The organism is Roseateles sp. P5_D6, from assembly GCF_054049415.1.
This window is the reverse complement of the sequence record NZ_JBFUMK010000002.1, coordinates 396,328-451,635: the sequence shown is the minus strand read 5'-3', so window position 1 is coordinate 451,635 and position 55,308 is coordinate 396,328. Positions and strand designations below refer to the sequence as shown.

Annotated in this window: 51 protein-coding genes, 1 pseudogene and 1 riboswitch (1 of these 53 only partly in view); of the genes and pseudogenes, 17 read left to right on the top strand and 35 right to left on the bottom strand. The window is 68.7% G+C overall.

The window, feature by feature from the left end; genetic code table 11:
• Window positions 1–415 precede the first annotated feature (415 nt).
• Both ACXJKM_RS04030 and ACXJKM_RS04025 read right to left on the bottom strand, forming a co-directional pair.
• A complete protein-coding gene (locus ACXJKM_RS04030; protein ID WP_457350402.1) occupies window positions 416–1,672 on the bottom strand; it encodes an MFS transporter in 1,257 nt (418 codons plus the stop codon).
• Window positions 1,669–2,412 carry a MerR family transcriptional regulator gene (locus ACXJKM_RS04025; protein WP_457350401.1) on the bottom strand — a complete coding sequence of 248 codons (744 nt, stop codon included), beginning with the start codon at window positions 2,410–2,412 and terminating at the stop codon, window positions 1,669–1,671. The genes ACXJKM_RS04030 and ACXJKM_RS04025 overlap by 4 nt, the downstream gene beginning before the upstream one ends.
• Window positions 2,413–2,652: 240 nt before the next feature.
• Here ACXJKM_RS04025 and ACXJKM_RS04020 point away from each other — a divergent pair, with 240 nt between their 5' ends.
• Window positions 2,653–3,003 (top strand): hypothetical protein, encoded by a 351-nt coding sequence (locus ACXJKM_RS04020; protein WP_056194526.1) that lies wholly within the window; start codon window positions 2,653–2,655, stop codon window positions 3,001–3,003.
• Between the two features lie 69 nt (window positions 3,004–3,072).
• Here ACXJKM_RS04020 and ACXJKM_RS04015 read toward each other — a convergent pair whose 3' ends face one another.
• Complete coding sequence (locus ACXJKM_RS04015; protein WP_457350399.1) at window positions 3,073–4,065, bottom strand: hypothetical protein; 993 nt, start codon at window positions 4,063–4,065, stop codon at window positions 3,073–3,075.
• A gap of 163 nt (window positions 4,066–4,228) precedes the next feature.
• Here ACXJKM_RS04015 and ACXJKM_RS04010 point away from each other — a divergent pair, with 163 nt between their 5' ends.
• On the top strand, window positions 4,229–4,939 hold the full coding sequence (locus tag ACXJKM_RS04010; RefSeq protein WP_457350397.1) for a response regulator: 711 nt from the start codon (window positions 4,229–4,231) through the stop codon (window positions 4,937–4,939).
• Entirely contained in the window at window positions 4,936–6,246 is a 1,311-nt protein-coding gene (locus ACXJKM_RS04005; RefSeq protein WP_457350395.1) for an ATP-binding protein, read from the top strand. Before ACXJKM_RS04010 ends, ACXJKM_RS04005 begins: the two co-directional genes overlap by 4 nt.
• 34 nt (window positions 6,247–6,280) lie before the next feature.
• Here the strand turns inward: ACXJKM_RS04005 and ACXJKM_RS04000 are convergent, their stop codons facing one another.
• The 13 genes from ACXJKM_RS04000 to ACXJKM_RS03940 form a co-directional block, all read right to left on the bottom strand.
• Window positions 6,281–8,089 carry a S53 family peptidase gene (locus ACXJKM_RS04000; protein WP_457350393.1) on the bottom strand — a complete coding sequence of 603 codons (1,809 nt, stop codon included), beginning with the start codon at window positions 8,087–8,089 and terminating at the stop codon, window positions 6,281–6,283.
• 49 nt (window positions 8,090–8,138) lie between these two features.
• Window positions 8,139–8,225: riboswitch (cyclic di-GMP riboswitch) on the bottom strand.
• A gap of 163 nt (window positions 8,226–8,388) precedes the next feature.
• Window positions 8,389–10,476 carry an ATP-binding protein gene (locus tag ACXJKM_RS03995; RefSeq protein ID WP_457350391.1) on the bottom strand — a complete coding sequence of 696 codons (2,088 nt, stop codon included), beginning with the start codon at window positions 10,474–10,476 and terminating at the stop codon, window positions 8,389–8,391.
• Window positions 10,473–11,039 (bottom strand): response regulator, encoded by a 567-nt coding sequence (locus tag ACXJKM_RS03990; protein ID WP_056194510.1) that lies wholly within the window; start codon window positions 11,037–11,039, stop codon window positions 10,473–10,475. The genes ACXJKM_RS03995 and ACXJKM_RS03990 overlap by 4 nt, the downstream gene beginning before the upstream one ends.
• On the bottom strand, window positions 11,036–12,352 hold the full coding sequence (locus tag ACXJKM_RS03985) for an HD domain-containing phosphohydrolase (RefSeq protein WP_056194507.1): 1,317 nt from the start codon (window positions 12,350–12,352) through the stop codon (window positions 11,036–11,038). The genes ACXJKM_RS03990 and ACXJKM_RS03985 overlap by 4 nt, the downstream gene beginning before the upstream one ends.
• Window positions 12,353–12,507: 155 nt before the next feature.
• Window positions 12,508–14,712, bottom strand: coding sequence for a molybdopterin-dependent oxidoreductase (locus tag ACXJKM_RS03980; protein ID WP_457350389.1), 2,205 nt, complete (start codon window positions 14,710–14,712; stop codon window positions 12,508–12,510).
• Between the two features lie 98 nt (window positions 14,713–14,810).
• A complete protein-coding gene (locus ACXJKM_RS03975) occupies window positions 14,811–16,904 on the bottom strand; it encodes a diguanylate cyclase (RefSeq protein WP_457350387.1) in 2,094 nt (697 codons plus the stop codon).
• 190 nt (window positions 16,905–17,094) lie between these two features.
• A complete protein-coding gene (locus ACXJKM_RS03970; RefSeq protein WP_056194500.1) occupies window positions 17,095–18,156 on the bottom strand; it encodes a cupin-like domain-containing protein in 1,062 nt (353 codons plus the stop codon).
• 142 nt (window positions 18,157–18,298) lie between these two features.
• Window positions 18,299–19,375 (bottom strand): lipase family alpha/beta hydrolase, encoded by a 1,077-nt coding sequence (locus ACXJKM_RS03965; protein WP_082532506.1) that lies wholly within the window; start codon window positions 19,373–19,375, stop codon window positions 18,299–18,301.
• Between the two features lie 645 nt (window positions 19,376–20,020).
• Entirely contained in the window at window positions 20,021–20,791 is a 771-nt protein-coding gene (locus tag ACXJKM_RS03960) for a LytR/AlgR family response regulator transcription factor (protein ID WP_056202566.1), read from the bottom strand.
• Window positions 20,788–21,840, bottom strand: coding sequence for a sensor histidine kinase (locus ACXJKM_RS03955; RefSeq protein WP_457350384.1), 1,053 nt, complete (start codon window positions 21,838–21,840; stop codon window positions 20,788–20,790). The genes ACXJKM_RS03960 and ACXJKM_RS03955 overlap by 4 nt, the downstream gene beginning before the upstream one ends.
• The gene (locus ACXJKM_RS03950; protein ID WP_457350382.1) at window positions 21,837–22,934 is read right to left on the bottom strand and encodes a sensor histidine kinase; all 1,098 of its coding nucleotides are present in this window, start codon (window positions 22,932–22,934) and stop codon (window positions 21,837–21,839) included. Before ACXJKM_RS03950 ends, ACXJKM_RS03955 begins: the two co-directional genes overlap by 4 nt.
• Window positions 22,935–22,989: 55 nt before the next feature.
• Window positions 22,990–23,373, bottom strand: coding sequence for a PilZ domain-containing protein (locus ACXJKM_RS03945; RefSeq protein ID WP_056202573.1), 384 nt, complete (start codon window positions 23,371–23,373; stop codon window positions 22,990–22,992).
• A gap of 48 nt (window positions 23,374–23,421) precedes the next feature.
• Entirely contained in the window at window positions 23,422–23,859 is a 438-nt protein-coding gene (locus ACXJKM_RS03940) for a hypothetical protein (RefSeq protein WP_056202576.1), read from the bottom strand.
• A 101-nt stretch (window positions 23,860–23,960) separates the two neighbouring features.
• Here ACXJKM_RS03940 and ACXJKM_RS03935 point away from each other — a divergent pair, with 101 nt between their 5' ends.
• From ACXJKM_RS03935 to ACXJKM_RS03925, 3 genes are all read left to right on the top strand, one after another.
• Window positions 23,961–24,530, top strand: a complete 570-nt coding sequence (locus ACXJKM_RS03935; protein WP_235532072.1) for a DUF1134 domain-containing protein — start codon at window positions 23,961–23,963, stop codon at window positions 24,528–24,530.
• Window positions 24,531–24,587: 57 nt separating this feature from the next.
• Window positions 24,588–27,485 carry an adenosylcobalamin-dependent ribonucleoside-diphosphate reductase gene (locus ACXJKM_RS03930; protein WP_457350380.1) on the top strand — a complete coding sequence of 966 codons (2,898 nt, stop codon included), beginning with the start codon at window positions 24,588–24,590 and terminating at the stop codon, window positions 27,483–27,485.
• A gap of 296 nt (window positions 27,486–27,781) precedes the next feature.
• Window positions 27,782–28,123, top strand: coding sequence for a hypothetical protein (locus ACXJKM_RS03925; RefSeq protein WP_457350378.1), 342 nt, complete (start codon window positions 27,782–27,784; stop codon window positions 28,121–28,123).
• Window positions 28,124–28,134: 11 nt separating this feature from the next.
• Here the strand turns inward: ACXJKM_RS03925 and ACXJKM_RS03920 are convergent, their stop codons facing one another.
• Window positions 28,135–28,506 carry a hypothetical protein gene (locus tag ACXJKM_RS03920; RefSeq protein ID WP_457324155.1) on the bottom strand — a complete coding sequence of 124 codons (372 nt, stop codon included), beginning with the start codon at window positions 28,504–28,506 and terminating at the stop codon, window positions 28,135–28,137.
• 401 nt (window positions 28,507–28,907) lie between these two features.
• Between ACXJKM_RS03920 and ACXJKM_RS03915 the strand changes: the two genes are divergently transcribed.
• Window positions 28,908–29,129, top strand: coding sequence for a hypothetical protein (locus tag ACXJKM_RS03915; protein WP_457350376.1), 222 nt, complete (start codon window positions 28,908–28,910; stop codon window positions 29,127–29,129).
• Window positions 29,130–29,163: 34 nt separating this feature from the next.
• Window positions 29,164–29,322: a DUF3309 family protein gene (locus ACXJKM_RS03910; RefSeq protein WP_082532942.1), complete on the top strand. Its 159-nt coding sequence runs from the start codon at window positions 29,164–29,166 to the stop codon at window positions 29,320–29,322.
• 23 nt (window positions 29,323–29,345) lie between these two features.
• Here the strand turns inward: ACXJKM_RS03910 and ACXJKM_RS03905 are convergent, their stop codons facing one another.
• Window positions 29,346–29,633, bottom strand: a complete 288-nt coding sequence (locus ACXJKM_RS03905) for a BON domain-containing protein (RefSeq protein ID WP_457350374.1) — start codon at window positions 29,631–29,633, stop codon at window positions 29,346–29,348.
• 188 nt (window positions 29,634–29,821) lie between these two features.
• Between ACXJKM_RS03905 and ACXJKM_RS03900 the strand changes: the two genes are divergently transcribed.
• Together ACXJKM_RS03900 and ACXJKM_RS03895 are read left to right on the top strand one after the other, a co-directional pair.
• A complete protein-coding gene (locus ACXJKM_RS03900) occupies window positions 29,822–29,974 on the top strand; it encodes a hypothetical protein (protein WP_457350372.1) in 153 nt (50 codons plus the stop codon).
• The gene (locus tag ACXJKM_RS03895; RefSeq protein ID WP_457350370.1) at window positions 29,971–30,186 is read left to right on the top strand and encodes a hypothetical protein; all 216 of its coding nucleotides are present in this window, start codon (window positions 29,971–29,973) and stop codon (window positions 30,184–30,186) included. The genes ACXJKM_RS03900 and ACXJKM_RS03895 overlap by 4 nt, the downstream gene beginning before the upstream one ends.
• A gap of 35 nt (window positions 30,187–30,221) precedes the next feature.
• Here the strand turns inward: ACXJKM_RS03895 and ACXJKM_RS03890 are convergent, their stop codons facing one another.
• A complete protein-coding gene (locus ACXJKM_RS03890) occupies window positions 30,222–31,085 on the bottom strand; it encodes a DUF6920 family protein (protein ID WP_457350368.1) in 864 nt (287 codons plus the stop codon).
• Window positions 31,086–31,279: 194 nt separating this feature from the next.
• Here ACXJKM_RS03890 and ACXJKM_RS03885 point away from each other — a divergent pair, with 194 nt between their 5' ends.
• Together ACXJKM_RS03885 and ACXJKM_RS03880 are read left to right on the top strand one after the other, a co-directional pair.
• On the top strand, window positions 31,280–32,116 hold the full coding sequence (locus tag ACXJKM_RS03885; RefSeq protein ID WP_056202593.1) for a beta/gamma crystallin-related protein: 837 nt from the start codon (window positions 31,280–31,282) through the stop codon (window positions 32,114–32,116).
• 83 nt (window positions 32,117–32,199) lie between these two features.
• Complete coding sequence (locus tag ACXJKM_RS03880) at window positions 32,200–32,664, top strand: fasciclin domain-containing protein (protein ID WP_457350366.1); 465 nt, start codon at window positions 32,200–32,202, stop codon at window positions 32,662–32,664.
• A gap of 73 nt (window positions 32,665–32,737) precedes the next feature.
• Here the strand turns inward: ACXJKM_RS03880 and ACXJKM_RS03875 are convergent, their stop codons facing one another.
• From ACXJKM_RS03875 to ACXJKM_RS03850, 6 genes and pseudogenes are all read right to left on the bottom strand, one after another.
• Window positions 32,738–33,502, bottom strand: a complete 765-nt coding sequence (locus ACXJKM_RS03875; protein WP_457350364.1) for a Crp/Fnr family transcriptional regulator — start codon at window positions 33,500–33,502, stop codon at window positions 32,738–32,740.
• A 56-nt stretch (window positions 33,503–33,558) separates the two neighbouring features.
• Window positions 33,559–34,293, bottom strand: a complete 735-nt coding sequence (locus ACXJKM_RS03870) for a Crp/Fnr family transcriptional regulator (protein ID WP_056202599.1) — start codon at window positions 34,291–34,293, stop codon at window positions 33,559–33,561.
• A gap of 430 nt (window positions 34,294–34,723) precedes the next feature.
• Window positions 34,724–35,269, bottom strand: a pseudogene (locus ACXJKM_RS03865) (DUF1003 domain-containing protein); the annotation flags it as partial.
• A 117-nt stretch (window positions 35,270–35,386) separates the two neighbouring features.
• Complete coding sequence (locus ACXJKM_RS03860) at window positions 35,387–36,469, bottom strand: substrate-binding domain-containing protein (RefSeq protein WP_457350362.1); 1,083 nt, start codon at window positions 36,467–36,469, stop codon at window positions 35,387–35,389.
• Between the two features lie 99 nt (window positions 36,470–36,568).
• Window positions 36,569–37,798, bottom strand: coding sequence for a cyanophycinase (locus tag ACXJKM_RS03855; protein WP_457350361.1), 1,230 nt, complete (start codon window positions 37,796–37,798; stop codon window positions 36,569–36,571).
• 273 nt (window positions 37,799–38,071) lie between these two features.
• Window positions 38,072–39,523, bottom strand: coding sequence for a peptide MFS transporter (locus ACXJKM_RS03850; protein ID WP_457350359.1), 1,452 nt, complete (start codon window positions 39,521–39,523; stop codon window positions 38,072–38,074).
• 105 nt (window positions 39,524–39,628) lie between these two features.
• Here ACXJKM_RS03850 and ACXJKM_RS03845 point away from each other — a divergent pair, with 105 nt between their 5' ends.
• Window positions 39,629–39,973: a nuclear transport factor 2 family protein gene (locus ACXJKM_RS03845; protein ID WP_457350357.1), complete on the top strand. Its 345-nt coding sequence runs from the start codon at window positions 39,629–39,631 to the stop codon at window positions 39,971–39,973.
• Between the two features lie 193 nt (window positions 39,974–40,166).
• Here ACXJKM_RS03845 and ACXJKM_RS03840 read toward each other — a convergent pair whose 3' ends face one another.
• A complete protein-coding gene (locus tag ACXJKM_RS03840) occupies window positions 40,167–40,343 on the bottom strand; it encodes a ribbon-helix-helix protein, CopG family (RefSeq protein ID WP_057296700.1) in 177 nt (58 codons plus the stop codon).
• Window positions 40,344–40,407: 64 nt separating this feature from the next.
• Here ACXJKM_RS03840 and ACXJKM_RS03835 point away from each other — a divergent pair, with 64 nt between their 5' ends.
• Together ACXJKM_RS03835 and ACXJKM_RS03830 are read left to right on the top strand one after the other, a co-directional pair.
• Entirely contained in the window at window positions 40,408–41,151 is a 744-nt protein-coding gene (locus tag ACXJKM_RS03835) for a YoaK family protein (protein WP_457350355.1), read from the top strand.
• Window positions 41,152–41,175: 24 nt separating this feature from the next.
• The gene (locus ACXJKM_RS03830) at window positions 41,176–41,937 is read left to right on the top strand and encodes a spermine/spermidine synthase domain-containing protein (protein WP_457350353.1); all 762 of its coding nucleotides are present in this window, start codon (window positions 41,176–41,178) and stop codon (window positions 41,935–41,937) included.
• 37 nt (window positions 41,938–41,974) lie between these two features.
• On the opposite strand, the gene cfa is transcribed toward ACXJKM_RS03830, so the two are convergent.
• From cfa to ACXJKM_RS03805, 5 genes are all read right to left on the bottom strand, one after another.
• Window positions 41,975–43,180 (bottom strand): cyclopropane fatty acyl phospholipid synthase, encoded by a 1,206-nt coding sequence (cfa, locus tag ACXJKM_RS03825; RefSeq protein WP_457350352.1) that lies wholly within the window; start codon window positions 43,178–43,180, stop codon window positions 41,975–41,977.
• 114 nt (window positions 43,181–43,294) lie between these two features.
• On the bottom strand, window positions 43,295–44,230 hold the full coding sequence (locus ACXJKM_RS03820) for a 4-hydroxyproline epimerase (RefSeq protein WP_457350350.1): 936 nt from the start codon (window positions 44,228–44,230) through the stop codon (window positions 43,295–43,297).
• The gene (locus ACXJKM_RS03815) at window positions 44,227–45,141 is read right to left on the bottom strand and encodes a dihydrodipicolinate synthase family protein (RefSeq protein WP_457350348.1); all 915 of its coding nucleotides are present in this window, start codon (window positions 45,139–45,141) and stop codon (window positions 44,227–44,229) included. Before ACXJKM_RS03815 ends, ACXJKM_RS03820 begins: the two co-directional genes overlap by 4 nt.
• 39 nt (window positions 45,142–45,180) lie before the next feature.
• Window positions 45,181–46,902, bottom strand: a complete 1,722-nt coding sequence (locus tag ACXJKM_RS03810; protein WP_457350346.1) for a methyl-accepting chemotaxis protein — start codon at window positions 46,900–46,902, stop codon at window positions 45,181–45,183.
• Window positions 46,903–47,127: 225 nt separating this feature from the next.
• Window positions 47,128–48,711: a methyl-accepting chemotaxis protein gene (locus ACXJKM_RS03805; protein ID WP_457350344.1), complete on the bottom strand. Its 1,584-nt coding sequence runs from the start codon at window positions 48,709–48,711 to the stop codon at window positions 47,128–47,130.
• 153 nt (window positions 48,712–48,864) lie between these two features.
• Between ACXJKM_RS03805 and ACXJKM_RS03800 the strand changes: the two genes are divergently transcribed.
• Together ACXJKM_RS03800 and ACXJKM_RS03795 are read left to right on the top strand one after the other, a co-directional pair.
• Window positions 48,865–49,443, top strand: a complete 579-nt coding sequence (locus ACXJKM_RS03800; RefSeq protein ID WP_056202643.1) for a hypothetical protein — start codon at window positions 48,865–48,867, stop codon at window positions 49,441–49,443.
• Between the two features lie 58 nt (window positions 49,444–49,501).
• A complete protein-coding gene (locus ACXJKM_RS03795) occupies window positions 49,502–49,996 on the top strand; it encodes a 3'-5' exonuclease (RefSeq protein WP_056202650.1) in 495 nt (164 codons plus the stop codon).
• Between the two features lie 4 nt (window positions 49,997–50,000).
• On the opposite strand, the gene ACXJKM_RS03790 is transcribed toward ACXJKM_RS03795, so the two are convergent.
• The 4 genes from ACXJKM_RS03790 to ACXJKM_RS03775 all read right to left on the bottom strand — a co-directional run.
• On the bottom strand, window positions 50,001–52,625 hold the full coding sequence (locus ACXJKM_RS03790) for a diguanylate cyclase domain-containing protein (protein ID WP_457350342.1): 2,625 nt from the start codon (window positions 52,623–52,625) through the stop codon (window positions 50,001–50,003).
• Window positions 52,626–52,679: 54 nt separating this feature from the next.
• Window positions 52,680–54,194: a malonate--CoA ligase gene (locus tag ACXJKM_RS03785; RefSeq protein ID WP_457350340.1), complete on the bottom strand. Its 1,515-nt coding sequence runs from the start codon at window positions 54,192–54,194 to the stop codon at window positions 52,680–52,682.
• 109 nt (window positions 54,195–54,303) lie between these two features.
• Entirely contained in the window at window positions 54,304–55,254 is a 951-nt protein-coding gene (locus ACXJKM_RS03780) for a Bug family tripartite tricarboxylate transporter substrate binding protein (protein WP_056202661.1), read from the bottom strand.
• A gap of 30 nt (window positions 55,255–55,284) precedes the next feature.
• Window positions 55,285–55,308, bottom strand: partial view of a PAS domain S-box protein gene (locus ACXJKM_RS03775; protein WP_457350338.1) — the 3' portion only. Its footprint extends 1,968 nt past the window's final position; only the last 24 of its 1,992 coding nucleotides appear in the window; its start codon lies off the right edge, out of view — the gene reads right to left on this strand; it ends in the stop codon at window positions 55,285–55,287.

Below are 55,308 nucleotides of genomic sequence, written 5' to 3'. Positions count from 1 at the left end.
GTAACTCCAGTCTCCCAGACCAGGTCGGGTGAACAACCTATCGAGACATCACAGCTAGCCCTGCACCGCGCTGCGCGCCTGCTGAATCTCGGCGTTTGGCGGCGGCTGTCTCCGGCCGCTTGACTTCACGTTGAGCGTCAGCCTTGCGGCGTCCAATCTCGGCGAGTCGATGTCGGCTTGGGGTCGACAGCGCCATTCCAACGCTTCGAGCAGCAGACATTCCGGCGCGAGTCGACGGCGACAGCCGCGGGCGGCCAGGCTGGACGACCGTAGCGCCCTCGACACCGGTCGTTGAAGCCGTCAGCCGGCCAGGTGCGCCGGCGACTGCTTCCTGCCAGGCAGCGTGAACTCGGCGGCTGATCGCCGATGACGGCAACCGCTGCAATGCGGCGGTCCATTGCGAGCCGAATCCCGCTCAACCCATCGCTTCCAGATACGCAATCCGCCGAATCGGCGTGAACAACGCCCCTAACGCCACCACCCCCAGCAGGCACAAGGCCGCCGCCGTGAACAGCTGCGTCACGTCCAGCACCCGCAGCGCCGCCCCGGCTGCCGCCGAAGCCAGCGGTGCCAGCCCCATGACGATGAACATGAACAGCGCCATCGAGCGGCCCAGCATCTCTGACGGGATGCGCTTTTGCAGCCAGCTGTAGACCGCGACCTGCACAAAGCCGCCCAGGGCGCCCAGTGGCAACAGCAGCAGCGCACCCTGCCAGGCCGCATGCACATGGCCGAAGGCGAGGAAGACGCAGCCGGCGACGGTGTCGATCAGCAGCACCGTGCCGCCCAGCGTGGACAGGCGCCAATGCGGCTTCAACCCTGACACCGCCATGCCCGCCAGCGCGCCCAGGCCGTGCACGGCCAGCATTGCGCCCAAGGCCGCGGCGCCACCGGGCAGACGCTCGGCAGCCAGCACCGGCAACGCGACCTGGATGGGCCCGCCGACGAAGAAGGCTATTGCCGAGAAATACATGAAGAGGGCGCGCAGCTCGCGGTCCTGCCAGCAGCTCGTCAGCGACTCGGCAATGGCCGCGAAGACGGGCTGAGGCGGCCTGGCCTCGCTGGCTGCCACCTGCACGCGCGACAGCGTCCAGGCCGAGATGGCAAAGCTCAGGGCATCGAAGCCAAAGGCCAGCGCCAGGCCGTGGCCGCTCAACGCCGGTGCGCTGCCCGCCGTCACCAGCAGGCCGGCCAGCACCGGCCCGAGCAGCAGCACCAGCTGGCGCGCGCCCATCAGCACGCCGTTGGCCGGCTGGATCAGCGTGGCCGGCACGGTTTGCGGCAGGATGGCGCTGCCGGCCGGATAGCTGAACGCAGTCGCCAGGCCGATGGCCAGCGTCAGGCCATAGACCCAGGGCAGCGTGACCGCGCCCGTGGCGGTCAGCGCGGCCAGCAGGCCGAGCAGCGCGAAGTTGATCCACTTGGTCAGCAGCAGCACGGCCTTGGGCGAGTGGCGGTCCACCAGCGCGCCGCCAACCAGGATGAAGATGGCGCGCGGCAGGCTGCCCAGGGCCAGCACGGTGCCCAGCACCAGCGGGTCGCGGCTCAGGCCCATGACGAGCCAGGGCAGGGCCAGCAGCGTGAACTGGTCGCCCAGCATGGACAGCAGGCCGCCGCCGATGATCCAGCGGAAATTGGCGTTGCGAAAGAGTTCGCGGCGCGGGTCGCTCATGACTGCTCCCCGAGGGGCAATGTTTCTTTGGAGCGGCGCAGGTAGGCGATCAGTTCAGGCGTCACACCGGACTGGCGCGCCAGTTCGGGCTCGGCGGCATACATGCGCTGCATGGTGTCCTTCATGCCGGGCGCCACTTCCAGGAACTGCTTCTGCAGCGCCAGCCAGCGCCGCACCAGGGCCTGGACCTCGGGCGCGGCCGGGTCGAGGCCGGTGTCCATCGCCGCGCGAGCTTCCTTGATCAGCTGCGGCCATTCCAGCTCGACGGCGTCGCGCTCCGGCTCGGGGATGGCTTCCCATTGCCAGCGCATGGCGCGCAGCTGCTCCGGGCTGAACCAGCGCTCGTGCACGCGCCGGATGGCCATGGCGTCCAGCAGCACCTGCACCGCATCGCCGCCATCGCCCTGCAGTTCCAGCCGCTTGGCGGCATTGCGCAGCGTCAGCAGCAGGCTCTCCTGCGCCTGCAACTGAGCCTCGACCTGTTCGATCTGGGCCTGCAGCACGTCAGCCAGCGGTTGCGGCGCCTCGCCGTCCAGCAGCGGCGCGATGGCCTTCAGCGACAGGCCGGCGTCGCGCAGCGCCAGCACCCGGTGCAGGCGCAGCACGTCGGCGTCGCCGTAGCGGCGGTAGCCAGCCTCACTGCGGCCCGAGGGGCGCAGCAGGCCGAGTTCTTCGTAGTGGTGCAGGGTGCGCACCGTCAAGCCGGCCCGTTTGGCCAGCTCTCCCACCGTGTAGTCCATATCCAGGCTCGTGCATGAAACGGGCCGGATGATGAAGCCTCACGTGACGTGAGGGTCAAGCGCCGCGCCATCGCGAGGCGTGGTGTCGCGATGCGGGGCGCTCAGGCCCAGACCTGGGGCGAATACTGATTGAAGACGCCGTTTGACCGTGAAGTTCTTGGCATTTCGAGCTGGCATGGGGTTTGCACTATGGCTTGTGCCGAGGCGACTGGCCTCGGGGAACCTAAGGAGTACCTCACCATGAAGACCTGGACGAATCTGCGACCCCTCACCCTGTCGGCCGCTCTGCTCGCAACCATGACGCTGATCGCGCCCGCGAGTGCCCAGGAACCCACCGTGCCCGCCATGACCGGCCGCGCCATGCTGCGCGACGCACGAGGCGAATTTCTGCTTGACGATGGCCGCACGCTGAAGGTCCATGTCGGCGTGCGCAGTCTGGGCGTCAGCCTCGACGAGAGCCCGCTGGAGACCTGGCGCGCCGAGAACACCGAGCTGCTCGTCAGCCCCGACGGCATGCGTCGCGTGCGCCTGTTCCGCAACGTCGACGGCAGCGTTGATCGCATCGCATTCGAGACCGACCGGATGCGCTGAGACGGCAAGTTATCCCAAGCCGGCGCGCGCTCGCGGAGTGCGCCGGCTTCGGCGGCATCTCTCCTCCATTCAGCGACGAGGCTGGCCGTCCATCCACGCGGCGCGGATCTCGCGCCCGCAGTTCACCGAAGCCACCGCCGGCTTGTCGCTGGGGTCGTCGCCCAGGGCGCCACGGCGCTGCTCGCGAGCGACGATGCCGTAGAAGCGCTGGTCGGCGCTGATCCACGGATAGAAGCCGAAGGCGCCCGGGCTGCTGAAGGCACCGTCACCGACCTGCGGGTCGTCCTCCACCCAGTGGCCGAGGCTGTAGTGCCAGCTCTCCGTCGCAGGGATGGGCGTCTTCACGGCATCGCTCGGGCAGACCTGTGGGTTGGTGCAGACGGCCTCCTTGCCCAGCAAGCGGCCGAGTTGCAGCTGGCCGCCCAGCAGGGCGCGCAGCAGGCGGCTGTAGTCGGCCGCGCTGGTCTGGCCGCCGCCGGCCGGCATGGCCTGGCTGTAGCTGAAGGACCAGTCCGTGCCGAGCGTGGGTGCGAGCGACTGCCGCACCGCGAGGGCCAGACCCTCCGGGCCCAGCGAGCCCAGGCCCATCAGGATGGCGTGCTGCTGCATGTGGCCGCCGTTGTAGTCGAAGCGGTTTTCGGTGGCCGGATTGAGGCGGCCGCGGCCGTTGATGAGGCTTTGCTGGCAGGCCGCCACGCTCTGGTTCTGGCGGCACACGTGGTAGTAGGTGTAGCCGGACTGGAAGTGCAGGAACTTGACGTCCTCGGCGCTGAGCTGGCCCTGGCGGCGCTCGGCCACGAAGGCGGCGTAGACCCATTTGGAGGCGGAGGCGATGGCCATCTCGGTGTGGCGCTCGGGGCCGTTTTCGCCGGCCTTGCCGCCGGCCAGCGGCTGGGTGGCGTTGCCGATCTCCCAATAGAAGGGCTGGGCGGCCATGCAGGCCGCAGACTTCTCGGCCGTCAACCGTGCGGCGCCGGCGCGCTGCAGTGGCGTTGGTTCGGCTTGAGCAATGAGCGGGGCGGCAATCAGCAGGGTGAGCAGGGTGAAGGCGGCGTGGCGCATGGCGATCTCCGTTTGAGGTGGGGCCATGCTGCCCAGCCGTGGCCGCGCAAAGGTTGCCGCGCGGGTTGCAGTGCTTGCAGGGCCTGACGGCGGGCGCGGCTTGCAACGGTTTGTCATTGTTTTCCGGCAAGGTGGGGCGCGGGCTTCTCCCTAACATCCCCCTATGAGCCGCATCCTGATCGCCGACGACGAGGCCGAGTTGCGCGGCCTGCTGCAGCGCTACCTGACCGAGCAGGGGCACAGCGTGCGCGCCGTGCCCGATGCCGCCACCGCCGCGCAGCTGCTGGCGCGCGAACGCTTCGACGTGCTGGTGCTGGATTTGATGATGCCGGGCGAGGACGGCCTGTCGCTGTGCCGCCGCTTGCGCGGCCAGGGCGAGACCATTCCCATCCTGATGCTGACGGCGCGCGGTGACCTCGTCGACCGCGTGCTGGGCCTGGAGATGGGCGCCGACGACTACCTGGCCAAGCCCTTCGCCCCGCGTGAGCTGCTGGCGCGCATCCAGGCGATGGTGCGTCGCCAGCAGCAGCTCGGTGCCCACCTCGGCCCTGCGGGCGAGGAAGCGGTGCGCTTCGGTGACTTCACCCTCTACCCCACGCAGCGCCGGCTGGAGCGCGCTGGCGCGCCGGTGGAGATCAGCACCGTGGAGTTCCAGCTGCTGCGCGCGCTGGCCAGCCAGCCCAACCGGCCGCTGGGCCGCGAGAAGCTGCTGGCCCTGGCGCATGGCGACGAGCACGGCGTCAGCGACCGCAGCCTGGACGTGCAGGTCATGCGGCTGCGCCGCCTTGTCGAAGCCGACCCGAGCACACCGCGCCACATCCAGACTGTGTGGGGCCTGGGCTACGTCTTTATTCCTGAGCCGGGCGCGCGATGAAGTTCGGCCTGTCCACGCTGTTCGGCCGCAACCTGTGGCTCATCGTCTGCCTGATCGTGCTGGGCCAGTTGGTCAATGCGCTTGCTTATGCGCAGTTCGTCGCCCGGCCGCGCCTGCAGCAGTCGGCCGAGGCGACCGCGCGCAGCCTGCAGGCCGTCGCCGAAGGCATGCGCCTGTTGCCCGAGGCCGAGCGCGCCGGCTTCGTGGATCGCTTCAATGCGCGCGCCGGCTCGGGCCAGCAGCAGCGCCTGCTCGAGCGGCCGACCTGGGTGGAGCGCGGCTTCCTGGCCGAACTGGCGACGCAACTGGGCCTGGAGCGCGGCGAGCTGCCGTGGCGGCGCGAAGCCAACGGCCTCATCGCGGTGCAACTGCCTGGCGCGCCGGCCTGGCTGGTGCTGCCTGCCGTGCAGCCGGCCCACCATTTCGCGCGCACCTGGCTGATCGCCAGTGGCGCCAGTGCCGTGCTGGCCTTGCTCGGCGCCTGGTTGATCCAGCGCCGCATCAACCGCCCGCTGGCCCGCCTCGTCGACGCGGCCCGGGCGGTCGGTGCCGGCCAGCGCCGCTTGCTGCTGCCCACTGACGGCCCGGCCGAGACCGCGGCGCTGGCGCGCGGCTTCAACGACATGGCCGAGGCCCTGGCGCGCGACGAGGAGGAGCGATTGCTGATGCTGGCCGGTTTGTCGCATGACCTGCGCACGCCGCTGGCAAAGATTCGCCTCGCTAGCGAGTTGCTGCGTGGTTCTTTCGATCGGGCGGGCCAAGGGGACAGGGAATTGCTCGACACGCTGGACCGCAGCCTCCACGGCCTGGACGGGCTGCTGACCCAGTTCCTCGACTACGCGCGCGCCGCCCACCCCGCCGAGCAGGAGCTGCCGGCCGTGGACGTCGAGCTGCGCGAATTCCTGGCCGAGACGCTGGCCCTGGCGCCGGGCCTGCCGCAACCGCTGCTGGCCAATGGGCAGGCAGTGCATCGGCGCGCACGGCCGCAGGCGTTGCGCCGCCTCGTCCTCAACCTCATCGCCAATGCGCAGAACCACGGTGCGCCGCCGATCGAGCTGGCCTGCGGTGAAAACGCCGGTGCCGCCTGGATCGAGGTGCGCGACCGCGGCCCGGGCATCGCGCCGGCCCGGGTCGACGACCTCAAGCGCCCCTTTCAGCGCGGCGACACGGCGCGCGGCGGCAAGCCCGGCTCGGGCCTGGGCCTGGCCATCGTCGAGCGCATCGCGCGGGCCGAGGGCGCCGAGCTCAGGTTGATGCCACGCGATGGTGGCGGCCTCATTGCCCGTGTCAGCTGGTCTGGATCGTGACGAAGCAGTATTCGAGCAGTCGCCAGTGCTGAGTTCAGCTCGCGTTGATCGTCACCGTCACGTTGCCCGTGCTCGTCTGGCCGAGGTTGTCCTTCAGCGTGATGACGAGGTTGGTGCGGCCGGCTACCGGGTTGGCCCAGTTCAGGGCGAGGCCGCTGCCGGTGGCCGAGAAGCTCATGCCGCTGGCGGCACCGCTGATGCTGATGCTCAGCGAGCTCGCGCCCGGCGCCGAGTAGCCGATGGTGGCGGCGAGAGCCTTGCCGGCCGTGCCGCTCAGGCTGGTGGTCGTCAGCGTGGGGCCGCTGCTGGTCGTCGGCGTGGGGGTGGTCGTCGAGGTCGTGACGCTGGCGCCGCTGAGGCTGCTCAGCAGGGCGCTGACGTTGGGCGTGCCCCAGCCGGTGGGCGTGTCATAGCCGGCCTTGGCGGCGCAGCTCGTGCATGTGCCGTTGCTGCCGCTGGCCACGTCCTTGAAGGCGGCGGCGTATTGCGTCGGCACGGCGCCGATCTGCTGGTAGAGGGCGGCGTGAGGCTGGCCGAGCAGGGCCTTGCTGGCGGCGGCGCGCATCGCGTTGGCCACGGCCAGCAGGCCGGCCCATTGCGGCGTGGCCAGGCTGGTGCCGCCGGCGCTGACCCAGCGCGTCGTCGTCGCGCCCTGTGCAATCAGCGCCACGTACTGGCCGGAGTTGGGGTCGGCGTTGAAGGCGACGTCGGCGACGGCGCGCTTGGCGTAGCCGCCAATGGTGCCGCTCTGGTAGCTGGGCAGGGCCACATAGGCGCTGGTGCCGCCGCCGGTGCCGGTCCAGGTGGTTTCGCTGCGCGCACCGCTGCTGTAGCTCAGCGTGGTGCCGCCGACGGCCACGACGCGGGTCGACACCGAAGGCCAGGACACGGCCGCGCCGTTGTCACCGGTGGCGGCCAGGTAACTCATGCCGGCGGTGGCGAAGGCGCCGTCATAGCTCGACGTCCAGCTGCCCTCGGCGGCGCCGAAGCTCATGGACACGACGCCGGTGCCCATCCTGTTGGCCAGGGCCACGGCCTTGGACAGGCTGCCGACGCCGGCATCCGGCGCTTCGATGAGGACGAGGCGCGCCAGCGGTGCCGTCGCGTGGGCCCATTGCACGTCCAGCGCAATCTCGGTGGCCCAGCCGCTGTCATAGGCGGGCGCCGTGGCGGTCAGGGCGCCGGCGGTCGTGCTGTAGGCAATGACCAGCTCGCAGCTGGACGGGGAGGCTTTGGCCAGCGGCAGGCTGGCGTTGGCCGCCAGGGTGCGCGAGCTGCAGGTCGGCAGCGCGAACTTGGTGTTGAAGGCGGCCAGTTCGGCGGCGATGTTGGGGTCGTGCTTGGCGTTGACGATGTAGATGGTCTGCCCGGCGCCGAGCTGGGCGGCCTGGGCGGCGGTCAGGCCGGCGGTGCTGGCGGGCAGGGCCGGCTGCGCGTAGGCGGCGCGGATCTGTGCCGGCGTATAGGTCGTCACGGCAGTGGACGTCGCCATCGGGGCGGCTTCGCCTGCACCCGCCGCGAAGGCGCGAGGCCGCATGGCCTCGTCCAGGCGGTCGCGCGTCAGGCCTTGGGTGGCGACGCCGGCCAGGGCGTGGCTGCGGTGGGGTGCGGCACCGTTGTCGGGTTCTTCGAGATCGACGGCGGCGGTGTGGAAGCTGGGCTTAGCCTCGACGCTGGCGGCGGCGCCATCGGCAAGATCAACGGTCAGGTTGATGACCGAGGCCGCCTCGCTGACCTGGACGGTCGGGCTGTCGCTGCTGCCACCGCCACAAGCGGTGAGGGCCGCGGCGGTCAGCAGGCTGAAGGTCCAGGAAGTCCAGGAGACAGGGCGGGTACTGCGCATGGCCGGGTTCTCGTACGAAGGAGGGCCACGCCGATCAAGACCTGCCGGTCTTGGCGGCCCCGCTGCCGTGGCGCTTGCGCGCTGTAGGCCGGTGGCTTTGCGTCCCCGCCTTTCGACGGGTTTGCCCTCTGGGTTGTGAAACAGGTTCAGTCTAGGCGCCGGGGTGCCGAGATACGGGGCCCGACAAAGGCGCTGCGTGACTTCTGACTCGGCGGGCAGCGCGAGCTTTCGATGCCGCCAGTCTGCGTTTCGTGAGTTACTGCCCTGTGGTTGCTTTGTGTCACGCAGGACACAAAAGCTCAGGCGGGCTGCGGCGGGTGCAGCGGGATCCAGACCGTGAAGCGCGTGCCGACGCCGGGTTGGGAATCCACTTCGATGCGACCGCCGTGCTTTTGCACGATGGAGAATGAAAGGGACAGGCCCAGGCCCGTCCCTTGGCCGACGGGTTTGGTCGTGAAGAAGGGCTCGAAGATGCGCCGCTTGACCTCCTCGCTCATGCCGCTGCCCGTGTCTGCGATCTCGATGCGAACCCAGCCATCCTCGGCGCGCGTGGTCAGCGTGATCGTGCCGCGCTCCTTGATGGCATGGGCCGCATTGACGATCAGATTCATGAAGACCTGGTTGAGCTGCGCGGCGATGCAGTGCACCGGGGGCAGCACGGCATAGTCCTTGCGAACCTCGGCCTTGTACTTGACCTCGTTCATGACGACGTTGAGCGTCGAGTCCAGCCCGGCATTGAGGTCGGCGTCCTGCCAATCGGCATGGTCGACGCGCGAGAAGTCCTTGAGGTCCTGCACGATCTTCTTGACCCGCGACAGCCCCTCCTCGCTCTCGTCGAGCAACTGGGGCAGGTCCTCCTGCACGAAGCTCAGGTCGACGGCGGCATCCACCCGGTCCAGCTCTTCTCGCACATCGCGAGGCAGCGCGTCGGCCGGCGTCTTCCTCAGCAGTGCGAGCAACGCGAAGACAGGTTGGACATAGCCGCGCAGCGAGCCGAGGTTGGAGCTGACAAAGCCGATCGGGTTGTTGATTTCGTGGGCGACACCGGCGGCGAGCTGGCCGATGGAGGCCATCTTCTCGGCCTGCAGCAGCTGGTTCTGCGCTTCCTCAAGCCGGTTGTTGGTCTGCTTGATGCGCTCGTAGTTGAGCTCCAGCTCACGCTGCACGCGGCGCACCTCCGTGCGGTCCTGCAGCAGCCACCAGGTGCCCGCTGTCGGCTCCTCGGGGTTGGATACGTAGGCAATGATCTGCACCCACAGCGTGTTGCCGGCCAGCGTGCAGACCTCCATCTCGTGCAGCAGCGAGCCGCCCCGCGACAGCACCGGGATGGCGATCTGGCTCAGCGCTTCGAAGTCTTCGTCGCTCTTGAACAGGCGGCGCGTCGGCAGTCCATGGGGCGGGACGTCACCGAGTTCGAACATCTCGATGAACTTCTTGTTGCCGCGCTGGATCTGCTGATTGGCCGTCGCGATGATGCCTACCGACGCGTTCTCCAGAAAGGCTTCGAGTTCATGGTGGGTGCTCAGCAACTCGGCCGTGCGGTCCGCGATCATGTTCTCGAGTTCGTTGCGATGGCGGCGGAGTTCGTCCTCGGCCTGGCGCCGTCGCGTGATGTCCTGGAGTGTCTCGATGGCGCCGACGACTTCGCCGTGGGCATCGACCAGCGGGGCGGCCGTGAAGTAGAGCCAGCGCCCTTCCCGGCCGAAATTGGGGAAATAGCCCTCGACCTCGTAGGCGTTGGCGATGTGCGGCGACGGTTGGCAGTGCCGGCCGTACAGGCGCTGGCGCTCCTGCTCGACATTGCCGTCCAGGATCAGGTCGACCAGCAGCGGCCTGGCTTCGGGGTAGAAGGCGCGCCAGGTGTCGTCGCGGCCCAGCATCTCGGAGGCGTCGCGGCCGGTGAGCTGGGCGCAGGAGGCGTTCCAGTGCGTGACGCGGTGAGACTTGTCGATCACGAGCGTGGCCACCGGGTTGTTCTCGAGGATCTGGTAGAGCACGCGGCCGATGTCCAGCAGGCTGGTCTGCACGTGGCGGATGTCGCTGAGGTCCTGCCCGGTCAGCACCGCACAGGGTTGGCCGTCGAGCATGACGCGATGCGCCTTGACTTCCAGCACGCGCAGCGAGCCGCTGCCCGTCAGCGCCTCGATCTCGATCGCGGGCAGCTCGCCTTCCTCGGCCAGCGCCCGCTGGCCATAGCGCCGCAACTCATCGGCGAACTCGGGCGCTGCCCAGCCGTGCGGCGGCATCTGCTGCAGCGCCTCCAGCCCATAGCCCAGCAGGCGTTCCATCGCCGCGTTGGCGAACAGGATGCGGTCCGATCCATGCACCAGGACCGACGCACTGACGGCCTGCAGCGCCAGGCTGAAGTCGACCGTCAGTACGGTCACCACTTCACCTCTTCATCCGGGTCCTCCAGGATGAACGAGCCGTCGCTGCCCCATTTCACATGGGTGATGCCCGGTTCGAGCCGCTCCAGGCGGCGCAGCTCCGCCTCTTGGGCGGTAAGCACGCCCATCTGCTGGCGCACCTGGTCAGCCAGGCGCTGGTTCTCCATCGTCAGCTCGCGGATGCGCAACACCTGGCGCACGGCGCTGAGCAGGTCGAAGTCGGCCCAGGGCTTGGAGATGAAACGGGCGATCTCGGCCTCGTTGATGGCCGCCACCAGCGCGTTCAGGTCGGCATAGCCGGACAGGATGATGCGCCCGCAGTCGGGCTGCACCTGACGCAGTTCGCGCAGGAATTCCACGCCGGTCATGCCCGGCATGCGCTGATCGGAGATGGCCAGCGCGAAAGCGCACTCGCGCGCCCGCGCCAGAGCCACGGCGCCGTCGGTGAAGCTTTCGACGTCATAGCGCGCGCCGCCGGTGTCCTTCAGCCCGTTGCGCAGCAGGCGCTGCAGCGCGCTGAGGATGTGAGGCTCGTCGTCGACGAGCAGGATGCGTTCGCTCACGTCGCACCTCCTTCAGGCAGCTTCACGAAGACATGCAGCTTTGCGCCTTCACGGCCGGCGAATTCGCGCAGCTGTCTGACGACCCGGTTGTCGAAGACGAAACCCGCGGCCAGCAGCAGCGTGCCCTGCGGCGACAGCAGGTCGCGGGACAGCACCATGCCCGGCATCACTTCGTGAGGCTGCAGCTCCCGGTCACGCGGCTTCTCGGAGGGCTCGTCCTTGAGCGCCAGCTCGAAGGCCTCGACAACAGCCTTCTCGTAACGCGTGCCGGCACCGCCGAGGATCAGCGAATGCGCCTCGGCCGCCGAATGGCGCTTCAGCGACAGCCGGCCGGACTGTGCGGCGTAGTAGTCGCAAGCCACGCTCACCACCTGCGCGCCGAGCGGCACCTCGTCGCCGCTCAGCGCATCGGGGTAGCCCTTGCCGTCGATGCGTTCGTGGTGCGACCGCACCAGGCGCGCCACGCGTTGCAGCCGCCCGAGCGGCAGCAGCGCCGCCTCGCCATTGAGCGGGTAGCGACGGTACAGGGCCAGCTCATCGCTGGACATGGCCGAGAGCGGCTTGCGCAGCATCGTGTCCGGAAGGCCGATCTTGCCGACCTCATGCAGCAGGCCGGTGATGTAGATGTCTTCCTCTGCCGCTGCACCCAGGTTGAGCCGCCGCGCCGTGCGGCGAGCCAGGTCGGCCACCTCGCGTGAATAGCCCGCCATGCCACCACCACGCAGCTCGATCAGACCTGAGAACACGTTGATCGACAGCAGGAAGTTCTCCTGCAACTGCGCGAACGAGGTCTCCAGCATGGCGTTGACCTGTTCCAGCTCGCTGGTCCGCGCCTTGACCCGCGCCGCCAGGTCGGTGTTCAAGGCCTGCAGTTCGTCGTTCTGCCTTTGAGTCAGCAGCTGCAGCGCGCGGTTTTCCTTCTCCAGCCGGCGGCGCTCCAGGCCGTCCTGCACGCACATCACCAGCTCGCGGTCGTCCCAGGGCTTGGCGATATAGCGGTGGATCTGCCCGCGGTTGATGGCTGCGACGGTCGAGCCGATATCGGCATAACCCGTCAACAGGATGCGCCCGACGGTCGGCCAGCGCTGGTGGACCTGTTCGAGCAGCGCCGCGCCGTCCATCTCCGGCATGCGCATGTCGGACACGACGAGATCGACCGGTTCGGTCTCGAGCATGGCCAGTCCGGCCTTGGCGCTTTCGGCCAGCAACACCCGGTAACCCTGGGGCCGGAACAGCCGTCGCAGCGCACTGAGGATCGACACCTCGTCATCGACGAACAGCACGACCGGAGGGTCGGCAACTTTTGCATCCATCAAATCGCTCCCGCTGGCGGATGCGTCGCGCCATCGCCGTCCGTGGCGAGCGCGCCAGGGACGACCGCCGCTTTACTGGGAGTTTAGGCAGGTCGGCCCGGCGATGCTTGACAAGTTGTTCGCAAAATGTGGCGGGTCGTCGCGGTCTCGGCAGGTCAGGCGGGTGCAATCTCCACGGCGATGCCGCTCAGCACCGCATTGCCGCTCAAAGGGTCCCGTGCCGCGTCGTCCAGCAGTTCGTTCATGTTGACGCCTGGCCGCTCGCGCGCCACGCCGAGTTGCACGCCGTCCAGGTCATGCCCCCAGCCATGCGGCAGGCTGACCACGCCGGGGCTCATGTCGGCGCTGCGCTCGACGCGCGCGATCAGCTCACCGACCGCGCTTTTGATCCGGGCAAACTCGGCCAGGCCCAGGCGATCCGCGTCACCCGGGTTGACCAGCAGCGTGCAGCGGTCCGGCCCCTTGGCCAGCACCGGCAGGTTGTGCATCCAGCTGTTGCCCGAGCGCGTGTCGCGCCGGCCGATGAGGCTGAACTCGGGGGCGGGCTCGGTCCGGACTGAGGTCAGGTCGGCCAGCACCGAGGGCGGTGCGAGTTCGATCCTGCCGCTGGGCGTGCGCAGGATCTCGGGGATGCGCGCGGTCAGCGCACCGAGGTCGATGCCACCGCCTTCGACGGTGCTGGCAGCCTTGACCTTGGCCAGGTTGATGCCATCGGGCTTGCGGCCGAACTGATCGCCATAGGGGCCGACGCGCAGCTGCAGGTCGATCAGCCGTTCGGGGCCGCGCCAGGGCTGCAGCGCGGCCAGCACTGCGGGCGTCTGGTCGCCGGCAAAGCGCTTCACATCGGATTCGATGGCGTCATCGTCGAGCTGGGCCACGTCGACTTCCAGGCCGCGGCCTTCGAGCAGGGCACACAGGCGCAGGATGGTCTGCCACTCCTGCGGCGTGCCGGCCGGCGCGTCGAACACCGGGCCGGAGAAGCGCGCATGGTTGCGATGGCTGAGCTGTGGGAAGGCGACGTCGAAGTGCAGGTCCTCCAGCGGCGACAGGCCGGGCAGGATGACGTCGGCATGGCGGCTGGTCTCGTTGACGTAGATGTCCAGGCTGAGCATGAAGTCCAGCTTCTCCAGCGCTTTGGCGATGCGCGGGCCGCCGGGGGCCGACAGCACCGGATTGCTCGCGATGCTGATCAGCGCCTTGATCTGGCCCTCGCCGGCGATCTCCATTTCCTCGGCCATCACGGTGATGGGCAGTTCGCCGAACACTTCCGGCGCACCAGATACGCGGCTCTTGCGCCGGCCCGTCGTGATGCCTTTGCCACTGCCCGGCTTGCCTTGGGTATTGGACGCGAAGGCGGCGGCCTTGGCGAACATCGCACCGCCTTCGCGGTCGAGGTTGCCGGTCAGCGCGTTGATGAGGTCGACCAGCCAGGAGTTGACCGTGCCGAAGCGCGTCGTGCAGGTGCCGATGCGGCCATAGACGGCGGCGCGCGGCGCGCTGGCGATCTCGCGGGCGATGCGACGCTGGACCTCGGCCGGGATGCCGCAGCCGGCGGCAGTGACCTCGGGTGCGAAGGGCAGCAGGGCGGCGCGTACTTCGTCCAGACCGTTGATGTGATCGGCCAGCCGCCCGAGCTTCACCAGGCCCTCGTCGAACAGCGTGTGGGCGATGCCGGCCAGCAGCAGCGCATCGCCGCCGGGCCGGATGGCCAGATGCTCGTCGGCCGCCGTGGCCGTCTCGCTGCGGCGCGGGTCGACGACGACGATGCGGCCGCCGCGCGCGCGCATGGCCTTGGCCTTGCCGCGGTAGTCGGGCACCGTCCACAGGCTGCCGTTGCTGATCATCGGGTTGCCACCGAGGATGAGCAGGTAGTCGCAGCGCTCGATGTCGGGCAGAGGAATGGACAGCCAGTGGCCGAACATCAGGCCGGCGCTGAGCTGCTTGGGCATCTGGTCCAGCGTCGATGCGCTGAAGGCATTGCGGGTGCCCAGTGCCCGCACCAGGCGCGGCGTGTAGGCCAGCAGGCTGACCTTGTGCGCGGCCGGGTTGCCGATGGTCAAGGCCACCGAATCCGGGCCGTGCTCACGCCAGATCGGCAGCAGGCGTTTTTCGATCTCGGCAAAGGCCTCGTCCCAGCTCGCCGGCACGAACTTGCCATCTCGCTTGATCAGCGGCGTGCGCAGGCGGTCGGGGTCCTCGTGCAGGTCCTTCAGGCTCACGCCCTTGGGGCAGAGATAGCCGTGACTGAAGACGTCGTTGTCGGCGCCGCGGATGCTGATGACCTTGGCACCTTCGGTTTTCACTTCCAGGCCGCAGCAGGCCTCGCACAGCGGGCAGATGCGGTAATGGCTTTCGGACATGGCACGTCTCCTGATCGATCTTTCGAACGATTGTGCGACGCCGAGCTTGAGGCCCGCGTCAACCGGGCGACATGACCCGAGAGGTCATTGACCTCGCTTCATGAGGCCGGCCAGACGATCTTGCGCCCGTCACTGCACCGCAGCGTGTAGACGCCGGCATCGACCCCGGCCCGCAGTTCCCGGATGTCCGGGTGCCCGCATGATCGCGGGGTGTCTATGGCGGTGACGCCGACCCAGACGTCGCGGCCGCTGGCCTTGGCGACGTACAGGCATTGGTCGGCCAGTGCCACGGTGTCGTTCCAGTCCGCCGGCGCCGCGCCCTGGGCATCCGGTTGCAGGGGGTGGCAGGCGTAGCCGATGGAGCAGGTCTTGCGCAGCACCTGGCCGTCGTCCAGCACGAAGTCGTGGGCGGCGATGCTGGCGCGCAGCCGCTCGGCCAGCACGTGGATCTCACCGGCATTGGCCTGGCGGGCGAAGACGAGGAACTCCTCGCCACCCCAGCGCACGAGGGTGTCGGACTCGCGCAGCTGTCGTTGCAGCACGGCGGCGCATTGCCTGAGCACCGCGTCGCCGGCCGCGTGGCCGTGCACGTCGTTGACGGCCTTGAAGTGATCGACGTCGATCATCATGAAGATGATGTCGGTGTTGGCCGGCCCGACGCCAGCGCCAGTGTTGGCACGCAGGCGCCGTGCTCGCGCCATGTCCTCCTGCACGTTGCTCACCAGGTGGCGGCGGTTGCGCAGGCCGGTCAGGGGGTCCGAGAACGCCATGTCGCGCATCGCCTGGTAGGCCCGCTTGACGTGATGGCGGCTGACGGCCGCGACGATGGCCGCCACCAGCCCGGCCACGGCGGCCAGCGCCAGCAGCCAGTGGAAGCGTTGCTGATACTGCTGCTCATGCTCCAGCGCTTGGATCTGACGCTGGCGCTTGTCGGCCTCATAGGCGGCCTGCGCCTGGGCGATGCGCTTGTGGTCGGCGGCCTTGCGCACCTCGTCGCTCAGGCGCTTGAACTGCATCGCCGCCTCGTAGGCTTGCGGGTAGTCGTGGGCGAAGGCCAGCTCCTCGGCCAGCAGGCCCTGGACGTCAGCCGCGTTGGCGGCCATGCCGGGTGTCGCGGTGAAGACGGCGATGGCCTTGCGTATCCAATCGAGGCCGCCGGGCCGCCCCAGCCGGTTCAGGGCAATGCCCTTGTTGACCCAGCAGATCCAAAGTGACTCCTTGTCGCCGCTGCGCTCCACGAGGGGCATGGCCTCCTCTGCATAGCTCAGCGCGGCGCGGTAGTCCTTCTTCTGCAGGGCGACGTCGGCCAGGTTGGTCGCTGCGACGGCGAGGTTGTAGTTCCTCAATTCGTCCCGCGCGGTGGCCCGGGCCTTGAGCAGCGCTTCATGCTGTTCGTCGGGGCGCCCGAGCAGGCCGAGAAAATAACCCTTGCGCAGGTAGTAGCTGGACAGGGCGGAGCGATCCCCTGCGGCCTCCGAGACGTCGATGGCGCGTTGCACCGTGCGCAACGCTTCGTCGACGCGACCGGAACGCGAATGCACGAGGGCCGTGTAGGTCAGCGCCTGCGCGAACTCGTAGACGGCGTCGGGGCGCTCATCGAGGATGCGCAAGGCCTGTGTCAGCAGTTCCGCGGCCTCGGGCAGCCGGCCGACGCCAAACGTGGCGATGCCGGCAAGCCGCCAGATGTCCGCCGCGATCAGGCGCGCTTCGGCATTCGCTGCGTCCCTCGCCAGCGCTGGCAGCCGGGGGGCGACGCTCTGGTAGCGCTTGAGCACGTCGTCGTGGCGGTGCGCATCCACCAGCGCCATCATCTCCAACCGGTCGAAATGCAGCCGTTCCTGCTCGTCGCGAGCTTCCCGCCGGCCGATGCCGGCCTGGGCGACGGCCTCCTCCGTCCGGTCCAGGCGGTCCAGGTCGCGCACCAGGCGCGTACGCAGCCAGCGGCGATCCTCGGGCGCCAACCCGGCTGCTGCGAGCGCCTGTTGGGCCAGTTCGATCGAAGCGGCAGGCCGCCGGCGGTCGTCCGAGGCGATCCTGGCCTTCAGCTCGGCGATGTCCAGGGCGGGCGCCCGGGCGCCGGGAGCGGAGGCCGCACTTGTCGCCGCAGCCGCCTGAGCCTGGCCGGCGACCGGCGTGCCGAAGGCTGCGCATCCGGCCAACAGGGCGGCCGCCAGCCGCGCAGCGCCTCGCATCGCAGTCCTTCTGATGCGAAACCGGTCCGTTCGAAGATTTCTTTGCGCCATAGCCTGGCGAATGCGCGCCCTCGATGCCGTGGGCAGCTCCGCTGGCCGAGTCTATGGTGGCCTCTGCCGCCGCGCGCCACTGCCGTTGCCTTTGGAAAAACGGATGCGTGCAGCTTTCCTCGCTCGGGGTGCTCCTGAGCTACCAGTTGCCGATGCTCGGGTTCACATAGCTGAACTCGTTGGGCACGCCGGTATCGAAGTTGGTGTACGAGAAGGACATGCTCATCTCCAGCGATGACACCTGGTGCCACCAGCCCAGCGGCAGGAAGAGGGTGTCGCCCGGTTCCAGCACCGTCTCCAGCACGACGGCCTCGCGCAGCCGCGGGTAGCGGGCGTAGTCGGGGGCATCCAGGTCGATGGGGCTGTAGACGCCCATGCGGTTGTAGAGCGCCGGCGTCTGCAGCGGCGACACGAAGCGCCAGCGTTTGCGGCCGACCACCTGGGTGTGGAAGAGCATCAGCGTGTCGTGATGCAGCGGCGTGCGCGTGCCCGCCGGGCCGAACCAGAAGGAGGCGGCCGTGTGCAGCAGCGCCGGATCGCAGATGGGCGGCATGCGGCCGATGTCCTGCAGCAGCGGCATGAACTCGGGCCGGCGCAGCATCTCGTCGTTGGCCGTCAGGTAATGGTCGTTGGTGGCGCCGCCGCTGACGACGAGATCGACGAACTGCGACACCTTCATGCGCTGTCGCAGCTTTTCCTTGTTCTGCTCGAACAGGGTGTCGGTGTTGCGGCCCACCTGCACGTCGACCTCCAGATGGCCGAAGCGCTGGCTCAGGTCGGCCGGCGACCAGCGGCGCATGGCCGGCCAGTCCTCGGCGATGTCCGTCAGCACGACGGGCCGGCAGCCGTAGACATAGCGTGCCAGGAACTCCTCGCGGCCCACGCCGCGGCGCTTCTCGACGACGGCGTAATTGGGGTCCTGCTGCCAGACCTTCTGCAGATTGCCGCAGACCGACTCCAGCTTGCGCAGCATCTGCTGGTGGCGGCGAGCGGCCTGGAAGACCGGGTCCTGGTCGATCTGGCCGATGGCGGCGGCGGCGGTCTCGGTGTCCTGGCCGGCGGTGACCATGGTGTCCAGCATGGAGGCGGGCGCGCAGTCCCAGAGCCGGTTGTCGGCCAGCCATTGCAGCCAGTCGGGCGTCAGGTCGAGCAGGGCTGCCGGCCGGGGCCGGGGCGGAGGCTTGATCGGAGAAAGCGTCATGGCGGCAAGGGTGGAAGCGGGCCAGCGAGCGGCATTGTGGGCCTGCTGCAACTGGTATTGCCGGGCGGAAGTTAGGGGCCCGCCCTGCCTTCCCGACGGGGACCACCTCTGGCGGCCGGCTGGTACGCGGCAGCTGTCGCGATCATGGCTTCAACCAGCGCTGCAGTTGATCCAGCACGGCGGCGTCGGTCTGCAGGCCCAGATGGCCCAGACCGGTGAAGAGGGCGGTGTCGGTGAAGGCGAGCCGGCGCGCCGGCGAACGGTGCTGGCCCAGCGCGCTGGCCACCGGCACCAGGCCGTCGCCGAGCCATCGAGCGGGTGAGCCGCTGGCGGACTTGGACGTGGTGGCCGCCACGGCGTAGCAGGCCACGCCTTCAGGCAGCGGCAAGGCGCTGGCCTTGCCGGCATCGGCTTCAAGCAGGCTGGCATGGCGCAGGTCACGGATGCCGGCACTGCGCCGCGCGGCCAGCAGGGACAGCGGGCGCGAGTAGGCGCTGATGTTGAGCAGCTGCTGCACCTGCTGGCCGCCGCGTTCCAGCGGCGCGCCCTGGTGCGGCGTGCCGAGCGTGACGAGGGCTTGCAGCCGCTTGGGCCAGCGCCGCCGCCCGGCCTGGGCAATGGCGCTGCGTGCCACCAGGCCGCCCATGCTGTGGCCGAGCAGCGTCAGCGGGCCGGGCACGTCGTCCATCAGCTTGGCCAGCTCGGCGCCGTTGCGCCAGATCGGTCGGCCGCTGTTGTAGCGCAGGCCCAGCGGCTGGTAGCCGAGTGCCGCGAGCGCGGCGGGGAAGTCGGCTCCGTCGCGGCGCCACTGCGCCTCGTTCATGCACAGGCCGTGCAGCATGATGAGGGCCGGTCCGGTCGCACCGTCCACCAGCGGGCGCAGGCTCATCGCCGTGGCCAGCGGGTTGAGGGTGTCTTCGAGGTAGTCGCCCAGTACGCCGTTCAATGCGGCCTGCGCGGCGTTGGCCCGATCGGCCTCGGCCTGGCCGAGCAGTGGGGTCAGGGCGCCCAGCGCGATGTCGAGGCCACCGCCCACCAAGCGGGTCACGCCGCGCACGCTGCGATAGACCAGGCCGGTGATGCCGGAGGTGCGTTCGCGTTGCTGGGTCAGCGGCAGCCGGGCGATCTCGGCGTGCATGGCCTCGACGAGATTGGTGACGCCGGTGGTGGCGTCGACGGCGAGGCGGCTGGCGCCGCGGAGAGTGTGCGCTGATTGCATGGGTGAATCATGCGTTGCTTTTGCGATGGGTGTGGCTGCTCGATGCATTGCCGGGAGTCCCGCCCGGCAGCGGGGTAACTTTCTTCTGCGGGGCCAGAAGAAAGTCACCAAAGAAGAGGCCCTGAACCGCACACGAGCACCACAGGCCATCGCTGCGCAAGCAACACAAAGACGGCGAGTGGGAAGACGCGACCCGCTGCGCTCTCGCTGCTGTCCCTGTGACCAGCACCATCCATCACACCACCTGCCCGCTTAGCGCGCGGCTGCACGCCGGGCTCACCAGAACAGCCAATGCAGCGTCGCTCGGGCGACGCGATCACTGCCAGCACCTCGGAGGCGTCGCCCCAGCGACGCTGTATTCATTGATAAGCCCGGCGTGCAGCCGGCGTTAAGCGGCGTGAAGGGGCGAGCTCTGGTGCTCGTCATAGGGACAGCAGCGAGAGCGCAGCGGGTCGCTTCTTCCCGCAATGTCAGCGCACGTTTTCGCGCGCCGCTCATGGCGGCGTCGCGATGGTGTGCGGTTCAGGGCCTCTTCTTTGGTGACTTTCTTCTGGCCCCGCAGAAGAAAGTTACCCGGCCGCCGGGACGGACCCCCGGCAATGCATCGAGCAGACGCGCTCTCCGCAAAAGCAACCCACCCCACCCTCACATCTGCCGAAACAGATGCGCACAGCTCTCCGCCACCAACAGCATCTCCGCTCCATGCTTCAACTTGATCTGCATCCTTCCCCGAAAGTCCCGGCTGACCGTGGCAATCGAGTTCACATTGACCAGCGTCGAGCGGTGGATCTGCCAGAACTGCTGCGGGTCGAGCTCGTCGATGAGCTCCTTCAGCGGCTTGCGGATCAAGGCCTCGCCGTCCTTCAGCCCCAGCCGCGTGTACTTGTTGTCGCTCTGGAAGAACATGACCTCGTCGACCGTGATGAGGCGCAGCGTCTGGCCCACCGAGGCGTTGATCCAGCGAAGCGGTGCGCGCGCGGCAGACGGTGTGGCGGCGGGGCGAGCGACAAGCTCGTCGAGCACGCCACCGAGCTGGGCCGGTGCCTGCCCCAGCCGCGCCTTCAACCGCGAGATGGCCGTGAACAGGCGCGCGCCGGCCAGCGGCTTGAGCAGGTAGTCGACGGCGCCCTGGTCGAAGGCGGCGATGGCGTACTGGTCATAGGCCGTCACGAAGACGACATGGGCACGGCCATTGACCTGGCGGGCCACGTCGATGCCGGTGGCGCCGGGCATCTCGATGTCGAGGAAAAGAATGTCGGGCTGGTGCCGGTCCAGCAGGCGCAAGGCCTCCAGGCCATCGGCAGCTTCGCCGACGATGCTGAGTTCGGGCCAGAGCTTGCCGAGCTGCTCGACGAGTTCGCCACGCAGCGCGGCTTCGTCCTCGGCAACGACGGCGGTGGGGGCAAACAGGCTCATGCAGAAAGTTCTAAGGTGAATTCGGTGCGGCCATTGCCACTCGTGCAGACAAGTTTCGCGCCAAGCACCGCCAGGCGCTCGCGCAGCGAGGTGAGGTCGGCGTCATCGCTGCACAGGCCCTCCTGGTCGAAGCCCAGCGTGATGCTGCCATTGACGCTGAGCCAGCAGCGGCTTGGGTGGCCCAGCCGCACCGCACGCTGTACCAGGGGCAGCAGCAGCATCGGTGGCAGCTGGGTCGCGCCGCGCGGGCCGAGTTCGCAGTCGAAGGCGGGCGGGTCGCCGTTGAGATCGCGCAGAAGGTCAAGGTAGCTGGCGATCAACTCGGCCTCGCTGCCCAGCGTGGCGCCGGCGTCGCGAAGCCGCGGCAGGGCCACGCGAAGATGGCGGATCAACCGCTCCAGCCGCGCGCTGGCGGTCGGGTCCTCGCGGCCGTAGGCCTGCTCGACGGAGACGAGGGCGTCGAACAGCAGGGCCGGGTCGACCTGGGCCTGCAGGGCGGCCAGGCGCGAGGCCAGCGCGTGGCGGCGCAACTGGCTGTGCTCGCGCAGCAGGTCCTGGGCGGCCTGGTCCTGGCGGCGGCGCAGCGTGCGGAACTCCAGCACGCCGACGATCATCAGTGCCGGCATGAAGACCCACAGCGTGTCGCCGATGACGGCGTTGACGCGGAACATCGTGCACTTCATCTTGCCGTGGGTCTGGGCATAGATGTCGCACAGCGACGGCCAGGGCAGGGCGGCTGCCAGCGGGTAGATGACGGCCATGGCCAGCACGGAGCCCAGCAAGGTGGCTGCCACGAGGCGCTGGCGGCGCGCCGGGTGGATGGGGCTGCTGCGCGCGGCCGGCAGCCAGCACAGCAGCAGCACGGCGCAGCTGACCAGGGGCAGGCTGAGCTGGCGGGCCAGCACCTGGGGCAGTTGGTCGCCGACGCGCAGTTCCAGCAGCGAGGTCAGGTCGATGGCGCCGAACAGCAGGGCCGCGCTGACGAAGACCAGGGCCTCGTTCAGGCTCAGGGAGCGCCAGGACTGCAGCACATGACGCAATGCATTCATACCAGAGCTTCTGCCGGCAGATGAACGCGGGCCACGACGCCGCGCGGCTGGACGGCTTCCAGAGCCAGCGTGGCCATGTCGCCAAAACGCGCGGCAAGCCGTGCGCGCGTGTTGGCCAGGCCGACGCCGGCGCCGCCGCTGGCCGTGCCGAAGCCCTGGCCGTTGTCGGCCACCTCGACGGTCAGGCCGCCATCGGCCGCGTGTGCAGCGCGGATCTCGATGCGCCCGCCTTCGGGCAGCGGCGACAGGCCGTGCTTGATGGCGTTCTCCACCAGCGTCGGCAGCACCAGCGTCGGCAGGCGGGCCGTCAACAGCTCGGGCGGCGCGCTGATGTCGAAGGACAGGCGCTCGCCCATGCGCATCTGCAGGATGGCGAGGTAATGGCGCACCAGCTCCAGCTCTTCGGCCAGCGTGGACTCATGCCGGCGCATGCCGGGCAGGGCAGCGCGCAGGTAGGCGATCAGGGCCACCAGCATGTTGCGGCCACGCTCGGGCTGGGTCTCGTACAGGCGCTTGACGTTGGCCAACGTGTTGAACAGGAAGTGGGGCTCGATCTGGGCATTCAGCGCCGACAGCTGGGCCTCGGTCTGCTGCGTCTTGAGCGCCTCGCGCTCGCGGAACAGCCGGGTCAGCTCGTCGCGGCCCTGGCGCTGGGCGCGGCTGACGAGCAGCAGCGCATAGGCGATACCGCCGAGCAGGGCCCACAGCAAGACGGTGGACATCACCCAGGCGGGCTTGACCTTGTTGCCGGGATCGCCCATCGACGAGACTGCATAGCGCAGCCAGGTGCCGAGGGCCGCGCCGAAACCGACGGCGCCGGCCTGCACCGTCAGCGCGGCAGGCAGCTTCCAGTGCCGGCCGGCCAGCAGCGCTTCGGCCAGGGCCACCATCAGCAGCAGGGAGATGCCGGTCAGCAGGCATTGGCGGCTGAAACGGATCAGGTCGAAGAGGGCGTCGTCCAGGCCACCGTCTCCTTCGCCGAACCAGGTCAGCGCGCGCGAAATGGCGTAGAACAGGCAGAAGTAGTAGACGCCCGCCAGCATGCGCAGATTGCAGACGCGGCGAAAGGCTTGCAGCGGGCTGAGGTCCTCCATTCGGGCGATTCTCGGTGGGCCATCGCCGCCCGGTGTGGGATGCGACGAACTGCCCTCAGGGGCTGCCGGCCGCGGCAATCAGCGCCTTGAGTTCCCGCTCCGATGCCGATGGATCGCCGAGGTTCACTTCGATGAGGCGGCGCAGATGGGTGATGGACTCGATGTCGATGCTGCGGCACAGCACGCCGGCATGGCTGCCCTCGACATGGGCCAGCTCGCCCGCCATCGAGATGACGATGTCTCCCGGGGCGCCGGCGCCGAGGGGGAGCTTGACGAGGCAGGGCATGCCGACCTGCGGCGGGTGACCGGCCGGCAGTTGCAGCAGCACGCCCTTGAGGGAAATATCCAGCACCTGGCAGCGCAGGTGTTCCTGGGTCGTGATCAGCTCGGCGCCCGAGGCGAAGGCGACGCGGGTGAATTGGCGGCGTTCGGTGCTGATGATGGTCTCCCTGATCGGGCGAGCCCGGGCGAATGGGTTCGGCCGATCCTAGATGAAAGGTTCCAGCGCAGCACTGCTGCTGAAGACGGTGCTGTGCTCCACCGCCTGCTGCAGCCGCTCCGGCGCCAGCGAGGCCAGGCCCATGGCTTCCAGCATGAACCAGGCGGCGCGCAGCAGGGCGACGATTTCGTCGCGGGTGCCGTCGATTTCGACCGGGGAGTCATCCCAGCCGCGCTCCTGCTGGGCCTGGCGTGGCGCGACCACGGCGGGCCGGTGCGCCCGCGCGATGCGGGCCAGCAGCTCGCGGGTGTCGACCGTTGCGCTGGGGGCATCAATGAGCCTGACCAGATCACCGAGCTGCTGCTCGGCCGCGGCGGCCAGCAGCCGGGCGGCCTGGTCGGCCCCGCCCGCCAGATAGAGGCCGGCGGCAAGGTCGGCGTATTCGAGGGCGGCGGACAGCCGCTGGAGGTCGGGGTTGGACGACATGATCGTCGAGTCTAGGTTGTGTGAAGGGGCAACGGGCGGCCAAACTTCACGCTGTTTTGTTTATGCTGGCCCCTCCAATGAGGGCCTCAAGGAGAGCTGCCGTGATCGATCGTCGCCAGCATCTGCAACACCTCGCCGCCCTGGCATCTGCTGCGGCTGTGCCTGCTTTTGCCGCGGATGACAAGGACGGCACCTATGACGAGGAGTCCGTCCTCAAGGCTGCCACCGATTTCTTCGGCCAGACGACGGAGGGCCTGGCCAAGGTCATCGAGAAAGCCTTCAAGGAGCAGGGGCGGCCCAATGCCTACATCAAGGGCGAGGAAGCTGCCGCCGCCATCACCGTGGGCCTGCGCTATGGCGACGGCGAGTTGCTGATGAAGGGCGGCGGCGCGTCCAGGGTCTACTGGGCCGGCCCGTCCATCGGCTTCGACCTGGGCGCCAATGCGTCCAAGGTCTTCACGCTGGTCTACAAGCTGCCCAAGGCCAGCGCGATCTACCAGCGCTTTCCCGGTGTGGACGGCAGCCTTTACTACATCGGCGGCGCCGGCATCAATTACCAGCGCCTGAATGGCATCACGCTGGCGCCCATCCGCCTGGGCGTGGGCCTGCGCGCCGGGGCCAGCGTCGGCTACATCCACTACCGGCGCGAGAAGAGCATCAACCCGTTCTGAAGCGGCTGCGCCGACAGGCGTAGACTGTATTTTTGTACAGCATTGTCCGGGGCCAACGTGAGCACCACCACCCATCTTTCAGTGCAGGACATTTCCAGCGAAGTCCTGATCGAGAAATACGCCAAGGGCGGCGAGCAGACGCCCGACGAGCTGCGCGAACGTGTCGCCCGCGCGCTGGCCGAGGCCGAGAAACCCGCCGACCGCGCGCGCTGGACAGCCGCCTTCCTCGATGCGCAAAAGCGCGGCTTCGTGCCCGCCGGCCGCATCATGTCCGCCGCCGGCACCGAGCTGTCGGCCACCCTCATCAATTGCTTCGTGCAGCCGGTGGGCGACTCCATCGCCACGCCCGAGGACGGCGTGCCCGGCATCTACACCGCGCTGACCGAAGCCGCCGAGACCATGCGCCGCGGCGGTGGCGTCGGCTACGACTTCAGCCGCATCCGGCCGATGGGCGCCTGGGTGGGTTCCACGCGCAGCCATGCCTCCGGGCCCATCAGCTACATGCGCGTCTTCGACCGCAGCTGCGAGACGGTGGAGAGCGCCGGCAGCCGCCGCGGCGCGCAGATGGGCGTGCTGCGCTGCGACCACCCCGACATCGAAGCCTTCATCCACGCCAAGGACCAGGGCGACCTGCGCAACTTCAACATCTCCATCGGCGTGACCGACGCCTTCATGGAGGCCGTGCAGGCGGATGGCACCGTGGAGCTGGCGCACAAGGCCCAGCCCAGCGCCGAACAGATCGAGGCTGGCGCCTACCAGCGCGGCGACGGCCAGTGGGTCTACCGCAAGGTGCGCGCCCGCGAGCTGTGGGACCAGGTCATGCGCTCCACCTACGACCATGCCGAGCCCGGTGTGCTCTTCCTGGATCGCATCAATGCCGACAACAACCTGCATTACTGCGAGACGATTGCGGCGACCAACCCATGCGGAGAGCAGCCACTTCCTTCCTACGGCTGCTGCTGCCTCGGTTCCATCGACCTGACGCGCTTTGTGCGCGACCCCTTCAGCGCCAAGCCCGCGTTTGATGAAGCCGGTTTTGCCGACGTCGTCGCCGTGGCCACGCGCATGCTCGACAACGTGCTCGACGTGACGCCGTGGCCGCTGCCCGCGCAAGCCGCAGAGGCATCCAACAAGCGCCGCGTCGGCCTGGGGTTCACGGGCCTGGGCGACGCCCTCGTCATGCTGAACCTGCGCTACGACACGCCCGAAGCGCGTGACATGGCCAGCCACGTCAGCGAGCTCATGCGCGACGCGGCCTACTCGGCCTCCAGCGACATCGCCGCCGAGCGAGGCAGCTTCCCGCTGTTCAATGCCGACTTGTATCTCTCCGGCGGCAGCTTCGCGTCGCGCCTGCCGCAGGGGCTGAAGGACAAGATCCGTTCGCAGGGGCTGCGCAACTCCCACCTGCTGTCCATCGCGCCCACCGGCACCATCAGCCTGGCCTTTGCCGACAACGCCAGCAACGGCATCGAGCCGGCCTTCTCCTGGACCTACACGCGCAAGAAGCGCCTGCCGCAGACGGAGGGTGGCGGCTTCAAGGAATACGCCGTCGAGGACCATGCCTGGCGCTTGTATAGGCATCTGTTCGGTGCCGATGCGCCACTGAGCGACGCCTTCGTCACCGCGCTGGAGCTGAGCGCGGCCGACCACGCATCGATGGTCGCGGCCGTCGCGCCCTATATCGACACGTCCATCAGCAAGACGGTCAATGTGCCGGCAGACTATCCGTACGAGGACTTCCAGAACCTCTACATCCAGGCCTGGCAAACCAAGCTCAAGGGCCTGGCCACGTATCGGCCCAACAGCGTGCTGGGTTCGGTGCTGTCGGTCACGCCCGAGGTTAAGCAGCCCGAGCCATTGCGAGCCGACGTCGGCGGCGCCAACCAGCGCCTGCGCGTGGAGCGACTGCCCAATGCGGTGGTGGCCTCGCTGCGCTGGCCCAGCCGCCCCGACATGCCTGGCGGCAACCCGGCCTGGAGCTATCTGATCCAGCACCCGCACGGCGACTTCGCCCTCTTCATCGGCGAGCTGCCGCTGGAGGGGCCTGACGCCGGCCTGTTCGGCCGCAACCTGCCCTTTGAGGTCTGGGTCAACGGCGCCGAGCAACCGCGTGGCCTGTCGGCTCTGGCCAAGACGCTGTCCATGGACCTGCGCACCAACGACGCCGCCTGGCTGCGCCTCAAGCTCGATGCGCTCGCGACAGTCGCCGAGGAGCGCGCCTTCGAGATGCCCATGCCGCCCAGCGGCGAGAAGCGACTCTTCCCCGGCGTCGTCGCCGCAACGGCGGCCGTCATCCGCTGGCGCTGCGAGCAGCTCGGCGCGTTGGCCGAAGGCGGCGCCACGCCCGTGGTGGACGCCATGTTCAGCCGCAACGAGCCGCGCACCGGCGTGTCTGGCACGCTGGCCTGGGCAGTCGACGTGGACAACCCGGCCACCAACGAGCAGTTCACGCTGACGCTGAAGGAAGTGGTGCTGCCCACGCCCGAAGGCGGCTCGGTCATGCGCCCCTGCGCGATGGGTTTCTCGGGCAACTACCCCAAGGCGCTGGATGGCCTGGCCCGACTGCTGTCGCTGGACATGCGTGTCATGGACCCTGGCTGGATCGCGATGAAGCTGCGCAAGCTGCTCAACGTCGGCGAGCCGCTCGGCCACTTCATGGCCCCGGTGCCGTCACTCAATGGCGAACGCCGCCAGCAGGTCTGGCCGTCGACGGTGGCCTATGTGGCCCGCCTCGTCATCCATCGCTACGCCATGCTCGGCATCCTCGACGAAGCCGGCCAGCCACTGAGCGACATGGGCCTGCTGCAGACGCCCGCACCCAAGCTCGCGGCGGCCGCCGGCACGCTGCAGGTCCAGGCCGGCAAGCCCTGCCCAGAGTGCGGCAACGCGACCATGATCCACAAGGATGGTTGCGATTTCTGCACGGCTTGTGGGTATGTGGGGCAGTGCGGGTGAGAGTGCGCGCTGCACCAATTTGTGAAAGTACCCGCGGGCCATGAGGTTGCCGGCGAAGGCAGTCGCTGGCTCGAGGCGCCGGGAGGTCTCGCATTCTCGAGAGCGCCTCGAGGAATATGGGCGGGCGGCCGCAAAGCTCGTGGCCGCGGAGATGGTCTCGCCGACCCGGCCAGCCCGCCGAATCGTCAAGGAATAGCGGCTTCAGGCGCCCGTGCCGGGCGCTTCGGTTTGCCAACAGGGAATCAATGGAGTTACCTCGCCTCAATTTACGAGCCCTTGCAGTCGGGCTCATCAGCATGCTCGCCTTGGACGTCGTCTCGGGCTTTGCCGTCCTTGCTCTTTGGCCAGGCAGTGTTTCGACGTCGGCTGACGTCGCGGCGCTTGCCGCCCAACCCGAGTACTTGGCAGTTGTCTTTGTGCTCGGGACGTTGACGACTGCCATGGGTGGCGCAATCTGCGCCCGCCTGGCTCCAACCGTGCCGTACTGGCACGCAGCTGCGTTCGGCGTACTGAGCATTGCCACCGGCTTGCTGCTCTCCGACGCGGCGCAGTCGGCTTGGTTCACGGCGCTGGCGACCCTCGTCACCATCCCCGCGGCCATTTATGGGGCCTGGGCAGGCCTCAAGGCACGCCGGTAAACGGAAGGAGACTATCCCGGCGGCTGGATCAAGTTCACCGCCACCGGCTGCCGCCCATCCAGCACATCCGTCGTGACCTCCCGCAGCACCACGGCGCCATGCTGTTTGCGCCAGCTGTCCCAGAGATGGGCCGCGTCGGCATCGATGCTGGGCGGCCCGTTGAGCGCATAGGTGCGGCCCGTCTTGGTGGTCACTTCATCGGTGTCGATGTGCACAAAGGCCACGGCCGACGAGACCTTGGCGCAGTGCTCGTCCTCGATGTAGCCGACGAGATGCCAGGTGGGGGCGTCGTAGCTGGGCACCTGCACCTCCCAGGCCCGCCAGCGGACCAGCACGATGCGCGGCTCCTGGGAGAAGGGCGTGGAGATCCAGAAGCCGCTCATGGGCGTGCCGGCAGTGGTGGTTGCGTGCGAGTGGTGGCCGCCGGCGCCAGTCGGCGCGTTCTACGGCGCTGTTCAATGGCGCGACGCCACAGCGGCCTCGGCGCCGCGTGCGACCGGAGCAACTCGGAGCCGAGGTTGTCGAACCAATTCGGCACGTTCAGTCGGAAGGGGGTTCTCATGCCTGAGACCTGCACTGCTCAACCTTGAGCGCCCCTCAACAATGTCCTCAGCGCCAGCGCGTGGCTGTAGGACGTTGAGCCGCTTACATACCGGCGGGCCGGCAACGGGGTAGTCCGAACTGCCGGTGCACCCCTGGTGCGCTACCGCACCGACACGACCGCATCGCGTGGCTACCTTGTGCTGGAGCACCTCCCGGTGTGGTCTGTCGCAAAGGAATCTTCATGTCTTCACGCTCAACAGCGCTGGCCCTGTGCTTGCCCATGCTGGCGTTGCTGCTGGGCGGTTGCCAGCGCAATGAACCACCGCCCACGGTCATCGTCGCCCCCGGCCCTGCGGGCGAACCGGGGCCGCCCGGGGCCACCGGCGCCACGGGCGAGGCCGGCAAAGCAGGCGCCGCCGCCGTTGTCGTCGTGACACCCGCCGCTTCGGCGGCGTCGGCATGAATCAGGCCGAGCGCCTTCGCTCAAGGAGAACGTCATGAGCATCTCAACCATTCTTTTGATCGTGCTGATCCTGCTGCTGGTCGGCGCCTTTCCGACCTGGCCGCACAGCCGCAGTTGGGGCTATATGCCCTCGGGCGGCATCGGCTTGCTGCTGTTGATCCTCATCGTGCTCTGGCTGATGGGCCGGCTGTAGGCGCGCCTCATGCCTTCCACGCTTCAGGTCGTGTCCCTGAAGGGCGTTTGCGGCACTGACGGTTGCAGCGTGATGCAGTTGTTGACGCCGGCAAGACCGGGCAGATGGCGCACGCAGTTGACCGCGTCCTGGCGCTGGCAGTGCCAGCGCACTTCACCCGATAAGGTCAGCCAGCCGGCTTCAACGCTGGCCCGGACCGTCCCCGGGGGCAGAGACGGGTTCCACGTCAATGCCGCCTGCGCCATGTAAGCGAGATCGGCATCGCTGGGTGCGGGCATCGCGGGCGGACGGCGCTGTGGCTCTGCTTTCATGGTGGCCTTTGCTGCAAGGGCACTGGGAGCTTGGGCGTGCACGCCGCGGCGGGTCTGTGCGGCAGCGCACGCGGCCCGGTACGCGGCGTGTGCGTTGCCGCACAGTCAAGCGCGCGCGGCCGCCCTAAGGTCTGGGCAGTCCTGGCCAGAAATCCTTCGTCGCCTGGATCTCAATGCCGGAGCACCCCATGAAGCAGTCGATGAAGGCCAGGAACAAGCCCGCGGAACCCGCCGGCCACCCGCCCGTGCTGGATATCAAGCCCGAGCTGCCCAAGCCGTCGGCCCACATGCCCGAGCGCCACAAGCACGCCGGCCGCAAGGGCCAGAAGGGGTCGCGATGAACGCCACCCTCCAAGCCGATCCTTCGGCTCGCGTTCGCATGCGCACCGACGGCCCGCCCGTCCCCATCTACCGCAACGAAGACCCACCAGCTTGCCGCGAGGAAAGCTTCCTGAGCATGGCCAGACGCCGTTCGCCCTGGGTGTTCCTGGTCGGCCTGGGCGCGGTGCTGATGGGTGGCCTGCTCGGCCAGGCATTCGTCGCCTTGGCCTAGGGCTCCGACAAGGAAGCCACAAGGACCCGCCCCCATCAAGCGCTGAAGCGGTAGCGCAGCTTGCCCAGGCGTCCGCGCCAATAGGTCTGGCGCCCGCTGAGCAGCAGCCAGGCCACCTCGCCGGCCAGAGGCACGCGCATGCCGTCGCGGGTCGTCCACTCCTTCCAGCGCCCTTCCCAGGGGGCCATTTCAGTCATCCGGCCCACCTTGCGCCCGCGCGCCTCGGCGCGCACCGTGTCCACCAGGCCGGCATCGCCGAACTTGAAGCGCAGCGTCACCGAGACGGCGCCGTCGGCCAACGTGGCATCGGCTTGGCGCGCGTCCACCGCCGCCCAGCTCACGCCCTGGCTGGGCAGCAGGGCCGTGGGGTACCAGGGCGCCTCGGCCAGGAAACGCATCAGCTCCCCGCGCGCCAGCTCGCCCCCGCCCTGCTGGCGAGCCATGTCGAGCACGCCAAGCAGAGCTGCATGCAGCAGGCCCGCGCCGGCCAGATAGCTGTCCTGCACGCGCACGCTCAGGCCGGAGAACAGCCCGACACGGGCATTCCAAAGAAAGCCCGGCCCGCGCGTGGCGACCTGCTGCTCGGCCGTGAAGGGCTGCCAACGGTCGCCGGCAGCCGACAGGTTGAGGAAGCCGCTCTGCGTCAACCTCACGCCGCGCACCAGTGGCTGGCCGGCGGTCAGCGCGATGCGCAGATAGCGCTGCACCGGTGCCGGCAAATGGATGAGTTCCGCGGGGTCGAAATGGGTGACGCCCGCCGGGCCCGGCTCGGCATTGAGCTTGGCGATCAGCGCCCTGGACTGTGAGCGCCAGCGGCGCTGGCGACGCGCTCCCAGCAGCAGCGTGATCGCGAGGGCCAGGGCGGCGAGAAGGACAAAAGCGGCGAGCAGCCAGTCCATGCGGTGTTTGCCGGTTTGTCGGGTGACGGGCCGCAAGGCTCGCCGAGCCTGGGCCAACGGTCTGTGCGCTGCCGAACACTGGAGCGCTCGCGCGTCAGTGCTTCGGCGCCGGCTGGGTCCGCCACCGTACAGACGGGTTGCCCGACACGGCACAGACTTTCCTCACGGGCCTCGCCCCGACACCGGAGAACGCCATGCATACCCCCCAAACACACTCCCTGCGCCGCAACGCCCTTGGCCTGCTGCTGGCCCTTTCGGCCAGCACGCCCGCGCTGGCGCAGATCACCTTTTATGAGCAGGCCAACTTCCAGGGCCGCTCCATGACCAGCAACGGCAGCGTCAGCAATTTCAGGAGCAACAACTTCAACGACAGGGCCTCGTCGGTGGTGGTGCGCAGCCAGCGCTGGGAGGTCTGCGTGGACCAGCGCTATTCGGGCCGTTGCCGCGTGCTGCGACCCGGCCAGTACCCGTCGCTCGAAGCCATGGGGCTGGACGAGCAGATCTCGTCGGTGCGCGCCGTGCAGCGCAATGCCCGCGATGACGAGTTGAGCTATGCGCCCTACCCGAGCGTGCCGGCCGACTACCGCCGCCGCGACCGCGAGCGCCTGTACCAGGCGACCGTGAGCGATGTGCGGGCGATCTACGGCGAGTCCGGCCAGCGGCGCTGCTGGACGGAGCGTGAGCAGGTCGGCGACGGCCGCCGCAGCGACAACAGCGTGCCCGGCACCGTCATCGGCGCGGTCATTGGCGGCATCCTCGGCCATCAGGTCGGCGGCGGCACGGGGCGAGTGCTGGCCACGGCCGGCGGTGCAGTGGCCGGTGGCGTGGTGGGCAACAACATCGGCCGCAACAACAGTGGCGAATCGGTGGTGACCCGCGACGTGCAGCGCTGCGATGACCGGCCGGTTGCGCAGAACCCTGCCTACTGGGACGTGACCTACAACTTCCGCGGCCAGCAGCACCACATGCAGGTTGCCACGCCGCCCGGCGCCACCGTGACGGTCAATGCCAACGGCGAACCGCGCGCCTGAACCACGGGCGGGTGCTCCAGCGCACAGACCCCGGCAATCCTGAGGGGCAGCATTTGCATGCATCCCTCCACCAGAAAGCTCTCATGATTGCCGCCGTCGTCACCAACAACCCGAGCAAGGCCGCCCTGCAGGACAACCTGCTGGCCACGGTCCACAGGACCGGCCACTTCAAGCACCTGATGGCGGCCGTCAAGGCCGCCGGCCTGGCCGACATGCTTGACGGCTCGGGCCCCTACACCTTCTTCGCACCCAACGACAAGGCCTTCGACAAGCTCGCCAGGAACGAGCTGGTCGACCTGCTCAAGCCCGAGAGCAAGGCCAGGCTGACGGCCATCCTGCTGCTGCACGTGGTGGCGGGCCATGTGAAGGCCGCTGCGGCGGGCGGCCAGCCCGCCACGCTGAAATCGCTGCAAGGCGAAGACCTGGCCATCGACATGACCCCGGCCGGCCTGCGCGTGAACAAGGCCCGTGTCGTCGAGCGCGACATCGAAGCCACCAATGGCGTCATCCATGTGATCGACACCGTGCTGATGCCGGCCGCAAGCTGACCCGTCCCGGCTTTGCCGCAGTGCCGCCGGTGCAGTTGCGGGATGCGTGGCCTCATGAGGGAACTCCGCGGCGTCATGGGATGACGTGGCTTGCAGAAAACGCGGCCACCGGCGCATGTTCGTCAGCGTGCGGAGCGCCGTTTCCAGGGGGAAATTTCATGCCGGCGCGGTAGCTCGCCCGGTCCTGCGCATAGCAGCCGCAGGCCGCCGCCTCCAGGCCGGCGCGGTCGCTGACCGTGACCCAGCCCCGGTGGTAGCGGATCAGGCCAGCCTCCTGCAGCGCGCCCGCCGCCACCGTGACGCCGACGCGCCGCACGCCCAGCAGGTGGGCCATGCCTTCCTGCGTGACCGCGAAGCCGTCGCCCTGCGCCCGGTCCTGCCCCATCAGCAGCCAGCGTGCCAGCCGCGCCTGCAGGGCATGGAAGTGCAGGCAGGCCGCGGCCGTCGCTGAAAGCCTCAGCTGCACCAGCAGATAGCGCATCAGCAGCCGGCGCAGCCCCGGGCTGTCGGGCAACTGGCTGCGCAGCGCCGCGGCGGTCAGGCTCCAGGCCTGGCCGTCCTCCTGCACCATCACGCTCACCGGGCTGGTGGCCACGCCCAGCAGCAACTGCACGCCCACCACGCCCTCGCAGCCCACCATGCCCACCTGCAGCGGCGGGTGAGCGTCCATGAGCGTGACCAGCGAAAGGAAACCCTGCAGCGGGAACAGCAGCACGCGGGCAGGCTGGTCCTGGGTGCCGAGCTTCTGCCCGCTGCGCAAGGGCACCTGAATGCTCTGCGCCAGCAGGCGCCGCAACTCGGCGGCGGGCAGGTGATCGAGCAACTGGTTGGCAGTCATGCACCAGTCTGCACATCACTTGTTGATTGCCGCTGTGCGCCAGCACACGCTGCGGGTCAGGGCAAGGGAATTGCCGGCCAGTTCAGCAGCCGGTCGTACTCCTGCTTGACGACGCCATAGCATTCGCAGCTGCGCTGTTCCAGCCCCGCGCGGTCCAGCACGGTGATGTGGCCCCGCGCGTAGTCGATCAGGCCGAGCTTTTGCAGGTTCAGCGCCGCCTCGGTGACGCCTTCACGGCGCACGCCCAGCATATTGGCGATCAGCTCCTGCGTCATCACCAGCTGCTCGCCGGCGATGCGGTCCAGGCTGAGCAGCAGCCAGCGGCACAGCTGCTGCTCCAGCAGATGATGGCGGTTGCAGACCGCCGTCTGCGCCATCTGCGTCAGCAGCGCCTGCGTGTAGCGCAGCAGCAGGTGCATGCCCACGCCGTAGCGGTTGAACTCCACCTTGATGGCCGCCGCGCGCAGCCGGAAGGCGCCGCCGGCGCTTTGCACCACTGCACGGCTCGGGGTGGTCTCGCCGCCCATGAAGAGCGATACGCCGACCACGCCTTCGTAGCCCACCACGGCGATTTCGGCCGAGGCGCCGTCCTCCAGCACATAGAGCAGCGACACGATGGCCGTGGTGGGGAAATACACGTGGCTCTGCGGCCGGCCGGACTCGTAGATGACCTGGCCCAGTTTCAGTGGCACGAACTCCAGCTGGTCGGCCCAGCGGTCCCATTCCTCGCCCGGCAGGGCGGCCAGCAGGCGGTTGCTGCGAGGGGCCAGGGCGTCAAGCGGTGCAGACATCAATCCTCCCGCGCTGGCGCGACTTAGAAGCAACAACTCTATCCAGCGCCTGGCCTGCCGTGTGTACGGCATCGCACATAAACATTTTTGGCATGCGGGGGCGTCGCCCTTATTGCGTCAGCGCCAGCGGTAGCCGAGGGCCGATGAAGGTGCTCACCTGGGTGCAGGCAAGCAACGGAGGTTCCACGCCGTTGGGCGTGGCTGGACGACGTACATGGGTTGACTCCCGCTAAGACGTCGATCCTGACGGTGCCTGTTGGGCAGGACCGTGCGCCAGCGCACAGAGGCGCCGCCGGCCGCCGTGCTACGGCTGGGCAAACCAGGCACGGTTCCCAGGCTCGTTCGCGGGGCCGACGGCGCCGCCATGCTGCAAGGGGGGCATGGCCGCCGGCGTCTGTGCGGTGTCGCACATGGCCGGCAGGCCGGCCGCCAGCGCGGCCAGCAGGCGCATCTGTTCGGCCTGCAGCGCCAGCAGTTCGCTCCATTGCTGCTGGCGCAACTGATCCAGCTTGTCGTGCAGCAGCATGATTTCGAGTTCGGCCTTGAGGTTGACCTCGTAGTCATGCCCCGCCGTGACGCGGTCCTTCTCGGACTGGCGGTTCTGCGACATCAGGATGATGGGCGCCTGCACCGCCGCCAGCATGGACAGGAAAAGGTTGAGCAGGATGAAGGGATAGGGATCGAAGGTCTGGCCTCGTGCGGCCAGCAACACGACGTTCATGCCCACCCACACCAGCATCACGGCCGCGAACAGGCCGACGAACAGCCAGGAGCCGCCAAACGCGGTGACCGCATCGGCGGCGCGCTGGCCCCGGGTCGGCGGCGTGGTTGCCGCGGCTTCCGGGTGCTGCGTGATGGGTTGGCGCAGGCCGATATGCCGAGCCACGCGCTGCGCGCGCACGTCGAGTTCCGCAAACGGCCGGCCCAGCAGGGCGGTGGCCTGCGCGTCGTGGGCATCGTCTGGCGGGAGCGACATGGGGGACGAGGAAGCGGGGGTGACGGCGAGTCTGGCCGCGGCCTGGCCGGCGCACCGTCTGCTGGCGCACACAAGACGGCGCCTGGCCGGGCCGCTGGCGGCCGAATCCCAGGGCGCTTACGGCGCTTTCGCCGCACTCGGTGGGCTGATCGACCATTGCTGGCGGTACTCGGCCCGGTAAGGCAGCAGGTCATCGACCTCCAACTGCCCGAGTTGCCGCAGCAACTCCGTCGTGATGGCGATCGGGCGGGCGACACGGCCGCTGGGGGGCTGCCTGGCGAAGGCGCGCTTGAGCTCATCGGCCAGTTGCCAGCCCTGCTGGCCAGTGGGCTCGGCGATGGTCGCGAGCTGCTGTGAGCGGCCCGAGCGGATGCGGCTCAGTGCCGTGCGTGAGCCGTCGCCGGCCGCGATGCCAACGACGTCGCGGCGGCCCAGGGCCAGCAGCGGAAAGTGCATGGAGTCCATGTAGACGTCGTTGATCGCCAGCACATGGGTCCAGCGCGTGCCGAACTGCCGATGCAGCCGTTCCAGCGCGGCCGGCATGTCCTTGGAGGCGTTCGAAATCGGCAGGTCTTCCACGGCGAGCAGTTCGCATGAGGCGCAACGCGACAAGGCCTCGCGCATGCGCAGGGTCTTGACGTTGGCGATGTCGAAGCGGCTGTCGTTGAAGATGACGACGCCCGCCCGGGCACCGCCGGGCTGGGCGACCAAGGCCGCGGCCATGTCGGCCACGACCGCGGGGTCGGTGCTGACGTTGGCGAACAGATGAGGCGTCGACCCATGGCGCGGGGCCGCGTGCCAGCCCACCAGCACGGGAAGAGGCCGCGAAGTCGGGGCCAGACGGTCGGCGATATCGGCTTCGTCAAAGCCGCCAAGCACGATGCCGTCAGGGCCGGCACGCAAGGCTTCGTCGAACTGACGCCTGATCGTCGCCTTGTCGCCCTTGCCGTTGACGATGCTCAAGGTCCAGCCGAGTTCCTGGCAGGCCTGCTCGAAGCCACGGTAGACGGCGGTGATGCCGCCGTTGCGGAAGTCCTGGGCCAGGAAGACGACCCGCCTCGGGGCCTCGGATGGCGGCGGTTCGGCCTGCGCTGCCGATGCCATGGCAGCCCAGGCAGCGAGCAGGATCAGCACCGGGCGGCGCAGCCACTGCAGCGGCAGGCGGGGCGCCGAACGCGGTTCGGGAGAAGGGGCGGCCATGGGCGCGAGCCTAACTTGCCATGGCCCGATATGCGCGCTTGAGCATCGGACCTCGGGTAAATCACGTCACTCGGCGGCGAGCCCTGGCTTGCCCGACCGTCAATTCGCGACCAGCGGCGTGAACAGCGGCGAGGCCATGCGCACCGGGATGACGTCCAGGCGGGCCTTCAGCACCGTGTAGTCCTCGCCGCCGAGGGCGCCGCTGAACCAGCCGACGAGCCCAGGCCCCTTGTAGAGGCGGAACTCGAAGCCGAGCTCGGGGGAGAGGTCGCCGGGGCGGGGTTTCGCGCGGTAGGCGAGGCCGCGCACCTCGGGCGCGCGGCCGTCCAGCAACTGGGCCATCGCCGTGACGATGGTGTTGTCGGCCAGGATGTCGAGGAAGTAGTTGTCGTTCTGCAGATAGGGCTTGTAATCGCTCGCCGCCGGGTCGATCTTGGGCTCACGCAGCTTGTGCGCGGCGGGTGTCGTGACGCCGGTCTTGAGGTCGTGGCGGTCGCCGCGGTCCAGGTAGCTGATCAGCGCGCCACGCAGGTTGAAGGCCGGCAACCTGGTGTCGGCGCTGGCCTCGGACAGGTCCACCAGCAGTGCACCGCGCGCGCCGACGATCTCGACCTCGCTGCCCTTGACGACGGCCGCCGTGTTTTCCTCCACGCCCAGGCCCAGCGTATAGCCGAGCGCTCGCATGGCCGGTAGCATGCGGCCGATGCGGCCGCGCTTGAGGAAGTGCTGGTCGACGAACAGGTCCGGTCCGATGAAGCCCAGGCCGCGGTCGAACTCCCGCCTGTCGCGCCACTGGCCCTTGAGGACCTGCATGTTGTCCGGTGCGTCGCGGAACATCATGCGGCTCATGATGGCCGCGCCGGCGCTCGTGCCGGCCACGACACCGCCGCCGTCGAAGACCTGGCGGATGGCCAGCAGCATGGCCGTCGGCTCCCCGCCGGGCTGCAGTGTGTCGACGATGTGCTCCTGCGCGCCGCCGGAGAAGAACACGGCTTTCGAGGCTGCGACCTTGGCGATCAGTACCGGGTCGTTGAGGTTGGCCTGCAGGTCGATGTCCTTCTGGCGCGGCGCAACGGGAATGGCCTCGGCATTGGCGCCGTGGCGGTTCAGCGCCGCGACGATGAGGCCGGCGCTGCGCTCCGGGTTGGCCGCCGCCGTGGCGAACACGGCGATGCGCGCACCGGCGCCGCCGGACTCATCGACGATACGCTGCCAGACAGCCTCGTTGTCGTTCTTCAAGGCGCCACCGATGACGATGGCGGTGCCGGCATGGGCAGTGACGCTCAGCGCGAGCGCAGCGGACAGGAGCAGGGCAGCGAGGAATCTCATGCGCCCATCTTGTCAGCGTCGGGGCGGCTGAACCAGCGGGTCAGGCCCGGGCGGAAAATCATGCCATCAAGGCAGGTTGCCGCACCCGAAGCGCGTCCGGCAGGCCTGGGCGGCCGCTCATGTCTACACGACCTTCGCCCTTGAGTGGCGGCCTAGCGGCGCGACGACTGGACGTCATGCCGTTGCCGCGCTGATGCAATGCGCAGCGTCAACTGTTTGGCAACGGCAGGCAGGCCCTGGACAGGCCGCTGCAAGCTGGTGCGCCGCCGCGGCTCAGGCGCCAATCAGGCGCCGCAGCCACGGCCGCAGCGCGAACAGCGCGGCGCCCGTGACCAGGCTGCCGACGGCGAGCTGCGTGAACAGCGTCGCGTAGGCCGCGTTCGTCGTCAGCGGTGAGCCATCCACCGGCTGGGACACCACGCCCGAGAAGTCGCCGGCAAAAAGTGACGCCAGGCCCGTTACCAGCATCCAGCTGCCCATCATGACGCCCTGGTATTGCCGCGGCGCCAGTCGGCCGATCATGGCGTAGCCGATGGGCGAGATCAGCAGCTCGCCCACCGACTGCAGCACATAGCTGAGGAAGAGCCAGGAGAAATCCGAGCGGCCCGAGGCATCGGCAAAGTGGATGCCCACAGGCAGCACGAGAAAGCCCAGGCCCATCAGCACGATGGCGGCCGCGAACTGCATCGGGATGTCCACCGGCCAGCCGCGGGCGCGCCAGCGGGTGAAGAGGGCGGCCAGCAGCGGCCCGCCGATGACGATGGTGACGGTGTTGATGTTCTGCACCCACTGCGGCGCCACGGCCACGCCCCAGACGTTCATCAGCACATTGCCCACCGCATAGAGCTGCAGGCCGTTCGGGGCCATCTGGTAGAGCGACCAGAACACCAGCGAGCCCAGGGTCAGCACCAGATAGGCCTTCATGCGCTGCTTCTCAGCCTGCACCGGATGACGAACCGTGATGACGACAAGGGCGATGGCAACCAGAGCACAGAAGGCCTTCATGCCGATGGCGGTGTCGCCCGGCTGCTTCAGCAGCCAGACCAGCAGCGGCACCAGGCCCACCAGGATGGCGCTGCCAATGGCGAAGCGCCCCCAGAAGGCCACACCACGGCGCTGGGCGAGCGACGTGTTGCGGTCGGCCAGGGTGCGCCAGAAGATCAGCGCCACCACGATGGCCGCGGCATTGCCCAGGGTCGCGAACCAGAACAGCGAGGCGTAGTCCTCACTGAGCTGGAACACGCCCGACACCGTGAAGCCGATGAAGAAGCCGACGTTCATGCCGGCGTAGTTCCACAGGAAGGCGGCCTCACGGCGGTTGTCCTCGGGGGTGAAGCGCTGCGTCAGCATCATGTTCACGCAGGTCACGTTCAGGCCGCTGCCGGTCAGGAACAGGGCCATGCCCCAGTACAGGCCTTCGAGGCTGCCGCCGGCGACGGTGCCGCAGCCCAGCACCTGCAGCAGCATGCCGCCCACGAACAGGTTGCGGTTGCTCAGGAAACGGCCGCCGAGATAGCCACCGAACAGGTGCAACCCATAGTTGAAGGCGCCGAACACGCCGGTGATCAATGCGGCCTGCTCGCTGGTGAACCCGTGGTGGCGCGTGGTGTACAGCGTCAGCGTGAACTGCAGGACTGCGAAGCCCAGCGTCGCGAAGACCTGGATCAAGAAGAGCACGGCAGACCCTTCGGGAATGCGTGCCTGGAACTGTTGGAGTCGGCTCATGGGGCGCGGATTGTCCTGGCGCGAAGCGAGGTTTCGTGTGGGTGTCATCCCGTGCCTCGGCGATCATCCAGCCCTGGACAACCACCGTTTCATGGACAGCTGGCGATGACGGACCGACTCGACCTCGTGCGCGCCTACCTGGCCGCCTATGCAGCGCGCGACCTCGCTGCGATTGAGCCCATGTTCGCCGACGCCATCACGCTGCGCGACTGGAAGATCCGCGTCGTTGGCAAGGCTGCGGCACTGGCCGAGACGCGCAAGAACTTCGAGTCCGTCGCGAGCCTGTCGATCGATGTGCTGGCGGCTTACGAGCGACCAAATGGCGCCGCGGCCGAGCTGAAGATCGCCATCAATGGCCGCGACACGATTCACGTCGTCGACGTGTTCGAGTTCGAGCCCTCGAACCGCATCGCGGCCATCCGCGCCTACATCGGCCGCGGCGACGACTGAGAGGGCGAGAGCTTTTCATCCACGCCCGCCTTGCACGCCAAAACACCCTCGCCCGTCGTTGCAAATGCTCGCCATAGCCCGCTATGGCTGTGCTTTGCGCCTAGTTCGAGGGCGTTTTGACGCGCCTTTCGGGCGCGTCTGAAAAACTCTCACCCTCTGAGCCGCACGCACGGCCCCGACGCACCGGCTCGGCTCAGCGAGACGCCGCTGCGTCCGGCTTGTAGTCCACGCCATGGGCGGCAAGGTAGTCGCGAATCAGGCGCCTCACCACCTGCGAGGGTGTCTGGTCCTGCTGCGCGCACAGGGTCTCGAAGGCCTTCTTCTTGTCCGGATCAATCAGCACCGTCAGGCGGGCGGTCTTTTGTTCCATGCCGGCTCCTCATGTTCATCAAATGATAATTGCAATTGTATTGAATTCAAACTAAATTAGCGCTGTGACCATCAGCTTCCTGCACCGCCTCACCGGCAGGCACCGCACGCGGTCGGCCAACCGGCAGCTCGGCGCGGTGCTGGCCTTCGTGGCCGGGGCGGTCAACGCGGGCGGCTTCCTGGCCGTGCAGCGCTACACCTCGCACATGACGGGCGTGATTTCCGGCGTGGCCGACGATCTCGCCACCGGCGGCGTAGCGCTGGCGTTGACCGGGCTGGCCTCGCTGCTGGCCTTCATCGCGGGGGCGGCTTGCTCGGCCCTGTTGATCAACTGGGCGGGGCAGCGCCAGATGCACAGCCGTTACGCGCTGGCCCTGCTGCTGGAGGCCGCGCTGCTGCTGGCTTTCGGCCTGCTGGGAGCCCACCTCGACACGCTGGCCTACCTGCTGGTGCCGACTGCCGTGCTGCTGCTGTGCTTCATCATGGGCCTGCAGAACGCCATCGTGACCAAGATCTCCCAGGCCGAGATCCGCACCACCCACATGACGGGCGTGGTGACCGACCTGGGCATCGAGCTGGGCCGGCTGCTGTACTGGAACCGCGCCACGTCGCCCGACTCGGTGCACTTCATTCGCGCCAACCGCGACAAGCTCTTCATCCACAGCCTGGTGCTGGGCCTGTTCTTCGTCGGCGGCCTTGTCGGCGCGCTGGCCTTCAAGCACTTCGGTTTCTCGGCCACCCTGCCCATCGCGTTGCTGCTGGTGCTGATGGCCTCGCCGCCGCTGATCAACGACCTGCAGCGCGCCTGAGCGCCGCTGCCTTTCCCGCACGCCATGCCCGACACCGCAGACTCACACCAGTTCGTCAAGCCCTTCGTCTATGAGACGCTGGATACCCGGGCCATGCATTTCACGATCTGCGAAATCCAGAGCCGCATGAAGGTGCAGCACCCGCATGCGCTGGATCTGGCCTACACGCGCACGATGATGGCCTTCCTGCTGTTCGTGCCGCGGCCCGAGACGCTGGCCATGATCGGGCTGGGCGGGGGCTCCATGGCCAAGTTCTGCCACCGCGAGCTGCCGGACACGCGCATCGAGGTTGTCGAGATCAACCCCCACGTCATCGCGTTGCGCGAGCAGTTCCAGGTGCCACCGGACGGTGCGCGCTTGCGCGTGCGGCGCGGCGACGGGGCCGACTTCGTGCGCAACACCCAGGACCGGCTGGACGTGCTGCTGGTGGACGGCTTCGACCATGAAGGCCAGCCGCCGGCTCTGTGCTCGCAGGCCTTCTACGACGACTGCCGCACGGCGCTGCGCGAAGACGGCCTGCTGGTGGTCAACCTGCACACCGCGCACCCCGAGTTCCAGCGCCATGTGGCCCGCCTGGAGCGCGCCTTCGACGGCGAGGTCCTTCTGGTGGGCGACAAGGAATGCAGCAACACCGTGGCCTTCGCCGGCCGGCGCGCGCTGCGGGCGCCATCGCAGGCCGGCGCGATGCGCAAACCGCGGCCGCTTGCTCGCCAGGCCTGGGACGAACTGCTGCCGGCGTTTGCCAATGTCGCAGCCGCGCTGCAACACCAACGCGAGGCTGGCTGAGCCGGCGGGCAGGCAACGTTTTGCTGCTGCCCCGCGGTCAGCTGCGCGGTGACGCGGGCCTGAAGGAGCGATACACGCCGCGCCGCTCCGGCCGACTCAGCACCAGCTGCCACAGCTGGCCCTGGCGGGAGCGGAAGAAGCCGGCGCAGCTCAACAGGTAGTAGCGGAACATGCGCCGGAAGCCTTCGTCGTAGCGGGCGGCAAGTTGCGGCCAGGCCGCTTCGAAACGCTCGGCCCAACTCATCAGCGTGCGGTCGTAGTCGGGGCCGAAGTTGTGCCAGTCCTCGATGATGAAGCGGCCCTCCAGCGCGCCGGCCAGCTCGACGGGCGAAGGCAGCTTGCCATTGGGGAAGATGTAGCGCTCGATCCACGGGTCGGTATGCGGCGCGCGCTGGTCCACGCCGATGCTGTGCAGCAGGAAGAGGCCATCGGGCGCAAGCAGCCGGCGGGCGGTGTCGAAGTAGACGCCGTAGTTCTTCAGCCCCACGTGCTCGAACATGCCGACCGAGACGATCTTGTCGAATCGGCGGTCATCGGCGCATGGGGGCGAGCGGTAGTCCTGCAGCAGCAGCGTGACAGGCAAGCCTTCGCAACGCTTCTCGGCCAGGGCCAGTTGTTCCTTGCTGACGGTGATGCCGGTAACGCGCACGCCGAAGCGCTCGGCCGCATAGCGCGCCAGGCCGCCCCAGCCGCAGCCGATGTCCAGCAGCGTTTCGCCAGGCTGCAGTTCGAGCTTGCGGCAGATCATCTCCAGCTTGTGCGCCTGAGCCTGCTCCAGGCCTTCAGCATGCGCCCAGTAGGCGCAGGAATAGATCATGCGCGAGTCCAGCATGGCTTCGAAGACATCGTTGCCGGCGTCGTAATGGTGCTCGCCCACCTGGTGGGCGCGTTCCTCGCTCTGCAGATTGAACAGGCGATGGCGCAGGCTCTCCAGCAGCAGCTTCCAGCGCGCCGAGGCCGGCGCAGTGCGATCGAGCTGGGCGCGCAGCAGGCGGTCGAACATCATGTCCAGGCGCTCGCAGTCCCAGTCGCCGTCGACATAGGCCTCGCCGGCGCCCAGTGACCATTGCGTCAGGATGCGGCGGTAGGAGCGGGCATCGTTGACGCGCATGTCCCAGGGGCGCGCGCCGTTGATCTGCACATCGGCGCGTGCAAGCAGCTCGCGCAGCACGGTGGGCGGCTGCGGTGCCGAATGCGGCTTGGGGCCCTCGGGGCGGGATAGCGTGGCTTGCTCCGCTGGCATGCGCAACGACTCCTTTCAACGACGCCCTCAGTTTGCCGTCGCTTGCGCCGCGGTGCAGCCCCAAGTTTCAATGACTCACGGCGCGCGGGGATATCGCCAGGGCCTCTGCCGGCGCTACGGCAGGCCCCAGCCGAACGGGTCATCTGGCGCGATCAGCAGCGTGGCCTCGGCACTGATGAAGGCCTGGCCGCGGATGGTGGGAATGATGCTTGCTTCGTCCTTCTCGAACCAGCCGTCGAAGACGCTGCCGATGACGCTGGCCTGGCGCCACACCTCGCCGGCGCTCAGCTTGCCCGCGGCCGCGAGGCAGGCCAGCTTGGCGCTGGTGCCGGTGCCACAAGGCGAGCGGTCGTACTGGCGGCCGGGGCACAGCACGAAGCTGCGCGAGTCGGCGAGGGCCGGGTCGACATCGGCGAAGAGTTCGATGTGGTCGATGACGGCGCCGTCCGCGCCGCGGTGGCCCTGGTCCAGCAGGGCCTGGCCCAGCATGGCGGCGTAGTCGGTCAGTGCCGCGACGTGCGCGGGCGCGATGGCCTGGCCATGGTCGGCGCACAGGAAGAACCAGTTGCCGCCCCAGGCGATGTCGCCGGTCACGGTCTGGCCCGTCGGCAGGTTGACGCTGACACCGGCCGCCAGGCGGTAGGCCGGCACATTGCGCACGCTGACGCGCCCGTCGGCGTGCAGTGTCGCCAGCACCTGGCCCACCGGCGTCTCGATGGTGTGCTCGCCGGCTTCGATGCGGCCCAGATGGGCCAGCGTCGCGACCAGACCGATGGTGCCGTGGCCGCACATGCCCAGATAACCGGCGTTGTTGAAGAAGATGACGCCGGCCGTGTGAGCCGGGTCCTGGGGCGGGCAGAGCAGGGCGCCGACGAGGACCTCGCTGCCCCGCGGCTCCAGCAGCGTTGCGCGGCGGTAGCGGTCGTGCTCGCGGGCCAGCAGTTCGCGTCGCTCGGCCATGGTGCCAGCGCCGAGGTCGGGGAAGCCGTCGATGACGACACGTGTCGGCTCGCCGCCGGTGTGCGAGTCGATGATCTGGATGCGCTTCATGGTTGCGACTGGCAATGAGCCGGCCGTGTCGCCAGTGCCTTCGCAACGAGGGCCTGGATGCGCTCGCGCTCCGCGCCGATGACGGGCAGGCGTGGGCGGCGCATGTGCTCGCTGCCCACGCCCACCAGCAGGTCGATGAGCTTGAGGTTCTGCACCAGCTTGGTCGACACGTCCAGGTGCAGCAGCGGCGTCATCCAGCGGTAGATGGCGCGGGCCTCGTCCCAGCGGCCTTCCTGCATCAGGTTGAACAGCGCCACCGTCTCGCGCGGGAAGGCGCAGCCGACACCGGCCAGCAGGCCGTCGCAGCCCAGCGCCAAGCCTTCGAAGGCGAGGTCGTCCACGCCCATGAAGAGCTGGTAGCGGTCGCCGAGCAGGTTGCGCAGGTCGGTGATGCGGGTCACGTCGCCGCTGCTCTCCTTGATGGCGGCGACATGCTCACAGTCGGCCAGTTCGGCGAAGTGTTCGGGCTTGAGGTCGACGCGGTAGGCGACCGGGTTGTTGTAGACCATCAGCGGCCGCTGGGCTGCATGGGCATAGGTGCGCACATTGGCCATGGCCTCGCGTGCGTCGGCCACGTAGATGACCGAGGGCATGACCATGTAGCCGGCCACGCCCAAGGCGTTGGCGCCCTCGATGAAGCGCAACGCCTCGCGCGTGCTCGCCTCCGACACAGTGGCCAGCACCGGCACGCGGCCGTTGGCCGCATCCAGCGCGCAGCGGGCGACGGCCAGCTTCTCGTCCAGTGTCAGCGTGCTGGCTTCGCCCAGCGAGCCGCAGCAGACGACGCCATGGATGCCATTGCGGATCTGGAAATCGATGTGGCGCGCCGTGCCTGCGAAGTCGAGGCTTTCGTCGGCATGGAACTTGGTGGTGACGGCGGGAAACACCCCGCGCCAGGGGACGTTGTGCATCTTTGGGGCTCCTGGATGAGGAGCCCCATGTTCGCTCAACTAGAACGACGTCCAGTCGTCGCCGTCGGCGGCCACCGCAACGGCGGCCGGAACCGGAGCAGCCCTGGGTGCCACCGCGCGTGCCTTCACCGCCGGGCGCGCGGGCGCTGGCCTGGCCACGCTGGCCGTCTTGGGCCGGCTGACGGGCGCCGCAGCCGGACGGGCCGTGGTCGCGGCGTCGAGCTTGAAGGCCGCCACCGTCTCGGCCAGGTGGCCGGCCTGGATGCGCAGGCTCTCGGCGGCCGCCGCGCTCTCCTCCACCAGGGCGGCGTTCTGCTGCGTGACCTGGTCGAGCTGGTTGACGGCATCGCCGATCTGGCCGATGCCCTTGCCCTGCTCGCTGCTGGCGGCGCTGATCTCGCTGATCAGGTCCGCCACGCGGCGCACCTGGCCAACGACCTCGTCCATGGTGCTGCCGGCCTCGCCCACCAGCTTGTTGCCGGCTTCGACACGTTCGACGCTGGCTCCGATCAGCGCCTTGATCTCCCGCGCGGCCTGGGCGCTGCGCTGCGCCAGGGCCCGTACCTCGCCGGCCACGACGGCGAAACCGCGCCCCTGCTCGCCAGCCCGTGCCGCCTCGACGGCCGCGTTCAGCGCCAGGATGTTGGTCTGGAAGGCGATGCCATCGATGACGCCGATGATGTCGGAAATCTTCTTCGAGCTGGTCGTGATCTCATCCATGGTGGACACCATCTGGCCCATGACCTGGCCGCCGCTCTCGGCCACGCGAGCCGCGCTGCCTGCCAGCTGTGCGGCCTGGTGGGCGGTGTCGGTGTTGTGCTTGACCGTCGCGCTCAGCTCCTCCATGGAGGCGGCGGTCTCCTGCAGGTTGCTGGCCTGCTGTTCGGTGCGCTGGCTCAGGTCGGCGTTGCCCTGGGCAATCTGGCCGCTGGCCGTGGCGACGCTCTCGGCATTGCCGCGCACCGCGCCGACGATGCCCACCAGGGAGTCGTTCATGCGCTGCAGCGCGTTGAGCAACTGGCCGGCCTCGTCCGTGCGGTCGGTGGACAGATGCAGGCGCAAGTCCCCTGCAGCCACCGTCTCGGCGGCGGCCACGGCCTGGCGGATCGGGCCCACCACCGAGCGGGTGATCAGCAGGGCCATGGCCACGCCGAGGGCCAGCGCGGCAGCGGCCGCGACGATGACCGCGATGCCGGCAAAGTCAACGGTCGCGTTCGCCGAGGCGGCCGCGGCGTGCATCAACTCCTTCTGATAGGCGATCAGCGCGTCGAGCTGCTGGAAATACTTGAGCTGCAGCTCATGCGTCTCGCTGAGCAGCAGGTTGCGGGCCTTCTCCGTGTCGTCCTTCAGGCCCAGATCGATGACCCTGCGCACCGAGGCCACGAACAGCTGCCTGGCCTGCACGACGCCGCCCAATATTTCGCGCCCCCGCCCCGGCGGCACGCTGGCGTCGAGCTTCTCGAACAGCTCGGCCGTGCGCTTGGCAGCGGCGTCGACATCGCTCAGCTGCTTGCGTTTGCCCTCGGCATCAGACAGCAGCAGCACATTGCGCACGGCCAGTGCGTTGATGTTGACGTTGTCCTTGATCTGTTCGAGCTGCTCGACCTTGACCATCCGGTCTTCGACCATCACCTCGAGCTCGTGGTCGATGCCAAGGAGCGCCGTTCGCGCATAGGCGGCCAGCAATACGGTGAAGGCGATGGAGATGGTGAAAGCCAGGCCGAGTCGCTGGCCGATCCGCAGGCGCGTGAGGAGGTTCATGGTGGGTCTCCTTGTGGGTGACGCTCCCTGATCGGCCTGGGCTTCGTGTCGAGCCGTATTCCGTGCCCCGAGTCTCTTCCTTCAGGCCGGCGCCACGCAAGGCGTTTTTAGCGGCGTTACCGCCGCGAAAAGCCAACAACTACCGCCGCTGCCCGTGCTGGGGGGTGCCTAGCGCCCGTGGGCACAGCCGGCGGGCCAACGGCGGTGTGCGCGCGGCCGCAGCGCCTAGAACGAGGCAGGCGCCGCCCTGGGCGCGGCCACGGCGTCGAGCTTGAAGGCCGCAACCGTGCCGGCGAGTTGGCTGGCCTGGATGCGCAGGCTCTCGGCCGCGGCGGCGCTCTCCTCGACGAGGGCGGCATTTTGCTGGGTGACTTCGTCGAGCTGGCTGACCGCCTCGCCGATCTGGCCGATGCCCTTGCTCTGCTCGACGCTGGCCGCGCTGATCTCGCTGATCAGGTCGGCCACGCGCTGCACCTGCCCGACCACTTCGCCCATCGTGCGACCGGCGTCGCCGACCAGGCCGTTGCCCGTCTGGATGCGTTCAACGCTGGCGTTGATCAGGACCTTGATCTCGCGCGCGGCTTCGGCGCTGCGCTGGGCCAGGCTGCGCACTTCGCCGGCCACGACGGCAAAGCCCCGGCCCTGTTCGCCGGCGCGCGCAGCTTCCACGGCTGCGTTCAGGGCCAGGATGTTGGTCTGGAAGGCGATGCCGTCGATGACGCCGGTGATTTCGGCGATCTTCCTGGAGCTGGCCGTGATCTGCTCCATCGTGTTCACCACCTGGCCCACGACCTGGCTGCCGCTCTCGGCCACGCGCGCCGCGCTGTTGGCGAGCTGGGCGGCCTGGCGGGAGATATCGGTGTTGTGGCTGACCGTCGCGGTCAGCTCCTCCATGGACGCGGCCGTCTGTTGCAGATTGCTGGCCTGCTGCTCGGTGCGCTGGCTCAGGTTGGCATTGCCCTGGGCGATCTGGCCGCTGGCCATGACGACGCTGTCGGCGTTGCCGCGCACCGTGCCGACGATGTCGACCAGCGCGTCGTTCATGCGTTGCAGCGCGGCCAGCAGTTGGCCCGCTTCGTCTCGGCGATCGGTCGTCAGATGCAGCCTCAGATCACAGGCTGCCACGGTCTCGGCAGCGCGCACCGCGTCCTGGATCGGGCCCACCACCGAGCGCGTGATCAACAGCGCCAGCGCCACACCCACGGCGCCTGCCAATGCCGCCGCGATCAGCATGGCTGCCGAGGCAAAGCTCACGGTGCCATCGGCAAGCTGCGCCGATGTGCGCATCAGCTCCTTCTGGTAGTCGATCAGGGCGTCGAGCGCGGCGAAATAGGCCTGCTGTTTGGCCTGCACGTCGCCCAGGAGCAGGTCGCGTGCGGCGTCCTTTTGCTGCTGCACGCCAAGGTCGGTCACGCGCTGCAGCGTTGCGACATAGGGCGCCCGTGCTTCGGCGGTGGCGGCCAGCAGCTTGGTGCCCTGGCTGGAGGTGATCGAGGCCTGCAGCTTCTGAAACAGGTCACCCGTGCTCTTGCGGTTGCCCGCAATCGTGTCCAGTTCCTTCTGAATGGCGGCTGGATCGCTCAGCAGCACGATGTTGCGCACCGTGCGTGCCGTCAGATTGACGTTGTGCTTGACCTGTTCGAGCTGCTCGACCTTGACGACACGGTCCTTGACCATCAGCGCCAGCTCGTCGTTGATCTGCCTCAGCTGGCCACGTGCATACAGCGCCAGCGCAACGCTGAACAAGATGGAGACCGCGAAGCCGAGACCCAGGCGCAGGCCGATGCGAAGGTCCTTGAAGATATTCATGGTTGTTCTCCCTGTGTGGTGGCGGCGCGTGCATCCGCCGCCAGGCTCCATGTTGAATCGAAGTTAGCACGAGGATGTGAAACTATGCGAATCTTTGATGCCGCGCAAGGGACAGTGCACGTGGTGTGCAGTTCGCGGCACTGGAGCAAAGGCATGGAGACGCAAGCCAACCTGGGCGAAAGGGTGCTGGCGCTGGTAGCGCAGCCGCCTGATACCGGATGTACGCCCAGCGCGCGGCCCCGGGATGCGGCGGCGCGTGCCATCGAGGGCGCCGCAGCCAAGGCCGGCCTGGCCGCCGGCACGCTGGCCCTGCCGCCGGGGCCGCTGGGCTGGGCCACCATCGCGCCGGAGATGCTGGCCGTCTGGCAGATCCAGCGCCAACTGGTGGCCGACATTGCCGCTCTCTATGGCCGCAGCGCCGACCTCGGCCCGGCGCAGATGCTGTGGTGCCTGTTCCGCCACACGGCTGCGCAGGCCCTGCGCGACCTGACGGTGCGCGTCGGCGAGCGCGTCATCGTGCGCCCGGCCGCGCAGGTGCTGCTGCAACGCGTGGCCGAGGCCATCGGCGTGCACCTGGGCAAGAAGGCCGCCAGCCGGATGCTGTCGCGCTGGGTGCCGCTGATCGGCGCGGCGGGGGTCGGCGCCTATGCGTATTGGGACACGCGCCAGGTCGGGCGGGCAGCGCTGCAGCTGTTCGAGAACGAACAGGTGATCGAGAACGAGGCGGGCTAGCCATCTCGGCGACAACCCTGTGTAACTTCTGTGTCGGGCCTGACAAACTGGCGTCCGTATGCAGCTTCCCACCATCCTGGACATCGAAGCCTCGGGCTTCGGCCGCGGCAGCTATCCGATCGAGGTCGGATTCGTCGCGGTGGACGGCGGGCTGTTCTGTGGCCTGGTCACGCCCGAGCCCGATTGGCTGCATTGGGACCCCAGCGCCGAAGCCCTGCACGGCATCAGCCGCGAACTGCTTCAGCGCCACGGCAGACCGGTTCGCTGGATGGCTGAGCAGCTCAATGAGCGGCTGGCCGGCCAGACCGTCTATTGCGATGGCTGGGGACAGGACTACCCCTGGCTGGCGCGTCTCTACGACGCGGCCGGCATGCGGCAGAACTTTCGCCTGGATGACCTGCGCCGGCTGCTCGACGAGCAGGAGGCCCAGCGCTGGCGCGGCGTCACCGAAATCGTGCGTCAGCGACAGCGCCTGACCCGTCACCGCGCCAGCAGCGATGCGCGCGTGCTGCAGCTGGCCCTGGACGAGATCAAGAACGGCGTGGCTGTCTAGGCTCCTAGATTTCGCCGCCGCGGTGGCAGCCGCGCCCGGCACGCTTGGCTTCGTAGAGGCTGGCATCGGCCTGTGCCACCAGTTGCTCCAGGTTGACCGCGCCTGTCGTCGCGACGCAGTAGCCGATGCTGACGCCGATCTCCAGCTCCAGCTCGCCGATGTGATACGGCGTGGAGAGGGCGTGCAGCAGTTTGTCGGCCACCGTGGCGGCGTCGCTGGCCTCGTGCACCTGCGGCAGCAGCACGGCGAATTCGTCGCCGCCCAGACGGGCCACCAGGTCGCCCGGGCGCAACGCATGGCGCAGGCGCAGCGCCACGGCCTTCAGCAGCGCGTCGCCGGTCGGGTGACCGTGCAGGTCGTTGACGGGCTTGAACTTGTCCAGGTCGAGGTAGAGCAGGGTCAGGCGCTGGCCCGGTGGGGCGGTCAGCAAGCGGCGCGCGCCCTCCTCGAAGCCGGTGCGGTTGAGCGCCTGGGTCAGCGCGTCGGTCTGTGAGGCCAGGCGCAGCCGCGCCTCCTCGCGCCGGGTTTCGGTCACATCGACCTCGATGCCGATCAGGCCTTCGATCTTGCCGCTCTGCACGCGCAGCGGTGCGTACTGCGCATCGAAGCTGTGGCCGTCGCGTTCGCTGGGGTCGACGAGATCCAGCCGGCGCGTTTCGCCAGCCAGGGCGCTTTCGATCAGTGGCGCACGGGCTGCGTAGTCCTGCACGCCGAACAGCTCGGCCAGCGGCCGGCCGACCCAGTCCTTGAGCTCGACGCGGCGCTGCTCCTCGAAGGCGGCGTTGAAGAAGATCACCCGTGCCTCGGTGTCGCCGACGAGGAACTGTGCCCGCGCCGTGTGGGCGACGGCCAGCAGCATGGCCTCGTTGCGTTCGCTCTCGCGCTGGGCGTGCAGCTGCTCGGACATGTCGCGCAGGATGACCGACACGGTCTCGACACGGCCGCGCACGTCGCGGTGCATGATGATGAGGCAGTCCATCGGCAGCTTCGCGTCGCCCAGCTGCAAGCCGATTCGGCCGCGCCAGTGGCCCTCGCGCATGGCGGCGGGCAGCACCAGCTTTTCGTAGAGGTCGAGCTGCTCGGCCGAGAAGTAGTCGGCGATGTGGGCGTCGCCCAGCAGCGCATCGGCGGCCATCCCCAGGCGGGCCCGCGCAGCCGGGTTGAGATAGGTGACCTGGCCATGCTCGCGGGCCTGGCAGACGAAGTCGGGCGTCATGTCGAAGATGGCGGTCAGCGTCTGCAGGGCCTTCTCCTGCTCGCCGCGCTCGGTCACGTCTTCCACGGTGCCGGCCTGGCCGGCCACCCGGCCGTCGAAATACAGCGGCGCCGTGCGCACCGCGATCCAGCGGATGCGGCCGTCGTCGCCGCGCTTCATCTTGCGGACCATGTCGATGGGCTCGCCGGTGGCCATCTGGTGTTTCCAGCGCTGGATCAGCATGTCGCGCTGCTCTGGCTGCACGAGGGTGGTCCAGCCCCACTCGACGTTCTCGCGCCTGAGGCCGTGCACGTGCAGATAGCTGTCGTTGACGTAGACGATTCGACCGGTCTCATCGGTGCGGAACAGGCCCAGCGGCATGGCATTGCTGGTGGCCTGCAGGGTCGCCTCGCGCAGCCGTGCCGCGCGCTGCAGTTGGCCCAGCCAGCGCGCCAGCAGCACCAGGCCCAGCGTGGCCAGTACCGCGGCGGCCACCACCAGGCTGCGCTGCCGCCAGAAGGGCACCAGCACGTCTTCCTCGGTGCCCGACAGCAGCAGCTTCAGGCCGTAGTCGGACAGGGTGACGAAGGCGCCGGTGCGGGGCCGGCCGTCGGTGGCCGCGCCGCTGCTGGCGTAGAAACCTTCTTCACCGCTGAGATTGCGGCGGGCGGCGGGGAATTGTTCGAAGAGGTTGCGGCCGACAAAGCCCGGCACCTCAGGCCGGCGCGACAGGGCCAGGCCGTCGGTGCGCAGCATGACGAGGGAGGATGGCGGCAAGGGCACGAACAGGCCCTGAATGTCATGTAGGCGCTGCAGGTCGATGGTGGCCATGACGAACTCGTAGTCGTCCAGCGGCCGCGACAGCCGCATCAGCAGCGGCAGGCGCAGCCGGCCGTCGTCGGCGCGGCCGCCCAGGCGCAGCGGCAGGCCCAGCGCAATGCCCTCGGGCACCAGGCCCGCGATCTCGCCGAAGGCCGCGGTGCCGGCGATGCTGGCGTCGTCGCCCTCAGCGCCCGCCTGCAGCCGGCGCACCTGGCCGGTGGGCGACACCAGCACGATGTCGACCATCTGGCGCGAGCCGCTGCGCACGCTGTCGACGAACTGGCGCAGCATGGCGTCGGCCTGCGGCCGCCCCTCCTGCCCATCGGTGCGACGCGTCAGCAGCCACAGGTCCACGACGCGCAGCGCGCTTTCGGCCTGGCGCAGCACGGGCTCGGTCTGCATCGCGACGGCACGAACGCCGGTGGCCAGCTCCTGGCGCTGCTGGGCCAGCAGTTCACGGGGCTTCTCGACGGCATACCAGCCCACCAAGGCCCAGATCGTCAGCACGACGGAACCGAAGGCCAGGGCGGGCGCCAGCAGCAGGGCACGCTCGCGCCAGCGGCGGCGGCGGGCCTGCTTCAGCGGCTCGGTGGGCGGGGTGGCGGCGCTCATCGGGGGCAGGGGTTGCGGGCCATTGTGCGCCGCCGCCCCCGCCATCCGGCGCCGCTATTTCGGCGCAAACAGCGTCGCCTGCTGCTCCCGTAGCAGCTTCTTCTGCACCTTGCCCATGGCGTTGCGTGGCAGCTCTGGCACGACCAGGATGCGCTTGGGCACCTTGAAGCCGGCAATGCGGGCCTTGAGCGCCTGGATCAGCGCCTCGGGGTCAGGCTGACCGTCGGGCGTGATGACGGCGACGACGGCCTCGCCGAAGTCTGGATGCGGCACGCCGATGACGGCCGATTCACCCACGCCGGGCAGTTCGTTCAGGAAGCCCTCGATCTCGGCCGGGTAGACATTGAAGCCGCCGCTGATGATGAGATCCTTGCTGCGGCCGATCAGCGTCAGATAGCCATTGGCGCCGACGCGGCCGACGTCGCCGGTCTTGAACCAGCCGTCCGGCGTGAACTCCTCGGCCGTCTTCTCGGGCATCTGCCAGTAGCCGCTGAAGACGTTCGGCCCGCGCACCTGCACATGGCCGATCTCGTCCGCCGCGCAGGGGCGGCCCTCGTCATCGACGATGCGCAGGCTCACGCCCGGCAGCGCCGGGCCGACGGTGCCGCCTACTCGTTGGCCCTGGTCGCCGTCCTCGGCGCGGCAGGGGTTGGAGGTCAGCATCAGCGTCTCGCTCATGCCGTAGCGCTCCAGGATGGCGTGGCCGGTGCGGGCTTGCCATTCGTGCCACGTCTCGATCAGCAATGGCGCGGAGCCGCTGATGAAGAGGCGGATGTGGCTGCTATCCAGGGTGCGCTCCTGCAACAGCCGCACATAGAGCGTCGGCACGCCCATGAAGACGGTGGCCTCGGGCAGGCGGCGCGCTACTGAACCGGCGTCGAACTTGTTGAACCACAGCATCTTGCTGCCGTTGAGCAGCGCGCCGTGCGAAGCGACGAACAGGCCGTGGACGTGGAAGATGGGCAATGCGTGCAGCAGCACGTCATCCGGCTTCCAGTCCCAGAAGCTCTTCAGCGTCTGCGCGTTGGAGAGCAGATTGCCGTGGCTGAGCATGGCGCCCTTGCTGCGCCCGGTCGTGCCGCTGGTGTAGAGGATGGCAGCGAGGTCGGTGGCGGCCCGTTTGACGGGTTCGTGTGCGAGCGGCATCTGCGCGGCGCGGTCCAGCAGCGTGCCCGTGCGATCGTCGTCCAGCGTGAAGACCCAGCGCACGCCGCGCTGGAAGGCCAGCTTGCTGACCCAGCCGAAGTGCTTGCCCGCACAGACCACGACGCCTGGTGCCGCATCGCCGATGAAGTGCTCCAGTTCGGCCGCGTGATAGGCCGGGTTCAGCGGCAGGTAGACCAGGCCAGCACGCAGCACCGCCAGGTAGAGCATCAGGTTCTCGACGCTCTTGTCGGTGTGGACGGCGACGCGGCTGCCAGCGGGCAGCTCCAGCCGGCCCAGCCAGTTGGCGAGCATCGCGCTGCCATTGTCGAGGTCGCGCCAGCTGTAGAGCAGGCCGTCGGCGTCGATGGCGGTCGCGTCCAGGTCCGCCGGGAAGCCGGCGCGCAGGGCCGAGTAGAGATTCATGGTGCTGGTTGACGGGGTGGTGTCTTACCAAGTGACTGCCGTGGAACCGGCTTTGCCGGGCCACTGGCAGTGCCCCCTTTCAAAGGGGGCCGGCGAAGCCGGTAGGGGGTTAGTCCATTTTTGCGCCTGAGCGCTTGACGACCTCTGCCCAGCGCTTGACTTCAGAGCTGACGAATTGCCCGAAGGCGTCGCCATAGAGATTGGGCGTCTCCGCGCCCAGGCCGTGCCAGATGTTGCGGATGTCGTCCGTCGCGAAGGCCTTGCGCAGTTCGGCCTGCATGGCGGTGATCGCTTCCTTGGGCGTGCCCTTGGGTGCCCACAGGCCGTACCAGGTCGACACCTCATAGCCCGGCACGCCGGCCTCTGCGGCCGTCGGCACATCGGGGAAGCCGACAGCACGTTTGGGAGCCGCCACCGCCAGCGCCTTGATGCGGCCGCTCTTGATGTGGTTGGCCGACGAGCCCAGGCCGTCGAACATCAGGTCCACCTGGCCGGCGATCAGGTCCTGCAGTGCCGGGCCGGCGCCGCGGTAGGGGATGTGGGTGATGAAGGTCTTGGTCTGCAGCTTGAACAGCTCGCCGGCCAGATGGTGGGAAGTGCCGTTGCCGGCCGAGCCGTAGTTCAGCTTGCCGGGCTTGGCGCGCACCGTGGCGAGCAGACCCTTGAGATCGCTGACAGGCACCTGGCCCGGGTGCACGACGATGACCTGAGGCACGCTGGCCAGCAGGGCCACGGGGATGAAGTCCTCTTCCAGCTTGTAGTCCAGCCTGGGGTACATGGACGGCGCAATGGTGTGGTGCACGGCGCCCATGAAGAAGTTGTTGCCGTCCGGCGCCAGCTTGGCGGCGATGGTGGCACCCACCGTGCCGCCCGCGCCGCCCTTGTTGTCGATGATGACCTGGCGGCCCAGCTGCCGGGTCAGCAGCGCGGTCAGTGGCCGCGCGAAGGCGTCGGTGCCGCCGCCGGCGGGGAAGGGCACGATCCAGGTCTGAGGCTTGTTGCCTTGGGCCAGCGCCAGCCAGGGGCTGCACAGCGCGGGCAGCAGCATGCGTCGCTTCATCGGCTTGTCTCCGTCAGTGTTGTGCGGCAATTATGGTTGCAGCAATGCAGTCAC

Excerpts from the sequence above, each read along its gene's own strand:
- ACXJKM_RS03780 (WP_056202661.1), bottom strand. The coding sequence starts at position 55,254 with ATGAAGCGACGCATGCTGCTGCCCGCGCTGTGCAGCCCCTGGCTGGCG.
- ACXJKM_RS03870 (WP_056202599.1), bottom strand. The coding sequence starts at position 34,293 with ATGTCTGCACCGCTTGACGCCCTGGCCCCTCGCAGCAACCGCCTGCTG.
- ACXJKM_RS03905 (WP_457350374.1), bottom strand. The coding sequence starts at position 29,633 with ATGAAAGCAGAGCCACAGCGCCGTCCGCCCGCGATGCCCGCACCCAGC.
- ACXJKM_RS03830 (WP_457350353.1), top strand. The coding sequence starts at position 41,176 with ATGCCCGACACCGCAGACTCACACCAGTTCGTCAAGCCCTTCGTCTAT.
- ACXJKM_RS03790 (WP_457350342.1), bottom strand. The coding sequence starts at position 52,625 with ATGAGCGCCGCCACCCCGCCCACCGAGCCGCTGAAGCAGGCCCGCCGC.
- ACXJKM_RS03965 (WP_082532506.1), bottom strand. The coding sequence starts at position 19,375 with ATGCAATCAGCGCACACTCTCCGCGGCGCCAGCCGCCTCGCCGTCGAC.
- ACXJKM_RS03805 (WP_457350344.1), bottom strand. The coding sequence starts at position 48,711 with ATGAATATCTTCAAGGACCTTCGCATCGGCCTGCGCCTGGGTCTCGGC.
- ACXJKM_RS03975 (WP_457350387.1), bottom strand. The coding sequence starts at position 16,904 with ATGCGAGGCGCTGCGCGGCTGGCGGCCGCCCTGTTGGCCGGATGCGCA.
- ACXJKM_RS03960 (WP_056202566.1), bottom strand. The coding sequence starts at position 20,791 with ATGAGCCTGTTTGCCCCCACCGCCGTCGTTGCCGAGGACGAAGCCGCG.
- ACXJKM_RS03795 (WP_056202650.1), top strand. The coding sequence starts at position 49,502 with ATGCAGCTTCCCACCATCCTGGACATCGAAGCCTCGGGCTTCGGCCGC.
- ACXJKM_RS03980 (WP_457350389.1), bottom strand. The coding sequence starts at position 14,712 with ATGTCCGAAAGCCATTACCGCATCTGCCCGCTGTGCGAGGCCTGCTGC.
- ACXJKM_RS03890 (WP_457350368.1), bottom strand. The coding sequence starts at position 31,085 with ATGGACTGGCTGCTCGCCGCTTTTGTCCTTCTCGCCGCCCTGGCCCTC.
- ACXJKM_RS03885 (WP_056202593.1), top strand. The coding sequence starts at position 31,280 with ATGCATACCCCCCAAACACACTCCCTGCGCCGCAACGCCCTTGGCCTG.
- ACXJKM_RS03940 (WP_056202576.1), bottom strand. The coding sequence starts at position 23,859 with ATGTCGTCCAACCCCGACCTCCAGCGGCTGTCCGCCGCCCTCGAATAC.
- ACXJKM_RS04010 (WP_457350397.1), top strand. The coding sequence starts at position 4,229 with ATGAGCCGCATCCTGATCGCCGACGACGAGGCCGAGTTGCGCGGCCTG.
- ACXJKM_RS03810 (WP_457350346.1), bottom strand. The coding sequence starts at position 46,902 with ATGAACCTCCTCACGCGCCTGCGGATCGGCCAGCGACTCGGCCTGGCT.
- ACXJKM_RS03845 (WP_457350357.1), top strand. The coding sequence starts at position 39,629 with ATGACGGACCGACTCGACCTCGTGCGCGCCTACCTGGCCGCCTATGCA.
- ACXJKM_RS04020 (WP_056194526.1), top strand. The coding sequence starts at position 2,653 with ATGAAGACCTGGACGAATCTGCGACCCCTCACCCTGTCGGCCGCTCTG.
- ACXJKM_RS03920 (WP_457324155.1), bottom strand. The coding sequence starts at position 28,506 with ATGAGCGGCTTCTGGATCTCCACGCCCTTCTCCCAGGAGCCGCGCATC.
- ACXJKM_RS03910 (WP_082532942.1), top strand. The coding sequence starts at position 29,164 with ATGAGCATCTCAACCATTCTTTTGATCGTGCTGATCCTGCTGCTGGTC.
- ACXJKM_RS03900 (WP_457350372.1), top strand. The coding sequence starts at position 29,822 with ATGAAGCAGTCGATGAAGGCCAGGAACAAGCCCGCGGAACCCGCCGGC.
- ACXJKM_RS04000 (WP_457350393.1), bottom strand. The coding sequence starts at position 8,089 with ATGCGCAGTACCCGCCCTGTCTCCTGGACTTCCTGGACCTTCAGCCTG.
- ACXJKM_RS03955 (WP_457350384.1), bottom strand. The coding sequence starts at position 21,840 with ATGAATGCATTGCGTCATGTGCTGCAGTCCTGGCGCTCCCTGAGCCTG.
- ACXJKM_RS03950 (WP_457350382.1), bottom strand. The coding sequence starts at position 22,934 with ATGGAGGACCTCAGCCCGCTGCAAGCCTTTCGCCGCGTCTGCAATCTG.
- ACXJKM_RS03880 (WP_457350366.1), top strand. The coding sequence starts at position 32,200 with ATGATTGCCGCCGTCGTCACCAACAACCCGAGCAAGGCCGCCCTGCAG.
- ACXJKM_RS03785 (WP_457350340.1), bottom strand. The coding sequence starts at position 54,194 with ATGAATCTCTACTCGGCCCTGCGCGCCGGCTTCCCGGCGGACCTGGAC.
- ACXJKM_RS04005 (WP_457350395.1), top strand. The coding sequence starts at position 4,936 with ATGAAGTTCGGCCTGTCCACGCTGTTCGGCCGCAACCTGTGGCTCATC.
- ACXJKM_RS04015 (WP_457350399.1), bottom strand. The coding sequence starts at position 4,065 with ATGCGCCACGCCGCCTTCACCCTGCTCACCCTGCTGATTGCCGCCCCG.
- ACXJKM_RS03850 (WP_457350359.1), bottom strand. The coding sequence starts at position 39,523 with ATGAGCCGACTCCAACAGTTCCAGGCACGCATTCCCGAAGGGTCTGCC.
- ACXJKM_RS03815 (WP_457350348.1), bottom strand. The coding sequence starts at position 45,141 with ATGCACAACGTCCCCTGGCGCGGGGTGTTTCCCGCCGTCACCACCAAG.
- ACXJKM_RS03970 (WP_056194500.1), bottom strand. The coding sequence starts at position 18,156 with ATGACGCTTTCTCCGATCAAGCCTCCGCCCCGGCCCCGGCCGGCAGCC.
- ACXJKM_RS03860 (WP_457350362.1), bottom strand. The coding sequence starts at position 36,469 with ATGGCCGCCCCTTCTCCCGAACCGCGTTCGGCGCCCCGCCTGCCGCTG.
- ACXJKM_RS03895 (WP_457350370.1), top strand. The coding sequence starts at position 29,971 with ATGAACGCCACCCTCCAAGCCGATCCTTCGGCTCGCGTTCGCATGCGC.
- ACXJKM_RS03925 (WP_457350378.1), top strand. The coding sequence starts at position 27,782 with ATGCTCGCCTTGGACGTCGTCTCGGGCTTTGCCGTCCTTGCTCTTTGG.
- ACXJKM_RS03820 (WP_457350350.1), bottom strand. The coding sequence starts at position 44,230 with ATGAAGCGCATCCAGATCATCGACTCGCACACCGGCGGCGAGCCGACA.
- ACXJKM_RS04030 (WP_457350402.1), bottom strand. The coding sequence starts at position 1,672 with ATGAGCGACCCGCGCCGCGAACTCTTTCGCAACGCCAATTTCCGCTGG.
- ACXJKM_RS03800 (WP_056202643.1), top strand. The coding sequence starts at position 48,865 with ATGGAGACGCAAGCCAACCTGGGCGAAAGGGTGCTGGCGCTGGTAGCG.
- ACXJKM_RS04025 (WP_457350401.1), bottom strand. The coding sequence starts at position 2,412 with ATGGACTACACGGTGGGAGAGCTGGCCAAACGGGCCGGCTTGACGGTG.
- cfa (WP_457350352.1), bottom strand. The coding sequence starts at position 43,180 with ATGCCAGCGGAGCAAGCCACGCTATCCCGCCCCGAGGGCCCCAAGCCG.
- ACXJKM_RS03985 (WP_056194507.1), bottom strand. The coding sequence starts at position 12,352 with ATGGATGCAAAAGTTGCCGACCCTCCGGTCGTGCTGTTCGTCGATGAC.
- ACXJKM_RS03855 (WP_457350361.1), bottom strand. The coding sequence starts at position 37,798 with ATGAGATTCCTCGCTGCCCTGCTCCTGTCCGCTGCGCTCGCGCTGAGC.
- ACXJKM_RS03915 (WP_457350376.1), top strand. The coding sequence starts at position 28,908 with ATGTCTTCACGCTCAACAGCGCTGGCCCTGTGCTTGCCCATGCTGGCG.
- ACXJKM_RS03840 (WP_057296700.1), bottom strand. The coding sequence starts at position 40,343 with ATGGAACAAAAGACCGCCCGCCTGACGGTGCTGATTGATCCGGACAAG.
- ACXJKM_RS03875 (WP_457350364.1), bottom strand. The coding sequence starts at position 33,502 with ATGACTGCCAACCAGTTGCTCGATCACCTGCCCGCCGCCGAGTTGCGG.